Annotated in this window: 48 protein-coding genes and 2 tRNA genes (2 of these 50 cut by a window edge); 33 read left to right on the top strand and 17 right to left on the bottom strand. The window is 63.3% G+C overall.

What is annotated here, in order from left to right:
* A protein-coding gene (locus tag QF015_RS10420) for a macrolide 2'-phosphotransferase (RefSeq protein ID WP_429388794.1) crosses the window boundary here: on the bottom strand, positions 1-862 show its 5' portion. The gene continues 353 nt to the left of window position 1, outside the view; 862 of the gene's 1,215 nt are visible here — the first part of the coding sequence; it begins with the start codon at positions 860-862; the stop codon falls past the left edge of the window.
* Between the two features lie 172 nt (positions 863-1,034).
* Here QF015_RS10420 and nudC point away from each other — a divergent pair, with 172 nt between their 5' ends.
* From nudC to QF015_RS10405, 3 genes are read left to right on the top strand one after another with little or no spacing between them, the layout of a single operon-like run.
* Entirely contained in the window at positions 1,035-2,024 is a 990-nt protein-coding gene (nudC, locus tag QF015_RS10415; RefSeq protein WP_310209153.1) for an NAD(+) diphosphatase, read from the top strand.
* Positions 2,021-4,153 (top strand): ATP-dependent DNA helicase UvrD2, encoded by a 2,133-nt coding sequence (locus tag QF015_RS10410; RefSeq protein ID WP_429388792.1) that lies wholly within the window; start codon positions 2,021-2,023, stop codon positions 4,151-4,153. The genes nudC and QF015_RS10410 overlap by 4 nt, the downstream gene beginning before the upstream one ends.
* Positions 4,153-4,749, top strand: coding sequence for a M48 metallopeptidase family protein (locus tag QF015_RS10405; RefSeq protein ID WP_310209149.1), 597 nt, complete (start codon positions 4,153-4,155; stop codon positions 4,747-4,749). The genes QF015_RS10410 and QF015_RS10405 overlap by 1 nt, the downstream gene beginning before the upstream one ends.
* Positions 4,750-4,800: 51 nt before the next feature.
* Here the strand turns inward: QF015_RS10405 and QF015_RS10400 are convergent, their stop codons facing one another.
* On the bottom strand, positions 4,801-6,264 hold the full coding sequence (locus QF015_RS10400) for a zinc-dependent metalloprotease (protein ID WP_429388789.1): 1,464 nt from the start codon (positions 6,262-6,264) through the stop codon (positions 4,801-4,803).
* A gap of 210 nt (positions 6,265-6,474) precedes the next feature.
* Here QF015_RS10400 and QF015_RS10395 point away from each other — a divergent pair, with 210 nt between their 5' ends.
* The 5 genes from QF015_RS10395 to QF015_RS10375 all read left to right on the top strand — a co-directional run bounded on the left by QF015_RS10395 (position 6,475) and on the right by QF015_RS10375 (position 12,220).
* Positions 6,475-7,611 carry a YlbL family protein gene (locus QF015_RS10395; RefSeq protein WP_429388787.1) on the top strand — a complete coding sequence of 379 codons (1,137 nt, stop codon included), beginning with the start codon at positions 6,475-6,477 and terminating at the stop codon, positions 7,609-7,611.
* A 126-nt stretch (positions 7,612-7,737) separates the two neighbouring features.
* Complete coding sequence (locus QF015_RS10390; RefSeq protein ID WP_310209143.1) at positions 7,738-10,734, top strand: UPF0182 family protein; 2,997 nt, start codon at positions 7,738-7,740, stop codon at positions 10,732-10,734.
* Positions 10,735-10,895: 161 nt separating this feature from the next.
* Positions 10,896-10,969, top strand: a tRNA-Met gene (locus QF015_RS10385).
* 238 nt (positions 10,970-11,207) lie between these two features.
* Positions 11,208-11,281, top strand: a tRNA-Met gene (locus QF015_RS10380).
* A 141-nt stretch (positions 11,282-11,422) separates the two neighbouring features.
* A complete protein-coding gene (locus QF015_RS10375; protein WP_429388785.1) occupies positions 11,423-12,220 on the top strand; it encodes a GntR family transcriptional regulator in 798 nt (265 codons plus the stop codon).
* 144 nt (positions 12,221-12,364) lie between these two features.
* Here the strand turns inward: QF015_RS10375 and QF015_RS10370 are convergent, their stop codons facing one another.
* Together QF015_RS10370 and QF015_RS10365 are read right to left on the bottom strand one after the other, a co-directional pair.
* Complete coding sequence (locus QF015_RS10370; protein ID WP_310209139.1) at positions 12,365-13,153, bottom strand: PspA/IM30 family protein; 789 nt, start codon at positions 13,151-13,153, stop codon at positions 12,365-12,367.
* 98 nt (positions 13,154-13,251) lie between these two features.
* Positions 13,252-15,315 carry a TPM domain-containing protein gene (locus QF015_RS10365; RefSeq protein ID WP_429388784.1) on the bottom strand — a complete coding sequence of 688 codons (2,064 nt, stop codon included), beginning with the start codon at positions 15,313-15,315 and terminating at the stop codon, positions 13,252-13,254.
* Between the two features lie 321 nt (positions 15,316-15,636).
* Here QF015_RS10365 and QF015_RS10360 point away from each other — a divergent pair, with 321 nt between their 5' ends.
* From QF015_RS10360 to QF015_RS10335, 6 genes are all read left to right on the top strand, one after another.
* A complete protein-coding gene (locus QF015_RS10360; protein WP_429388782.1) occupies positions 15,637-17,403 on the top strand; it encodes a trypsin-like peptidase domain-containing protein in 1,767 nt (588 codons plus the stop codon).
* Positions 17,404-17,667: 264 nt separating this feature from the next.
* Positions 17,668-18,471 (top strand): electron transfer flavoprotein subunit beta/FixA family protein, encoded by an 804-nt coding sequence (locus tag QF015_RS10355; protein WP_429388780.1) that lies wholly within the window; start codon positions 17,668-17,670, stop codon positions 18,469-18,471.
* Positions 18,472-18,484: 13 nt separating this feature from the next.
* Positions 18,485-19,438, top strand: a complete 954-nt coding sequence (locus QF015_RS10350; protein ID WP_310209131.1) for an electron transfer flavoprotein subunit alpha/FixB family protein — start codon at positions 18,485-18,487, stop codon at positions 19,436-19,438.
* 5 nt (positions 19,439-19,443) lie between these two features.
* Positions 19,444-20,223: a PIG-L deacetylase family protein gene (locus QF015_RS10345; protein WP_429388778.1), complete on the top strand. Its 780-nt coding sequence runs from the start codon at positions 19,444-19,446 to the stop codon at positions 20,221-20,223.
* A 74-nt stretch (positions 20,224-20,297) separates the two neighbouring features.
* Positions 20,298-20,843, top strand: a complete 546-nt coding sequence (locus QF015_RS10340; RefSeq protein WP_310209127.1) for a gluconokinase — start codon at positions 20,298-20,300, stop codon at positions 20,841-20,843.
* Entirely contained in the window at positions 20,840-22,243 is a 1,404-nt protein-coding gene (locus QF015_RS10335; protein WP_429388776.1) for a gluconate:H+ symporter, read from the top strand. Before QF015_RS10340 ends, QF015_RS10335 begins: the two co-directional genes overlap by 4 nt.
* Before the next feature lie 81 nt (positions 22,244-22,324).
* On the opposite strand, the gene QF015_RS10330 is transcribed toward QF015_RS10335, so the two are convergent.
* From QF015_RS10330 to QF015_RS10315, 4 genes are all read right to left on the bottom strand, one after another.
* The gene (locus QF015_RS10330) at positions 22,325-23,158 is read right to left on the bottom strand and encodes an anti-sigma factor (protein WP_310209123.1); all 834 of its coding nucleotides are present in this window, start codon (positions 23,156-23,158) and stop codon (positions 22,325-22,327) included.
* A gap of 1 nt (position 23,159) precedes the next feature.
* Positions 23,160-23,765, bottom strand: coding sequence for an ECF RNA polymerase sigma factor SigK (sigK, locus tag QF015_RS10325; RefSeq protein ID WP_397337367.1), 606 nt, complete (start codon positions 23,763-23,765; stop codon positions 23,160-23,162).
* Positions 23,766-23,954: 189 nt separating this feature from the next.
* Positions 23,955-24,422, bottom strand: a complete 468-nt coding sequence (locus QF015_RS10320) for a tRNA (cytidine(34)-2'-O)-methyltransferase (protein ID WP_310209119.1) — start codon at positions 24,420-24,422, stop codon at positions 23,955-23,957.
* 49 nt (positions 24,423-24,471) lie between these two features.
* Positions 24,472-25,419, bottom strand: a complete 948-nt coding sequence (locus QF015_RS10315; RefSeq protein ID WP_429388774.1) for a J domain-containing protein — start codon at positions 25,417-25,419, stop codon at positions 24,472-24,474.
* Positions 25,420-25,574: 155 nt separating this feature from the next.
* Between QF015_RS10315 and QF015_RS10310 the strand changes: the two genes are divergently transcribed.
* From QF015_RS10310 to QF015_RS10295, 4 genes are all read left to right on the top strand, one after another.
* Positions 25,575-26,471 carry a diacylglycerol/lipid kinase family protein gene (locus QF015_RS10310; RefSeq protein ID WP_429388997.1) on the top strand — a complete coding sequence of 299 codons (897 nt, stop codon included), beginning with the start codon at positions 25,575-25,577 and terminating at the stop codon, positions 26,469-26,471.
* A gap of 91 nt (positions 26,472-26,562) precedes the next feature.
* On the top strand, positions 26,563-27,240 hold the full coding sequence (locus tag QF015_RS10305) for a hypothetical protein (protein WP_429388772.1): 678 nt from the start codon (positions 26,563-26,565) through the stop codon (positions 27,238-27,240).
* A gap of 73 nt (positions 27,241-27,313) precedes the next feature.
* Positions 27,314-28,012, top strand: a complete 699-nt coding sequence (locus tag QF015_RS10300) for a helix-turn-helix transcriptional regulator (protein ID WP_310209111.1) — start codon at positions 27,314-27,316, stop codon at positions 28,010-28,012.
* 9 nt (positions 28,013-28,021) lie between these two features.
* Positions 28,022-29,254 (top strand): cysteine desulfurase family protein, encoded by a 1,233-nt coding sequence (locus QF015_RS10295; RefSeq protein ID WP_429388770.1) that lies wholly within the window; start codon positions 28,022-28,024, stop codon positions 29,252-29,254.
* A gap of 21 nt (positions 29,255-29,275) precedes the next feature.
* On the opposite strand, the gene QF015_RS10290 is transcribed toward QF015_RS10295, so the two are convergent.
* Positions 29,276-30,511: an NAD(P)/FAD-dependent oxidoreductase gene (locus QF015_RS10290; protein WP_310209108.1), complete on the bottom strand. Its 1,236-nt coding sequence runs from the start codon at positions 30,509-30,511 to the stop codon at positions 29,276-29,278.
* Positions 30,512-30,670: 159 nt separating this feature from the next.
* On the opposite strand from QF015_RS10290, the gene mnmA reads away from it, so the two are divergent.
* Together mnmA and QF015_RS10280 are read left to right on the top strand one after the other, a co-directional pair.
* Positions 30,671-31,810, top strand: coding sequence for a tRNA 2-thiouridine(34) synthase MnmA (gene mnmA, locus QF015_RS10285; RefSeq protein ID WP_429388768.1), 1,140 nt, complete (start codon positions 30,671-30,673; stop codon positions 31,808-31,810).
* A 93-nt stretch (positions 31,811-31,903) separates the two neighbouring features.
* Positions 31,904-33,529: a hypothetical protein gene (locus tag QF015_RS10280; RefSeq protein ID WP_429388766.1), complete on the top strand. Its 1,626-nt coding sequence runs from the start codon at positions 31,904-31,906 to the stop codon at positions 33,527-33,529.
* 60 nt (positions 33,530-33,589) lie between these two features.
* On the opposite strand, the gene QF015_RS10275 is transcribed toward QF015_RS10280, so the two are convergent.
* Positions 33,590-34,417, bottom strand: coding sequence for a caspase family protein (locus QF015_RS10275; RefSeq protein ID WP_429388764.1), 828 nt, complete (start codon positions 34,415-34,417; stop codon positions 33,590-33,592).
* 259 nt (positions 34,418-34,676) lie between these two features.
* Here QF015_RS10275 and QF015_RS10270 point away from each other — a divergent pair, with 259 nt between their 5' ends.
* The 4 genes from QF015_RS10270 to QF015_RS10255 all read left to right on the top strand — a co-directional run bounded on the left by QF015_RS10270 (position 34,677) and on the right by QF015_RS10255 (position 40,256).
* A complete protein-coding gene (locus tag QF015_RS10270; protein ID WP_310209100.1) occupies positions 34,677-36,305 on the top strand; it encodes an ABC transporter substrate-binding protein in 1,629 nt (542 codons plus the stop codon).
* A 128-nt stretch (positions 36,306-36,433) separates the two neighbouring features.
* Positions 36,434-37,525: an ABC transporter permease gene (locus QF015_RS10265; RefSeq protein WP_310209098.1), complete on the top strand. Its 1,092-nt coding sequence runs from the start codon at positions 36,434-36,436 to the stop codon at positions 37,523-37,525.
* Between the two features lie 2 nt (positions 37,526-37,527).
* Entirely contained in the window at positions 37,528-38,553 is a 1,026-nt protein-coding gene (locus tag QF015_RS10260; RefSeq protein WP_310209096.1) for an ABC transporter permease, read from the top strand.
* Positions 38,550-40,256: an ABC transporter ATP-binding protein gene (locus tag QF015_RS10255; RefSeq protein WP_310209094.1), complete on the top strand. Its 1,707-nt coding sequence runs from the start codon at positions 38,550-38,552 to the stop codon at positions 40,254-40,256. Before QF015_RS10260 ends, QF015_RS10255 begins: the two co-directional genes overlap by 4 nt.
* 83 nt (positions 40,257-40,339) lie before the next feature.
* Here the strand turns inward: QF015_RS10255 and QF015_RS10250 are convergent, their stop codons facing one another.
* Positions 40,340-40,996 carry an NADPH-dependent F420 reductase gene (locus QF015_RS10250; RefSeq protein WP_310209092.1) on the bottom strand — a complete coding sequence of 219 codons (657 nt, stop codon included), beginning with the start codon at positions 40,994-40,996 and terminating at the stop codon, positions 40,340-40,342.
* A 144-nt stretch (positions 40,997-41,140) separates the two neighbouring features.
* Here QF015_RS10250 and QF015_RS10245 point away from each other — a divergent pair, with 144 nt between their 5' ends.
* Entirely contained in the window at positions 41,141-41,530 is a 390-nt protein-coding gene (locus tag QF015_RS10245) for a chorismate mutase (protein WP_429388760.1), read from the top strand.
* 3 nt (positions 41,531-41,533) lie between these two features.
* On the top strand, positions 41,534-42,568 hold the full coding sequence (locus QF015_RS10240) for a hypothetical protein (RefSeq protein ID WP_310209089.1): 1,035 nt from the start codon (positions 41,534-41,536) through the stop codon (positions 42,566-42,568).
* Between the two features lie 25 nt (positions 42,569-42,593).
* Here QF015_RS10240 and QF015_RS10235 read toward each other — a convergent pair whose 3' ends face one another.
* Genes QF015_RS10235 through QF015_RS10210 form a run of 6 tightly spaced genes read right to left on the bottom strand, consistent with a single transcriptional unit; the run spans position 42,594 to position 48,956 of the window.
* The gene (locus tag QF015_RS10235; protein WP_429388758.1) at positions 42,594-43,319 is read right to left on the bottom strand and encodes a DUF4166 domain-containing protein; all 726 of its coding nucleotides are present in this window, start codon (positions 43,317-43,319) and stop codon (positions 42,594-42,596) included.
* A gap of 25 nt (positions 43,320-43,344) precedes the next feature.
* The gene (locus QF015_RS10230; protein ID WP_429388756.1) at positions 43,345-44,637 is read right to left on the bottom strand and encodes a DUF58 domain-containing protein; all 1,293 of its coding nucleotides are present in this window, start codon (positions 44,635-44,637) and stop codon (positions 43,345-43,347) included.
* A gap of 32 nt (positions 44,638-44,669) precedes the next feature.
* Entirely contained in the window at positions 44,670-45,755 is a 1,086-nt protein-coding gene (locus tag QF015_RS10225; RefSeq protein WP_429388754.1) for an AAA family ATPase, read from the bottom strand.
* Entirely contained in the window at positions 45,752-46,954 is a 1,203-nt protein-coding gene (locus QF015_RS10220; protein ID WP_429388752.1) for a DUF4350 domain-containing protein, read from the bottom strand. The genes QF015_RS10225 and QF015_RS10220 overlap by 4 nt, the downstream gene beginning before the upstream one ends.
* A complete protein-coding gene (locus QF015_RS10215) occupies positions 46,951-47,643 on the bottom strand; it encodes a DUF4129 domain-containing protein (RefSeq protein WP_429388750.1) in 693 nt (230 codons plus the stop codon). Before QF015_RS10215 ends, QF015_RS10220 begins: the two co-directional genes overlap by 4 nt.
* Positions 47,640-48,956, bottom strand: a complete 1,317-nt coding sequence (locus QF015_RS10210) for a glycerophosphoryl diester phosphodiesterase membrane domain-containing protein (RefSeq protein WP_429388747.1) — start codon at positions 48,954-48,956, stop codon at positions 47,640-47,642. The genes QF015_RS10215 and QF015_RS10210 overlap by 4 nt, the downstream gene beginning before the upstream one ends.
* 222 nt (positions 48,957-49,178) lie before the next feature.
* Between QF015_RS10210 and mtrA the strand changes: the two genes are divergently transcribed.
* The 7 genes from mtrA to secA all read left to right on the top strand — a co-directional run.
* The gene (gene mtrA, locus QF015_RS10205; RefSeq protein ID WP_014922244.1) at positions 49,179-49,853 is read left to right on the top strand and encodes an MtrAB system response regulator MtrA; all 675 of its coding nucleotides are present in this window, start codon (positions 49,179-49,181) and stop codon (positions 49,851-49,853) included.
* Positions 49,825-51,840, top strand: a complete 2,016-nt coding sequence (mtrB, locus tag QF015_RS10200) for an MtrAB system histidine kinase MtrB (RefSeq protein WP_310209077.1) — start codon at positions 49,825-49,827, stop codon at positions 51,838-51,840. Before mtrA ends, mtrB begins: the two co-directional genes overlap by 29 nt.
* Positions 51,841-51,842: 2 nt before the next feature.
* Complete coding sequence (locus tag QF015_RS10195) at positions 51,843-53,555, top strand: LpqB family beta-propeller domain-containing protein (RefSeq protein ID WP_310209278.1); 1,713 nt, start codon at positions 51,843-51,845, stop codon at positions 53,553-53,555.
* A gap of 102 nt (positions 53,556-53,657) precedes the next feature.
* Entirely contained in the window at positions 53,658-54,701 is a 1,044-nt protein-coding gene (locus QF015_RS10190) for a ComF family protein (protein WP_429388745.1), read from the top strand.
* Positions 54,702-54,862: 161 nt separating this feature from the next.
* On the top strand, positions 54,863-55,591 hold the full coding sequence (gene hpf, locus QF015_RS10185; RefSeq protein WP_310209073.1) for a ribosome hibernation-promoting factor, HPF/YfiA family: 729 nt from the start codon (positions 54,863-54,865) through the stop codon (positions 55,589-55,591).
* A 29-nt stretch (positions 55,592-55,620) separates the two neighbouring features.
* Positions 55,621-56,910 carry a winged helix-turn-helix domain-containing protein gene (locus QF015_RS10180; RefSeq protein ID WP_429388743.1) on the top strand — a complete coding sequence of 430 codons (1,290 nt, stop codon included), beginning with the start codon at positions 55,621-55,623 and terminating at the stop codon, positions 56,908-56,910.
* 42 nt (positions 56,911-56,952) lie between these two features.
* Positions 56,953-57,671, top strand: the start of a protein-coding gene (gene secA / locus QF015_RS10175; protein ID WP_429388741.1) for a preprotein translocase subunit SecA. Its footprint extends 2,023 nt past the window's final position; only the first 719 of its 2,742 coding nucleotides appear in the window; it begins with the start codon at positions 56,953-56,955; its stop codon lies off the right edge, out of view.

The following is a 57,671-nucleotide window of genomic DNA, read 5'->3' as shown; positions in this document are numbered from 1 at the left end:
CTGTCATGCTCTGGTGGCCGGCAGCCATGGCCTTGACCAAGTACTGGGCCAGGGCAAATTCGGCCAGCAGTGCCGCACGTCGGAGCAGATGGGCATCGGGGGTCTCCCGGCGCGCCTGGGTGTAGTGGTTCAGCACTGCATCAACGAACGAGGACTCGTTGGACGCCACCAACCACGCAAAGTCGTCGGCAGGATCACCAATCCGGAGGTCGGTCCATCCCGTCAGGGCTGTGACAGAGTCATCCTGCACCATCAGGTTGTCTTCATGGAGATCCCCATGGACCACGGAGGTATTGAACCGCCACAGGGCCACGTCCTCCAGGGCATGTTCCCAGCGCCGGAGGAGGGTCGCCGGAATTTTTCCCGTGGTTGCCGCTTGGTCGAGTTCATTGAGCTTGCGCTGCCGGAACTCGTTGGCGGAGTAGCTGGGCAGGTCGGCGTTGGTTACCAAGGTCAGGGGGAGGTCGTGAATGGCGGCCAAGGCCGAGCCGATCTCCTGGGCCAGGGCGGGGCTCCCGGCAGAGAGTTCTTCGATGGAAAGCATCGAACCCTGCAGGTGGGCGTAAACGAAGGTGGTGAGGGCGCCCTGCCGTACAGTACCGGCGATAGTGGGCACGTGGAAAGGCAACTCGGCGCGGATGGCAGGAGCGAAGGCGCGCAGCACCATGAACTCCGTTTCCAGCCGGGTACTGGCTTCCGGATGGCGCGGCGAGCGGACGCGCCAACGTTTTCCCTCCGAGTCGAGCAACAGCGCCGAGTCGAAGTCAGCGTCGTCGTCGGGGGAATAGGCTGTAGCCGTCGGCGCCAGTCCGGGCACCGCCGCGGTTGCTATAGCGGCCAGTTCGAGCGGTGTTCTTCTCACGTTCTCCACGGTAGATTGAGTGTGGCCTGTGGCCATGATGCAGTGCGGCGAGTCTTCAGATCCGCACCAAAACAAGGCGATTCTGCCTGCGATGGACGCCCCGCCGGGTTCCATCCACATGGCGGGAGTCTGCCAAATGTTTTTTGTCGGTACGAGTCAGTACGGTAGATACATGAGCTATACGGAGTCACCGGCGCTGGCCAACCACCTGATGGATACTGTTCTTCCAGTGCGCCCTGCCATGGTGGACCGCGGCTCCGGGGTCCGGATGAAACCCGGCATGGTAGAGGACCTCATTGCTTCGGGCACGGCCAAGGCCATGGTTATCTCCCAGCGCAAGGCGCTGGTGACTGCTGACGGTCTATGGTTCGGGGATGCCGCGCCGCTATGGAAGGCCCTCAACGGAGCCGGCGCCGGTGCTGCCGCCGCAATATACTTGGGCACCACCCTCGGACCTTCTTCCTTGCCGGAAGGCACGTCCGTCCTGCTGTTCACGGTGGCTGAACCTCCGGCGCCAGGCACGGCGACGGTGCCCGTTGACGCCCAATGGGCCGGCTTCCGGGAAGTCGCCGGGCGTTTGGACGCCAACGATACTGCGCTGTTCATTGAGGCAAGCGCCATCTCGAACTGGCACGCAACCCACACGCACTGCCCCCAGTGTGGAACTCCTACGGACATCGAGTCCGGAGGCTGGGTCCGTAGGTGCCCCAAGGACAATTCAGAGCACTACCCCCGGACGGATCCCGCGATCATCGTGACGGTGGTGGGCCCCGACGGCCGACTGCTTCTGGGCGGTGGCGGCCCCACGGATGCCAAGAACTACTCCACGCTTGCGGGCTTCGTGGAACCCGGTGAATCGCTGGAGCAGGCCGTCGTCCGGGAAATCGGGGAAGAGGTGGGTGTCCGTGTATCGGCTTGCCAGTACCTCGGCTCGCAATCCTGGCCTTTTCCCGCTTCGCTGATGTTGGGCTTCACCGCCACCACCGAAGACTCCGTTGCCCGGCCGGACGGAGTCGAAGTCACCCGGGCCCGGTGGTTCAGTCGCGAAGAGTTGCAGGACGCCGTCTTGAGCGGTGAGATCACCATTTCCACGCGGCTGTCCATTGCGCGTTCACTGATTGAACATTGGTACGGCGGCGTCATCGAAGACCTCCAGCCGTGACCGAAGACATTTTCGACGCCGGTGGTTCACTTGAAGAACGCATCCTCGGCGGCTTGGATGAAGAACAGCGCGAAGTAGCGAGTACCCTCACTGGCCCCCTGTGTGTTCTCGCGGGGGCCGGTACGGGAAAAACGCGTGCCATCACTCACCGCATCGCTTACGGAGTCCACTCCGGTGTCTACAGCCCGCAAAGGCTGCTGGCCGTGACATTCACCGCGCGGGCCGCTGCCGAGATGCGCAGCAGGCTTCGTGACCTTGGCGTGGCCAACGTTCAGGCCCGTACCTTTCATGCCGCCGCCTTACGGCAGTTGCAGTTCTTCTGGCCCCAAGCCATCGGCGGTACTTTGCCGAATCTGTTGGACCACAAGGCCAACATGATCGCAGAAGCCTCCCGCAGGCTCCGGCTCAGCACCGACCGTGCCACCATCAGGGACCTCGCCGCTGAAATTGAGTGGGCCAAGGTGTCCATGCTCACGCCTGCGAACTACCTTGAGAACGCCCAGGACCGCGGAACGCCCGGCGGCTTTGACCTCACGGCGGTGTCCAGGGTTTTCCAAGCATATGAAGACATCAAGACCGACCGGAATGTCATCGACTTCGAAGATGTCCTCCTGATAACCGTAGGTATCCTCCAGGAGGATCCAAAAGTGGCCGCAACGGTTCGTGAGCAGTACCGCCACTTTGTGGTGGACGAGTACCAGGACGTATCGCCGCTGCAACAGCGGCTGTTGGACTTGTGGCTCGGTGGCCGGAACGAGCTGTGCGTGGTGGGCGACGCAAGCCAGACGATTTACTCCTTTACGGGTGCCTCACCGAAGCACTTGCTCGGCTTCAAAGCACAGTTCCCGGAGGCGACCGTCGTCAAGCTGATTCGGGATTACCGCTCCACCCCGCAAGTTGTGAAGTTGGCGAACGAGCTCCTCGGCTCCCGGCGAAGTGGGGGGCCGGTGGCGGATGCTGCGTGGGCACCTCCCCTCAAGCTCGTGGCCCAGCGGCCACCGGGTCCGGAACCACGATTCATGGAATGCCCGGATGACGAGGCTGAGGCAGCGGTGGTGGCCGGCCGGATCCAGGAACTGCTTGACTCGGGAGTCAAAGCCAGCGAGATCGCCATCTTGTTCCGCACCAACGGCCAATCCGAAGCTTACGAACAAGCCCTCGCTTCGGCCGGCATCGGATATCAGTTGCGTGGCGGTGAGCGGTTCTTCGCCCGTAAGGAAGTCCGCGATGCGATCCTGCAGTTGAGGGCTGCAACCCGCGCCGTGGCCGAAGGACCCCAGGAACCGCTGGGACAGATCGTGCGCGACATCGTCGCGTCGCTTGGCTACACCGACGCCGCGCCGCACAACGGGGGAGCCCTTCGTGAGCGGTGGGAGTCCTTGGCGGCGTTGGTTGCACTCGCCGATGAGCTGGCCCTCAGCCGGGGCGAGTCGTTTACGCTGGCCGAATTTGTCAATGAGCTCCAGGAACGCTCGGTGGCACAACACGCGCCCACCGTCCAAGGCGTCACCCTGGCTTCCCTTCACGCAGCAAAGGGCCTGGAATGGGACGCTGTGTTCCTGGTCGGCCTCAGCGAGGGACTCATGCCGATCTCCTTCGCAGACACCCCCGAGGACGTCGATGAAGAGCGCCGGCTGCTCTACGTAGGGATCACCCGGGCCCGGGAACACCTCAATTTGTCCTGGTCCACAGCCCGCACGCCGGGGGGCCGTGCCAATCGCAAGCCCTCCCGGTTCCTGGACGGACTTCGCCCCAATTCCGTGGCATCCGCGAGTGCACGCAGCAAGACAGGTCCCACGCGCAGGAAAGCTGCCGCGCCGGCGTCGTGCAGGGTATGCGGAAGCATGCTGGCCAGCGGAGCCGAACGCAAGGTGGGGCGCTGCAACCAGTGCCCGCCGTCCTACGAGGAACAGACTTTTGATGCGCTGCGGCAATGGCGGAAGGACGAGGCAAAGTCCGCCGATGTCCCTGCCTACGTCGTTTTCACCGACGCTACGCTCACCGCCATCGCCGAAGCCAAGCCATCCTCGCTGGAGGAACTGGCCGGTTTGGCCGGAATCGGACCATCCAAGCTCGAACGCTATGGTGAGGCGGTCCTGACGGTCCTGGCTGAAAGCACGGAGCTCTGATGGCGCGCCCACCGGCGACGGATGCCGGCGTTCCACAGGTCACCGACGACGGTGCCCCGGTGGTGGTACGACGCTCGGCCCGGCGGCGCAGGACCGTTGCCGCCTTCTGGGAGGACGGCAAGGCCGTAGTGGCCATCCCTGCCAGCTTCACCAAGAGCCAGGAACGCGAGTGGGTTCACCGCATGCTGGCCAAGCTGAAGAAACAGGGCGAGCAACGGTCGCGCCAAGGCAGGCGCCGTCCGGCCACCGACGAAGTTCTTGCTGAGCATGCGGCCCACCTTTCTCGAACCTACTTGGGCGGGCGCGCTGTGCCGACGTCCGTGCGGTGGGTCAGTAACCAAAACTCCCGGTGGGGTTCGGCGACGCCGGCGGATGGCACCATCAGGCTCTCAAACAAACTTCAGCCCATGCCCCAGTGGGTCATCGACTACGTCCTGGTCCACGAGCTCGCGCACCTGCTGGTGGCTGGACACAATGCCGACTTCTGGAGGCTGGTCGAGGCGTATCCCGAGACCCAACGCGCGAAGGCCTTCCTTGAGGGCGTAGCCTTTGCCACGTCCCGGGGCCTCCCTTCGGATTCGGACTCGACCGATTAACGCAGCAACGGCCGCCATGGAGATGACGGCCGTTGCTGATATGGTGCCCGCTTACGTGGCCGGCGATTGCGGATCGTTGTCATCCGGGTCGGCGTCACTGCCAGGAGTATTCTCTGTGCTCCCGTCCTGCGCCGATGCGTCCGGACCGTCAGTGTCCCCGGCTTCGTGGCTGTCGTAGCCGCCGCTCAGCAGCTTCTGCAAGGCGTCGTCAACTTCACTGTCACTGGCCTCGGCCAACCGACGGCGCTCGGAGAAGCCCTTGGGGTCATCCAGGTCTTCACCCGTGGGCAGCAGGTCAGGGTGGTGCCAGATCGCATCGCGGCCGGCGATGCCGCGCTCTTCCTTCAGGACTGCCCAGAGAGTGGCAGCCTCCCTGAGCCTGCGGGGACGCAATTCCAGCCCAACAAGGGAGGAGAACGCGTGCTCGGCAGGTCCGCCTGTGGCGCGACGACGACGCACAGTCTCGCGGAGTGCGGTTGCGGACGGCAGGACCTTCTCGGTAGCTTCCGCTGTGAGCTCGTCCACCCAGCCTTCGACCAGCGCGAGAGCGGTCTCGAGCTTTTCCAGGGCGGCTGTCTGAACAGGGGTGCGCTCGGGGGTAAAGACGCCTTGCGAGAGCGCTTCCTGGATTCCCTCGGGGTTGCTGGGATCCAGGTCCCGGGCCAGGTCTTCAATGCGCGACATGTCAATGTGGATGCCGCGGGCATAGGCCTCAATGGCCCCCAGGAGGTGGCCGCGCAGCCAAGGAACCTGCACGAAAAGCCTGGCATGGGCAGCTTCACGCACGGCGAGGAACAGGCGGACGTCGTTTTCGGGGAGGCTCAGGCCTTCTCCGAACTTCGCGACGTTGGCTGGCAACAACGCCATTTCCAGGTCAGCCAAGGGGACTCCGATATCGGTGGAGCTGACGACCTCTGCCGAGAGGGCGCCGATTGCCTGCCCCAGTTGCATGCCAAAGATCGCGCCGCCCATGTTCTGCAGCATGGACGAGGCGCCGCCCATCATGGACTTCATTTCCTCGGGCATTTGCTGGGTCAGGGCGTTGGACAACGCATTCGCGACGCTGTTCGCCACGGGCTCGGTCAGGCGTTTCCACGTTCCGAGGGTCGCCTCAACCCATTCGGCCCGCGACCATGCCCGGCCGATCAGGCCCGTGGCCGGGAGATCAGTAACAGGGTCGAGCCAGAGTTCGGCGAGCCTCAGGGCTTCATCGACTTCCCTGGTCTGGACGGAATTGACGGAGGGATCGCTGCCGGCCGCTGCCACCCGGCGTGCATTCTCGTGGGCGAGCTGCCAGTTCACGGGGCCGTCGGAGGTGGAGCTCATCATTGCCTGGACCTGCGCGAACATCTGCTGGAGCAGCTGGGGGTCGTTGGGCAAGCCTGCGGCTTTGGCCAGCTCTGCGGGGTCGATGTTGCCCATGCCCTGGCCACCCATCAGGTTCTGCAGCATTTCCGCCAGCGGATCCTTGGGGGTGTCGTCGTCGTTGGACGGATTGTTGGGGTCTGATGTCATGGTGCCGCCGATCGTCGAACTGGCTGGTGATCTCTTTCACCGTACCCCGCAGCAGGAACGCTGTCTGCCCGGATACGGCGTCGTTCGCTGTAGGCAAAGCAGCCCGGCGCGGAAGGACCGCGTAGTGTTGATCTTTGGTATGTGCCGCCGGCGTCTTCGGCGGCACCAGCCATGGAACCGGTCACGCAATGCCGGCATAGAGAGGCCTCAATGCTTACTTCGCCCAGCCCCGAGGGCTCAGCCACCCGGCGTCAAACGTCCGACGCCGATCCCTCCTCAGTGCCTTCGGCACCGCCCCGCGACACCAGGTACATGGTGATGGTGATCTCGGGCCTCCTTGCACTGGGCCTCGGAATCGGCGCTGCAGCCTTGCCGGTTCCCTACGTTATTGAATCAGCGGGGCCCACTTTCAACACCCTGGGCAAAGACGGTGACAAGCCGGTCATCAGCATTTCCGGACGCGAGTCCTTTCCCGCCAGTGGCAACCTGGACCTCACTACTGTCGTCATGACAGGTGGTCCGAAGAGTCCGGCCACGATCTTCGATGTGTTCCGCGCCTGGCTGGACACCTCCAAGGCCATTTATCCCGAGGAACTCATCTACCCCAAGGGCACCACTGCCGAGCAGACCGTCCAAGAGGGCGAGATTGCCATGGAGACGTCCCAGGAGAACGCGTTCGCTGCGGCCTTGCGGGAGTTGGATATCCCCTTCGAGCAGCGGTTGAACGTTGCCGGGCTCTCGGAAGCGTCACCGTCTGCCGGGAAAATCCAGGAAGGCGACCTCCTGAAGTCCATCAACGGCAAGGCCATCACCTCCATGAGCGTGATCCAGGCCGAGCTGGCCGCAGGCGCCGGGGCGCCCGCCGTCGTCGTGGTGGAGAGGAAGGGTGCGCCGGTAACGGAAACCGTCACACCCACGCGGAATGCGGCTGATCGCTACGTCCTGGGTGTGCTCCTGGCCAGCGACTTCACTTTCCCGTTCGACGTCAGCATTTCGCTCGAGAATGTGGGCGGACCAAGTGCCGGCATGATGTTTGCCCTGGGCATCATCGACAACCTCACCCCGGGGGACCTGACGGGCGGCAAACACGTGGCCGGCACAGGCACCATCACCGCTGATGGTGCTGTTGGGCCCATCGGTGGGATAGCCCAGAAGATGATCGGAGCCCGGCAGCATGGGGCCACTATGTTCCTCGCCCCGGCTGCCAACTGCGCAGACGTTGTGGGCCACGTTCCCGATGGATTGCAGGTAGTCAAAGTCGAAACACTCGCCGACGCCACGTCCGCAGTGGAACGACTCGGGTCGGGAGAAGACACGGCGGGCCTTCCCACCTGCACAAACAACTAGACTGACGGTGGAACTTAGCTCCACCGCCACTCGTGGCATATATGACGGCCTCCGCCATATCCCAGCGGCAGAGAATGTCAACCACTCGCATACCGACTGTTCACTGACACCAATGAGGTACAGAGTTTGTCCCGTCCCGCCAGCTCCAACCCGCCCGGAAGATCACCGCTGAGACGAGGTGCCCTCACTCCGACTCTCATCGTCGTGGCTGTGGCCGTCGTCGGGTTCATTTTCTTCGCCAATGTGTGGACTGACGTCCTCTGGTACCAGCAGCTTGGTTTCTTCGAAGTGTATATTCGCGAAAACCTGGCCAGGATCATCACTTTCCTGATCGGTTTCGCCATGATGTTCGCCGCTGTCTTCTTCGCCATCCGGATTGCCTACCGCTCCCGTCCGGTCTACGCACCGGACGCGGAATCGAGGGACAACCTCAACCGTTACCAGGCACAGCTGGAGCCGGTTCGCAGGGTCGTCATGATCGGCCTGCCCATCCTGTTCGGCCTCTTCGCCGGCAGTGCGGCCGCCAGCCAGTGGCAGAAAGCCCTGCTGTTCTTCAACCAAGAGCCGTTCGGCCAGACTGACCCGCTGTTCAACCTCGACATCAGCTTCTACCTGATGTCGCTGCCTTTCCTGGGTTTCGTCACCGGGTTCCTCATCAGCATCGCTGTCGTGGCCGGTATCGCAGGCATCCTGACCCACTACCTTTACGGCAGTATCCGCTTGATGGAACGCGGCATCTTTACCAGCCGCGCCGCCCAGATCCACATTGCCGTGACCGGTGCCCTTTTCCTGATTCTGCTGGGCATCAATTTCTGGCTCGACCGATACACCACCGTGCAGAGCAACTCAGGCCGCTGGGCCGGCGCGCTTTACACGGACGTCAACGCCGTAGTGCCCACCAAAGCCATCCTTGCCGTCGCCGCGGGACTTGTTGCCATCCTGTTCATCATTGCCGCGGTCATCGGGCGGTGGCGCCTGCCGGTCATCGGAACAGCGATGCTGGTCATCACGGCCATCCTTGCCGGCGGTGTCTACCCGTGGGTGATCCAGCAGTTCCAGGTGCGCCCTTCGGAAAACACCCTGGAAAAGGACTTTATTGATCGAAACATCAAGATGACCAGGGCCGCCTACGGTCTGGACCAGATTGATGTATCGGCTTACAACGCCACCACCACCGCCACCACCGGAGCACTGGCTGCAGATGCGCAGACCACGGCGAACATCCGGCTCCTCGATCCGAACCTTATTTCGTCGGCTTTCGCCCAGCTGGAACAGTACCGCCCGTACTACCAGTTCCCCCAGACCCTGAACGTTGACCGCTACATGGTCGACGGCAAGGTCCAGGACACGGTGATCGCTGTTCGCGAACTGAACCCGGATGGCTTGAGCGCCAACCAGCAGACCTGGGTCAACCGGCACATCGTCTATACCCACGGGTATGGAGTGGTCGCGGCCAAGGGCAACAAGTTCACCGCCGACGGCAAGCCGGAGTTCCTGCAGTCAGGTATCCCGTCCAACGGCGTCCTCGGAAATGACACCACGTACGAGCCCCGCATCTACTTCGGCGAGAACTCTCCTGAGTACTCCATCGTGGGTGCTCCCGACGGTGCTCCGAACCGTGAGCAAGACCGGCCCGCAGGCCGGGAGGGCGGGGGAGAGACCCAGTACACCTTCAGTGGAAACGGTGGACCCAACGTAGGCAACTGGCTCAACCGGATCCTTTACTCCATTAAGTTCCAGTCCTCTGACCTGTTGTTGTCAGATGGTGTGAACGCCGAGTCCCAGATCCTCTACGAACGCAATCCCCGCGAACGCGTCCAGAAGCTGGCTCCGTACCTGACCGTGGATGGCAACGCATACCCGGCGGTCGTTGACGGGCGCGTGAAGTGGATCGTTGATGGCTACACCACCAGCCAGTACTTCCCGTACTCCCAGCCGCAGCAACTGCAGAACGCCACCGCTGACTCGCAGACCAACGCGGGCCGAACGGTCGCGCTGCCGAACAGCTCCGTGAACTACATCCGCAACTCGGTCAAGGCCACCGTCGATGCTTATGACGGTTCCGTGAATCTTTACGCCTGGGATGACCAGGACCCTATCTTGAAGGCATGGCAGAAGGTTTTCCCGACCACCATCAAGCCATACTCGGAGATGTCGGGCGACCTGATGAGCCACGTGCGCTACCCCGAGGACCTCTTCAAAGTTCAGCGTGAACTGTTGGGCCGGTACCACGTAACGGACCCCGACAGCTTCTACCAGAACAATGATGCATGGAGCGTTCCGAACGATCCCACCGTTTCGGAAGCTGTCAAGCAGCCGCCGTTCTACATGTCATTGCAGATGCCCGATCAGGAGAAGCCGGCATTCCAGCTGACATCATCCTTCATTCCCCAGACGGTTAACGGGAGCGCGAGGAACATCCTGTACGGATTCCTGGCAGCCGATTCTGATGCCGGAAACGTCAAGGGCGTCAAGGGCGAGAGCTATGGAAAGCTGCGGCTCCTGGAACTCCCCACCGATACGCAGGTTCCTGGCCCTGGGCAGGCGCAGAACAAGTTCAACTCCGATCCCACGGTGTCCCAGGCATTGAACCTCCTGCGACAGGGAGCCTCGGACGTCTTGAACGGAAACCTGTTGACCTTGCCCGTGGGTGGCGGCCTGCTGTACGTCCAGCCTGTCTACCTGAAGTCCACCGGTGAGACCTCGTATCCGACACTGCAGCGCGTGCTGGTTGCCTTCGGTGACAAGATCGGCTTCGCACCCACGCTGGACGAGGCACTCGACCAGCTGTTCGGTGGCAACTCCGGCGCCACAGCGGGGGATGCGGACAACAACGGTCAAACGCCTACGGCTCCTCCGGGAACCACTGCGCCGCCCACTGGTCCCACCGACGCGAAAGCTGATCTGAAGGCTGCACTGGACGAAGCCAACAAGGCGATCCAGGATGGCCAGGCCGCGCTGGCAAAGGGCGACTTCGCCGCCTATGGTGCCCAGCAGACCAAGCTGTCTGAGGCGCTGAAGAAGGCCGTTGATGCGGAAACACGCCTGGGTGCCACCACGGCTCCGACGGCGACCCCGGGAGCCACCCCCAGCGCCACACCCTCACCTTCGCCGAGCAGCTAGCGGCGGCAGGCAGGTGCAACAGAGGGCCGGTGCCCGTTCCCTTTGGGGGCGGGCACCGGCCCTTTTTGGGGGTTTACGCCGGCCTTCCGGGTGGGGGAGACGGACATCACGTCCCCAGGATTTGGCCTCCCCTTCACCTGACGGTAATGTTGTTCTTGCGACGCGGGGTGGAGCAGTTCGGTAGCTCGCTGGGCTCATAACCCAGAGGTCACAGGTTCAAATCCTGTCCCCGCAACTGGAGAAAGGTCCGGATCAGTAACAGCTGATCCGGACCTTTTGTTTTGCCCGAATGGGTTGCCCCGCGCCTGCGGGATAGTCAGTCCCGGCCGCCGGTGGCGTGGATTCAAGGGCCGTTGACGCGGAACGCCGGCGTGGACCAAGGGGAAGCTTGCCCTCTCGAAAGTGATCTGCGGCACCATCGGGGGCATATGGTCAGGAGCACCCCGAGTGGTGCGGTAGAGTTGTTCTTGCGACGCGGGGTGGAGCAGTTCGGTAGCTCGCTGGGCTCATAACCCAGAGGTCACAGGTTCAAATCCTGTCCCCGCAACTGGAGAAAAGATCCGGATCAGTAACAACTGATCCGGATCTTTTGTTTAACGGGCAGCCGGGTGTTTAACGGGCAGCCGGGCCGGCAGTGCTAGCATCAAACCCGGATTTGCTGAGGCAAGAAAGTGAATGGGACAGCCCAATGGTCAATGGAGACTTCAATTCCAGCCTCAACCGTGACGTGCTGCAGAGGGATAGCCCTGTTGCGGTCTACCAGCAGGTGGCCGACGTCCTGACGGACCAGGTCAGCCGCTTGGAGCCGGGGGCGCGCATACCCACGGAAGAGACCCTGATGGACGAGTACGGCATCAGCCGCACCACCGTCCGGAAGGCGATCGAAACGCTCGTGGCAAAGGGTCTGCTGGTCCGCAGGCAGGGCAAAGGCACCTTCGTGATGGCCCAGCGGCCCGTCAAGATGCTGAACCGCCTGGCGCCGTTCATGGAGACGTTCACAGCGGCAGGGATGAAGACCGTCAAGGGGCTCATCGAATATAAATGGATGGAAAAGGACACATCAGTGCCGGCCAAGCTGGTCTCTGATGACAACCTCGTCCTGGTGATCCGCAGGTCGTACTCCAGTGCCGGATGGCCCTATGCCATTGCAGAGATTTTCATCCCTTCCCACATTGGGCGCCATATCAGCCTGGCGGATGCCGAACGGAACTCCATTTACCAGGTCATCCAGGACAGGACGCTCAAGCCCCTTCAGCGGGCGGAAATCACTGTCACCATGCATGCACCCCCGGAGCACCTGGCAGACGCTCTCAACGTCCGTGGGTTCGCCATGGTGCCGCGACTGGAGCGGACCACCCTGGGCCCGCATGGGGAGGTCCTGGAGTGCACGGTGACCTATTTCCACCCCAAGGGTTTCGAGATTCGGGCTGAAGTAGCTACAGACGTCAGTCCGGGGCAGGATTCCGTCGAGCAGCCTGCCGGTTAACCGCCGTGCTCAAGAAGCCAATACGCCAAAAGAATGGGCCGGATCCTTTCCGGGATCCGGCCCATTCTTTTTGCTTCAGCAGGACGTCATGGACTCCTGGCCGATGATTCCTGGAGACCTGTCAGCCCTGGAGTCCGATAAGTCTTAGAGCTTGTCGAAGTCGGCTTCGTCGACCGTCGTGCCGGTCGAAGCAGGCGCTCCGGCGCCGATGGCCGGCTTGGAACCACCGGACTTCAACGCTGCAAGGCGGGCTTCGATCTCGGTCTGCTCGCCAAGGTCCTCCAGCTGGTTGAACTGGGCGTCCAGGCTTGAGCTGGCGAGTTCCTGCTGGCCCAGGACCTTGGCCTCTTCGCGGCGGATCTTCTCTTCGAAGCGGCCCACCTCGCTGGTGGGGTCCATGATGTCGATGCTCTTGAGTGCGTCATGCACCTGGGACTGGGCCGCTGCGGTCTTGGAGCGTGCCACGAGCTCGTTGCGCTTGGCGGTCAGCTGGTTGAGCTTGTTCTTCATCTGGTCAAGGCCGGTCTTGAGCTTGTCCACTACCTCGGTCTGCGACGCAATGCTCGGCTCAGCCGCCTTCGCCTCGGACTCCGCAGTCATCTGGCGCTGGATGGCTACCTTGGCAAGGTTGTCGAACTTCTGGGCATCAACGGTATCGCCGGCGGAGCGGTACTCGTCGGCCTTCCGGGATGCTGCGAGGGCCTTGTTGCCCCAGTCCTGGGCGTTCTTGATGTCCTCGTTGTAGTCCGCCTGCAGCATCCGGAGGTTACCGATGGTCTGGGCCACGGCTGATTCGGCCTCGGCAATGTTGTTCGTGTAGTCGCGGACCATTTGGTCCAGCATCTTCTGCGGGTCCTCAGCCTGGTCCAGCAAGGCATTGATGTTTGCCTTGGCGAGCTGCGAGATCCGACCGAAAATGGACTGCTTAACCATGGTGTTGCCTTTCGTCCTGCTCAGTGGTGCCACTGAAGTCAGTGATCAGTTGTTGTACCGCTTCTATGCGGGGCATGGACCCCACCTAGTCTGTCGGGCTAGAAGCTGCCGGAGTCTCCGCCGCCGAAGTCGCCTCCGCCGCCGCCCCAGTCTCCGCCGCCACCGGAATCGCCGCCGAAGAACCCGCCGCCGCCTCCGCCGTCATTGCCGCCGCCGCCCCAGCCCCCTCCGCCGCCATTGAGAATGGAGTTGATGAGGATACCCCCGAGGATGGCGCCGCCGAGGCCGCCGCCTCCGCCGCCACCGCCGAACATGCCACCGCGTCCATAGCCTTGGCCTTGGTCGGCATAGCCGAACTGGTCGACGTCGGACTGTGCAAGTTGGGCCGCCTGGGCAGCAAGTGAGTGCGCCTGCTGGGCGTAGGTCAGTGCCGTGACAGGATCATTGCGTGAGATGGACAGCGCGTAATCGAGATTGCGCTGGGCCTCGGCCAACCTGGTTCGCGCCTCTGTGCCTACGCCGCCGCGTCGGGCGGTGATGTAGTCCGACGTGGCGCTGATCTGTGCTTGAGCGGCCATGATGGTCTGCTGCAGTGACGCTTGCGCGCGGCGGGCCTGCTCCTGCTGGTCACGGATACCGGACAACGACTGATCCAGAGCCTGGTGGGCAGACTCTACGCGGCTAAGCGTGGCGATGGGATCGATCTTCCCGCCCTGGATTTCGGTTTTCACCTGCGCCAACGCTGCCTCCACGCCGGCCACAGGACCGGCAAGTTCGGGGTGCTCGCCCGATTGGATCATGGCCCTGGCCTGGGCAAGGTCCTGGCTGGTCTCTGCAACTGCGCTTTCCAGGGATGCCCGTGCCTCATCCAAGCTGCCGGCCGTTTTGGAAATCGCATCGATCAACACGTTGGTCTGGTGCAGGCTTTCCTCGGCGGCACGAACCGCCACAGCGGCAAGGCTGTTCTCGCCGCTGGAAAGTTTCTCCTGTGCGGCTGTGACAGCATTCTGTACGAACGCGAGCCGTTCCTTGGCCTGCAGGATGTTGTCGGAGACCTGGGTCAAGGCAGATTCGGCGTATTTGGCGCGGAGGCCCTCAAGGGATTGCTCGGCGTTCGCGATCTTTGAATCTGCTTCCTTGGCTCCGGCAGAAACTGCTGCCAAAGCTTGGGGAGCGTTCTTCTCCAACTCACGCAAAGAGTCGAAGTCGGCCTTCTGGTCTCGCAGGGACGCAAGTGCTGCCTCTGACCTGCGAATGATTTCGCCGAGCCAGCTTCGCTGTTGTTCCTCAGTGTCAGGGATGTGGTCATCCAACTGCTGCTGAAGCTTGAAGGACTCCGTCATGTGGGCCTTGGCTTCTTCCAACGCTTTGGTGAAGTTGCCAATGGCGGAATCACCGTACTGTGCCTGGGCGAATCCGAGTTCCTGCTCGCTGGACTTGATGGCGTCATCCGCCTCGATCAACAGCGAGCCGCTCTTCTGGCGCAGCTCGGGGATGCTCAGCCCGGCGAGAGGATCAAGCTGTTCACCTTGCGGGCCGTAGCTGGCGCTGACAGCCTTGGTGCCGCCCTTTTTGCGTCGGTTGCGCAGGTAGAGGTAGGTTCCGGCACCACCCGCCGCCACCACGCCAACCCCGACAAGGACGCCGACGCCGGCATTCCCGCTGGGCACTGTCCCGCTCCCGCCGCCTGCGGCGTCGCCGATGGCAGCGGCTGTATCTATGGCTGCTTGGGCGTAGTCCTTCTTGCCGCCTGCCAGATTGGCAACAACGGCGTTCTGCGCGATTGCTGACTGCTTGGAGTAGATGGAGCTGCCCGAGTTCAGGGCAAAGTTGTACTGCCCGGCCGTGGAGATCGCCAGAATGGCGTCCGGCTTGCCCATGCCTTTCTTCTCGGCCACAGCCTTCGTCCACTCTGTCGGGGACGACGGGTTCGTGAAGGAATCCACCGTCACCACGTACAGGTTGTACTTGTGGTCCTTGAGCGTCTTTTGGATGGCCTCCTGGACCTCGCCTTTTCGGCTGCCCAGGACGTTGGCGTCGTCCACGATGTTCTGGCCGGACGGAATGGTCACCGGATCGGTGGCCCAGGCAGCTGTGGCGGGGAAAGCCAACAGCCCAGCCACGCCAATTCCGGCGAGTACGCGTTTAAATATTGACCGCATGTGCAACCCTTCAGCACGTCTGCGACTGGAACAAGGCGTACCAATCGTCACAGAATGCTCAGCGCCCCCACGCATGGTGTAAAGCCGCAGGTCGCTGTGGCAATTCCTCTTGATTCTATGGTGCACCCCATGGCCCGTCCACAGGAGTGAATATGCCACCAGCGAAATATAGGAGAGAGCCGGATTGTTCAGCCGTTGAGGCTAATTCGGAAGGGCCGTGGCCTGGCTCCGGAGCCCTTTCAGGAAGCTCCCAGCGAACGTCCGCTTTTGTTCCAGTTAATGGGTCCATAGTTGTTGGAGACGAGGACGAAAGGAAGACCCATGACGGAGAACCCAGCGCAGGGCACCGCACCGGAGAACCGCGAGCCAGCTGAGCCGCGGGATACGACCGGCGATCAGAGTGACGCCAACGCAACCCAGCAGCAGCCGGCCTGGACTTCAGGGCAGGAGGCTCCCGGTGGAAACGCAGCGCAGCCCACTACGCCCCTGCCCGCCTTTCAGCCGCCGGCCGCGGCCCAACAGCCAGGCCAGGCCCACCAGTCCGGCCAGGATGCCCACCAGCCCGGCCAGGATAGTGCCCCTGCGCAGCACGCCAGCCCGCATGCTGCCACGGCGCAGCACACCCCCCAGCAGTACACGACACACCATGGCGGACAGCACGCAGCCCCTGCCCAGTCTGCCGGCCAGCCACATTCCAGCACGCAGCAGCCGCAGTACTACGGCGTGCCGCAGGAGGATCCATCCCACCGCCCGAGCTATCCCCAGCACCAGCCGTTCTACGGCGGGGGCACCAACCCCCAGGGGCAGCACCTCCAGGGCCAGCACAATCCCGGAGCCCAACACCAGCCGGGCATGCAGCACGGCGGGAGCTCACCGGTGGCCACCAAGCGCAAGCCTGCGTTCGGCGTCGGCACCCTCGTGGCAAGCATGCTGGCGGCGGGCTTGATCGGTGGCGGCGTCGTAGCCGGAAGCAACGTGCTGTGGGACCAACCGTCCCCGGCAGCGTCAAGCAGCGGACAGTCGAGCACTGTCATCGTGAACAACAAGGATGACGTCAACGTCATTACCGCAGCGGCTGCGAAGGCCTCGCCCAGCGTCGTTACCATCAAGGCGACCAGCGGCAACGAGGGCGGGACAGGTTCCGGCATCATCCTTGATGACCAGGGCCACATCCTCACCAACACCCACGTCGTGACGCTTGACGGCGCCACCGCCAACGCCGCCATTGAGGTGCGGACCAACGATGGCAAGGTACTCAAGGCCACTGTGGTCGGTACGGATCCCTTGTCGGACCTCGCCGTGATCAAAGTCAGCGACGCCTCGGGTCTGGTTCCGGCAACGCTGGGTGACTCTTCCAAGATCAACGTGGGGGACACCGCCGTCGCCATCGGTTCGCCGCTTGGCCTGACAGGTACGGTGACGGACGGTATCGTCTCCACGCTCAACCGGACCATCAGTGTTGCCTCGTCAGCCGTACCGGAAGGCACGCCGGACGAGAGCCAGGGAGGTGACGAGGGCTTCCAGTTCGCACCGCCAAACGGTGGGCAGAGCCAGAGCACGGCGAACGAAGGCTCCATCGCCATCAACGTCATCCAGACCGATGCCGCCATCAACCCTGGCAACTCCGGCGGTGCGCTGGTGAACAACAAGGGCGAGGTCATTGGCGTCAACGTTGCCATCGCTTCTGCGGGCAGCGGAACGTCGGATTCGTCCACCGGCAACATCGGCGTTGGCTTCAGCGTTCCGATCAACCACGCCAAGCGCGTGGCGCAGGAGATCATCGACAACGGCAAGGCCAGCCACGGACAATTCGGTGTCTCAGTCCGTTCGAAGTCGTCCACAGGCAGCGACTCGGGCTTCTCCGTAGGGGCCGAGGTTGCGGCCGTGACCACTGGTTCGGCCGCTGCAAAGGCCGGTATCAAGGTGGGCGATGTGGTGACCAAGTTCGGCGACTACACCGTCAGTGACCCGAACCAGTTGACCGCGGCAGTCCGTGAGCAGCCGGCCGGCGCCAAGGTCAAGGTCACCCTGCAGCGCGGCGGCCAGACGCAAGAGGTCGAGGTTACCCTCGACGCCGCCCAGCAGTAGGCAGCGCGAACAGCCGTAAGCGGCGCGAACAATGCACGACGGCGGACGGCACCTCAGCGGTGTCGCCCGCCGTTGTGTTGTGCCCGGGACTCCAACGACAACAGCGGCCAGGGCATCTGAAACAGGACTTAACGCTGGGAGTGGTTTTCTGCGGGCAATATGCTTAGCTAGGACGAGCCCACGCGCTGGGCAACTCACGGCCACGCTGTTGCGGTTGGCCGTCCACAAGCATGGAAGGCTGCTTCGAAGACAGTGGAAGAGACATTGAAGATTGTCGTTCTGGTCAAGCACGTCCCGGACGCCCAGTTCGACCGGCATATCACCGGACCTGACAACACAACCGACCGTGATGAGAGCATCTTGTCCGAGCTGGATGAGTACGCACTGGAGGCAGCCTTGCAGCTGGCCGAGGAACGCGGCGGACCGAAGGCCGGCAACGAGGTTATCGCCTTGAGCATGGGTCCGGCCGGCGCCGTGAACGCGGTGAAGAAGTCGCTCCAGATCGGCGCGTATTCGGGCGTCCACCTCAGCGATGACGCTTTGGCCGGGTCCGATGCCGCTGCAACCTCGCTGGCCCTTGCTGCCGCCATACGCCATCTTTCGGCGGACGGCCGCCCGGTGGACCTGGTCCTGACCGGCATGGCTTCCACCGATGGCGAGACTTCGCTGATTCCGGCCCAGCTGGCCGAACGCCTGCAGTTCCCGCAGGTCACCTTCGCGTCCACCCTTGAGGTTGCGGGCAACCAGGTTACTGCCCGCCGTGATGCTGGCAACTTCTCCGAAACGGTGCAAGCCCAGCTCCCGGCAGTTGTCTCGGTCACGGACCAGATCAACGAGCCGCGCTACCCCAACTTCAAGGGCATCCTGGCGGCCAAGAAGAAAAAGATCGCCTCCCTGTCGTTGTCCGACATCGGGGTGGACGCCTCCCAGGTTGGTTTGGCCGGCTCCTGGACGGTGGTGGAGTCTGCTGAGGCCCGCCCGCCGCGGACGGCAGGGACCATCATCACCGACGACGGCGACGCCGGCATCAAGCTGGTCGACTTCCTCGCCGCACAGAAGCTGCTCTAAGGGGACTCCAACCATGGCAAATGCACTTGTTTTCATTGACAACCCGGGAGCGGCTCTCAAGAAGAGCAGCCTGGAGCTCCTGACCATCGCCCGCTCACTGGGGGAGACCGCCGTCGCGTTCGCCGGGGAGCTGCACGACGACGTCGCCGCCACCTTGGGTGCCTACGGCGCCACTACCGTCTACCAGCCGTCGGCGGACGACCTTGACAACTACCTGGTGGGCCCTAAAGCGGCCTATCTCGCCGCTGCCGCAGCAGTCTCGGGCGCAACTGCAGTCCTTTTGGACAACTCGCCGGAGGGCAAGGAAATCGCGGGCCGGCTCGGCATCAAGCTCAACGCCGGCGTCATCACCGACGTCGTGGGCGTGGAAGCTGACGGCACCGCGCATAAATCGGTCCTCGCGGGCTCGTACACCACGACGGCCAAGGCGACCACCCCTGTGACGGTTCTTTCGGTCAAGGCCAACAACGTCGAACCCGTCCCTGCTGGTGCCGAAGCGGCTCCCGCCAGGGCCACCGTTGAGGTTCCGGCAGACGCGCTTGCGAACTCTGCTCGCATCGCAGCGCGGTCCGAGAAGCCCGTCAGCGGCCGGCCGGAGCTCAGTGAAGCGCGGATCGTCGTGGCCGGCGGCCGCGGCGTTGACGGTGACTTCGGCCCGGTTGAGGAGCTCGCGGACGCCTTGGGCGCGGCGGTGGGCGCGTCCCGCGCGGCCACCGACGCTGGCTGGATTGCCCACGACGCACAGGTGGGCCAGACCGGCGTCACGGTTTCCCCGCAGTTGTACATTTCGGCAGGCATCTCAGGAGCCATCCAGCAGAAGGCTGGAATGCAGACGTCCAAGGTTATTGTGGCCATCAACAAGGACGCAGAATCGCCGGTGTTCGAAATTGCCGACTACGGCATCATCGGTGACCTCTTCAAGGTTCTTCCGCAGGCCACTGCTGAGATCAAGAAGCGGAAAGGCTGATCCCTTTGTCTACTGGCGTTTCGTCAGCAAAGAGCCCGTTCGACGCCTCCACGGAGCGCGTCGAGCGGGTGCTTTGTTTTACTGCCCATCCTGACGACATCGACTTCGGCGCCGCCGGGACCATTGCGGCCTGGACGGCGGCCGGCGTCCAGGTCAGCTATTGCATCATGACCGACGGCGATGCCGGCGGCTTTGATCCGGCGGACAGGGAAAGGATCATCGAACTCCGCGCGGAGGAGCAGAAGCGGGCAGCCGCCGTGGTGGGTGTCACGGATATTCACTATCTGCACGAGCTTGATGGCTACCTTGAACCGACACACGGCGTCATCAAGCAGGTTGTGAAATTGATCCGGGAAATCCGTCCGGACATCGTGCTGACCATGCACCCGGAAAGGAACTGGGACCGGCTGCAAAAAAGCCACCCGGACCACCTCGCGGCCGGCGAAGCCGTAACACGGGCCGTCTATCCTGCGGTGGAGAATCCTTTTGCCTATCCGGAACTGGCCGAAGCTGGTCTGAAGGCCTACAAACTGCCATGGTTGTGGTTTATTTCGAGCCCTGAGTCCCGGGAGAACCACTTTGTGGATGTGTCCTCGCACGTCGACGCCAAGGTGGAAGCCATCCGGGTCCACGCCAGCCAGCACCCGGATATTGAAGGTATGGAGCGCGTTGTCCGTGGCTTAATGATGGCCAACGGCGAGCGTGCAGGACTCCCGGCCGGGACAAGTGCAGAGGGCTTCCACGTGGTCTCGGTCAATGGATCGAGCACCATCGCAGGCTTCTGACGTTGCCGTGATGTAACCCGTGTCATATGCTTGATCTCGGTTAAATCATATTTATTCGAGGAAGGCAGACTTTGATGGCGAAGACTGCGCAGCAACCGGTACTGGTGATTATGGGAGTCTCCGGTTCGGGCAAATCGACGGTAGCCGGCGTTCTGGCCGGAAAGCTGGGATGGGATCTTGCCGAGGGCGACGACCTCCATCCTGAAGCGAACGTGGCGAAAATGCACTCGGGGCAGGCACTCAGTGATGAGGACCGCTGGCCCTGGCTGGGCATTATTTCGGAGTGGATCCGTGAGCACGTGGAAGCAGGGAAACCGGCAATCATCACGTGTTCGGCGTTGAAAAAGAAGTATCGGGATGTTCTCCGCGGAGAAGGCGTGGTGTTTGTCTTCCTGCAGGGGAGCAAGGACAAGATCTCCGATCGCCTCGCTTCCAGGCACGGCCACTTCATGCCGCCGTCCCTCCTGGAGTCCCAGTTCGACGCCCTGGAAGAGCCCACGGAAGACGAGGACCACATCTCCTTGTGCGTTTCCGCATCGCCGGCCGAGGAGGCCGACGAAGTCATCGAGCGGCTCGGACTCCGGCCTGCAGGCGCCGGTGCCGAAGCGACCGCCTCGTGAGCGTCCTGGAAACCGCAACGCAGGTGCAGGAGTGGACCGGCCACGACACCCAACTCCTTGTAGTGGCCGCCTTGGGTATTGCGCTGATCGTGGTGCTTATCGCGAAGTTGAAGCTCCACCCGTTCCTGGCCTTGGTCCTCGGGTCGGCCTTCGTCGGCCTGGCCTCCGGCGTGGAACTGGGCAAAGTCATCACCAACTTCGAAGACGGCGTGGGCGGTGTCCTCAAGGAAGTCGGGTTGCTGATTGCGCTCGGAGCCATGCTCGGCAAGCTCCTGGCCGATTCCGGAGGCGCAAACCGTGTGGTGGACACCTTGTTGGCCAAAGCCAGCGGCAACAAGCTGGTCTGGATGATCACGCTCGTCGCTGTCATCATCGGCTTGCCGATGTTCTTCGAAATCGGGCTCGTGCTGTTGCTTCCAGTGATCGTCCTGGTGACCCAGCGGTCCAAGATGAAGCTGATGCGCATCGCGATCCCGGCATTGGCAGGCCTGTCAGTGCTTCACGGACTTGTTCCGCCGCACCCGGGACCACTCATTGCCATCAGTGCGGTCAAGGCCGAACTGGGGACGACGTTGGGACTGGGCATCCTGGTGGCGATTCCTACGGTCATCATCTGTGGCCCCCTCTTCTCCAGGCTTGCTGCCCGGTGGGTGCCTGTTGATGCGCCCGCCGTAGCAGGTGGCATCGATACCCTGCATGGGGCCGACATGAGCGAAGTCAAGCGCCAGCCGTCGTTCCTGGTAACACTGCTGACCATCATCTTCCCCGTGGTCCTCATGCTGCTGAAGGCGCTGGGCGGCATCATCTGGCCCAATGCAGACACCGCCCCCGCGATCCGGATCTTCTTCGACTTCGTAGGCCAGCCCTTGGTGGCCATGACACTGGCCGTGCTCCTGGCCATTGTCACGTTCGGGTACGCCGTGGGCTTCACCGGCAGCCGAATCACGGCCAAGGTGGGCGAAAGCCTTGGACCGATTGCGGCCATCCTCCTCATTGTGGGTGCCGGTGGCGGGTTCAAGCAGACGCTGATTGGTGCGGGCGTTGGTGACGCCGTCAAGAAGTGGGCCGAGGGCGCCAATATGTCGGTCCTGGTGCTGGGGTTCATCGTGGCCGTAGCGCTGCGCCTTGCCACGGGCTCTGCGACTGTCGCTACCGTGACTGCGGCCGGGATCGTGGCACCGCTTGCCAGCAGCCTGAGCCCGACGCATGCGGCGCTGCTGGCTTTGGCCATCGGTGCGGGGTCCCTGTTCCTGTCGCACGTCAACGACGCCGGATTCTGGCTGGTCAAGGAACTCTTCGGCCTCACGGTCGGACAGACATTCAAGACCTGGTCCGTAATGGAGACCCTGATCTCCGTGGTCGGATTCGGCTTCGTCATGCTTCTGTCGCTGGTTTTGTAGCTATTCAAAGCCCGGTTAATGCCCGACGGCGGCCGTCCCCTTGGGTGGGACGGCCGCCGTCGGGCGTTAACCCTTGAAGCGTCAGGCGCTGAGTGCGACCACCAGGACCGGTGCGGTGGTCGGGGCGCTGGACCCGCCCGCGGGTTCCACCGTGATGGCAACCGACGAGGCAGAGGCCAAGCCCTTCACAACGGCGGGCTTGGACAGCGTCTGGGCGTCCATGGTGCCTTGCGGTACGGGGGCGGAACCGTCCTTGGGGAGGGTCCAGAGCTGGTAGACCTTGCCGTCCGGTGCCGGGGCCACACCATCCATCAGAACCACAAACGAGTCCTTGGCTGATGACGCGGAGATGGTGGCAGTACCGCCGCCGGGAACGGGTGCGGACTTCTGCTGGACGTCCTGCGCCTGCAGCACCTGGTTGACGGGGTCATTTTGTGCCGAGACATAGGCGCCCACGCCGATACCTCCGAGGGCGATCACGGCGGCGGCGGCTGCACCGATGATCCACCGACGTGCGCCACCTGCCCGGGTCCGCTCATCGCGCTTGGTCCTCGCAGCGGCAAGTTCATCCACCACGGGGCTTGCGGGTCCTGGGCCCTCCGGCTCTGCGCTGGGATTCACGGCAGCGTCGTTGGCGATGCGCTCCATGATGCTGTCAAAGAGGCCTGCCGGCGGCGCTTCTTCGGGTGCAAAGCTGACTGCCAGTGTTTCGCGGGCTTCGCGAACCCGTTCGAGGAACTCGGAACGTTCCGGAGCGTCCTCGATGTACTGGTCGATCAAGGCACGCTCGTCGTCGCTCACGGCGTCCAAGGCATAGATTTCGGCCAGCTCAAGGACGCGGCCCTCGGCGAGGTCGGTTGCGATGTCGTTGGCAAACATTCTGCGGATAAAGCCTCCACTGGTGTTTTCACTCATATCAACCCACCCCCAGGCAGGTCTTCAGGCGCAGCAGTCCATCGCGGATGCGGGACTTGATGGTGGGAACGGCGGCGCCCAGATGCTCGGCGACCTCCCGGTACGTCAGGCCGCCGTAGTATGCGAGGCGGACTGATTCGCGCTGTGTATCGGTGAGCGTGCCGAGGCAACGACTGACTGCTTCGGCTTCGAGGTTGGTGTCGGCTTCCTCCGCCACGAGGTCGCGGTCCGGGTCCTGGCTTGCTGCCCCGTATTTGGCTTCACGATCAGTAGCGGCCTGCACGGTGCGAACGCGGTCAATGGCCCTGCGATGGGCAATCGTCATCAGCCATGCAAGCGGGGTTCCGGCGGTGCGATCGAACTTGGCTGCCCCTTGCCAGACCTGGATGAAGACTTCCTGTGTGGCGTCTTCACTGAGGTCAGGGTCAATCAGGACGCGCTTGGCCATGCCGAAGACGCGCCGGGAGGTCAGGCGATAAAACTCGGCAAAAGCCTGCTGGTCGCCGGCGGCCACGAGTTCGAGCAGGGCAGTCAACTGCGAATTCAGATCTGTCGCAGTGCCTGTGGCCTCGAAGACCGGGGGGCCGGGGGTGTTGGGGATGTCCATCACTGTCCAGCATATGTCGTCCCGTTTGAAACCGGCAGCACGACCGGATGGTGTTGCGCGTGCGGCGGCGCAGCGGTTTACCGTTGTCACCCTGGTCTGCAGCGCGCTCACGTAAGCTCCCTCAACGAATGTCCACGGCAGGACTTGTCCCTGCATAAGGTATTCGTCGCTGCGTGGCCGTTGGATGGGCTAGACCTTGGCGCCGGCAAACCCGTTCTGCCGCCAGGCCTCAAAGACGGCGATCGAGGCTGCATTGGCCAGGTTCAGTGAGCGCAGTGACGGCCTCATGGGAAGGCGGACCCGCGCTGTGACGTGCGGGTCCTGCTTCAGCCAGTCCGGCAGGCCAACCGACTCCGGCCCGAACATCAGCACATCGCCCTCTTGGTAGCTGATGTCCGTATAGGACGTCTCGCCGTCGGACGTGTAGGCGAAAACGCGCTCCGGCTGGAGGGCCGCCCACGCGGCGTCGATGTCCGGATGAACGGTGACCACCGCAAGATCATGGTAATCAAGGCCGGCTCGGCGGAGTTTGGCATCGGAAAAGTCGAAGCCGAGGGGCTCCACCAAATGGAGCTCGGCTCCCGTAATGGCGGCGAGGCGGATGGCATTGCCCGTGTTGCCCGGGATTTCTGGGGTGTGGAAGAGGATGCGGAACACTGTCCTATCTTAGGTCAGCCCCATCCCGCCGCTGGTGGCGCGGGGTTTCCTAATGCATCCCGCGCAGCAGGCGCGCCAGCACCGGCACCACCACAGTGTTGGGCGCCGGCCCGGAACTGAGGAACTGCTTGAGCCCCCTTGCCAGCCCGGCGCCGTTGACCACCTCCACGGCATTGTGGCTGGACTGTCCCTTGCCGTACTGGTCAATGACCGGTTCGTGGAGGTTGCCATCGGGACTGTGCAGGACCACCCAGCCGGTGACGTTGAGCTCCGGAAAGATGTCCTGCATATGGCGGACGATGTGGGCCAGTTGCGGGGGAGCAACGGACCGGCCACCGTGCCGCAGCGAGTGGCCATCCCAGGCGTAGGCGCCCTTGGGAAGCAGCATGGAGCCCACCAAGGCCAACCGGTAACCGGACAAGACAGCGTGGTCGATGTGGTTGTTGTCCGACGGCGAGCGGAGACCGTTGATGAGCCGGGCAGCAGGAATGGAGGTCAGGACCTGCCGGCTGATGAGCTGCACTGTGCGCATTTCCCGTTGGATCCGCGCTTCGGCACCGAAGATGCCTCTCTTGCGTGGCAGTCCGTGGACCTGCTGCGCTGCTTCCCCTGCGGAAATGAGCGGTACTTCGAGGGGGTCGTCAAAGGCCGGCACGTAAACCGGGGGATCGCCTGCGGTGTTGCGCTGGGTCTGTGGCCGCCGCCTGATGTTGCTCGTAGCGGACGGCCCGGGTGTTGCCGTGCCGGTGTAGTCGCCGGGCCCCGGCTGGCTCCGGCTGGAGGCTCCACTGGCGTACTTGCGGTCGTACTCAGCCCTTCGCTGCGGGTCGATCAGGGTTTCGTACGCGAGAGTCACGCGCCGGAACATTTCTGCTTCGCCGCCGTGATCGGGGTGGGCCTTGCGGGCAGCCTTGCGGTAGGCGACCTTGATCTCTTTGTCCGTAGCTGTCACGGAAACACGGAGAACCTGATAGTGCGAACTGCTGCCCTCGGCCAAGCACGGGCCCTTCTCTAAAGATCGGTGCGCTCCAGCGGAGGCGCGGTAGTGGCAAGTTTATCCACCCACTATGTGAACGTTGGCATCGGTGCGGGTGGTTCCCGGCTGGCATAATTCAGGCTGTGACTCCACCGGCAGCCGTAAACCCGCCCACCATGCCGGGGAAGATCGCCTTGGCCATCAACCCTGCGGCGTCCTTTGGCCGGACCCGCAACGCCGGGGACCACGCCGCAGCGCAGTTCCGCGCCGCCGGACGCGACGTCCTCGTTCTTGAAGCGGATGCTTACGACGCCTTACGGCGGTTGGTGGACCAAGCCTTGGCCGACCCAACAGTGGACGCACTGGTGGTGGTGGGAGGTGACGGCATGGTCCATTTGGGGGTCAACGCGCTCGCAGGACTGGAAATCCCTTTGGGAATTGTCCCCAGCGGAACGGGAAACGATGTAGCCCGACTGCTGGATTTGCCACGCCACGACACAGCGGCTGCCTGCCGCAGGATCCTGGCCGCCATGGTGTCAGGCGGCCGGACGATCGATGCGGGCAAGGTAACAGCGGAAGGCCGGACCACCCGCTTTGCCGGTGTTCTGTCAGCAGGTTTCGATGCCGCAGTCAATGAACGCGCCAATTCCTGGCGTTGGCCCCGCGGTAAGAGCCGCTACAACCTGGCGATGCTCAAGGAACTCGGCTCCTTCCGGCCGATCAACTACACGGTGACGGCCGACGACGTGACCTGGAGCCAGCCTGCCTTGCTGATGTCGGTGGCGAACGGGCAGTTCATCGGTGGCGGCATGCGGATCACGCCGGATGCTTCGCCCGATGACGGCTTGCTGGATCTCTTGGTGGTCAAACCCTTATCCCGGCTCCGCTTCCTGGCGGTCTTTCCGAGGGTCTTTGCCGGCAAGCACACCAGCCACCCCGCCGTGGAGATCCGGCGTGTCCGGAAGGTTCGGCTGGAGGCGCCGGGGGTCGTGGCCTATGCCGACGGCGAGCGCATCGCCCGGCTGCCGGTGGAGGTGGGCATTGTTCCGGGTGGATTGCGCGTCCTCGCTTAGGCGGATCCGACGACTAGACTCGGTCCCGGCAGGTGGCACTGCAGTGTCCTTGGACGCAGCACGGAGATTGCAGCACGGTAATTAAGGAGCGATGGTGGCGCAAAACGTTCGACGTCGGGTGGCGGGGATTGCTGCCTTGGGAACCGTTGGCGTCGTGCTGGCTGCCTGCACTGTCAACGTCCCTGACCCAGCGGCGCCTCAACCGTCGCCGTCGGAGTCGACGTTGGCGACGCCCACTATTACGCCAGGGCATGACGCTGCAGCCGTGGCGGCGAAGGACTTGCCCTTGGCGGCAGGAAACACCTTGGCTCCGGGTGATCCGGTGACGGTCTCACTACGGCTGGAGGAAGTTCCGGGCTGGACCGTGGTGCACTCCGGCCTCCAGGGCGAGGTGCGGTACAAGAAGAGCGACGGCTGTACGCTGGCGGCCCGGGTCAGCGTCAACCAAGGACCCTTGGTGGTCCCTGGGGACGATGCGGCCTCCACCAAAGAACTCTTCCGGTATCTTGACCCAGGCATAGCGCTGGAGAATGTGAAGCCTGTTTCGCTGCGGTGGGGACAGGACTCGGACAAACCCCATCACAACGTGGAGTTTCTCGCTGTGGAATCCTCGAACGCCTCTGGCGGCAAGCCGGCTGTGGTGATGGCCCGGTTGTTCAGCGTTCCGGCGTCCTCGGTCTATATCTCCGTGGCGTGCCCGGACGACGGCACCTTGGCCAAAGCCCGCGCCGAGGCTGTGGCCCAGCTGGTGGTGGATCCACCGGGATAGTCCGTGCGTTGAAGAGCCCGCGGGTCCCACGCGATTTAGCAGTACGTCTTGTTCTTAGAGTTACCCTTGCACCATGAGCGTGTCAGGCCTCACCTGGCTTCAACGGCTTTCGGCCATCGCCTCGCTGAACGACGCCTGCCGCAGGTCTTTATACACGTACGTCCAGCAGGCAGGTCATTCGGTAGGCCGTGACGAAGCCGCGAATGCAATGGCCATACCCCGCAGCACGGCATCCTTTCATTTGGACAGGTTGGTGCGCGATGGCCTCCTGCGGCCGGAGTTCCGGAAGGCAGCGGACAAGGCGGGGCCAGGTTCCGGTCGGCCCGCCAAGCTCTACGCGCCGGTGCTGGATGAGGTCGGGGTATCCGTCCCGTCGCGCCAGTACGATCTGGCAGGCGATCTCCTGGCCGCGGCGGTTTTACTGGCCTCGGCGGGAGATGTCCCAGTGACGCAGGCGCTGCTGGAGGTCGCTGGGACGAAGGGGCGCCAGTCGGGACGTCCCGGAGACTTTGTGAAGGCCTTGGCCGACCTGGGATACGAGCCGGTATCCGATGACTCCGGGGGATACCGTTTGCTGAATTGTCCGTTCCATCGGTTGTCGCAGGACTACCCCCGGGTCATCTGCCCGATGAATGGCGCGTTCCTTGCCGAAGCCGCGGAGGCCTCCGGACTCGATTCCCGGGTAGTGCAGTCCGACCCCGGTCCGGGCCACTGTTGCGCACGTATCGCAGCAGTGGGAGACGCCCCTGGGTCCGTCGCCGACCGTCGGTAGAATGGCAAGGTGCCTGTATACCTCGATCACGCTGCCACCACGCCCCTGTCGGCCGAAGCGCTTGCCGTCATGACGCGGGAGTTGGCTCGAACCGGCAATCCGTCGTCGCTGCACGGAGCAGGACGTCGTGCCCGGAGGGCGGTTGAGGATGCCCGAGAAACGTTGGCGTCCGCAGCCGGGGCGCACCCTTCGGAGGTCATTTTCACCTCCGGTGGGACCGAAGCTGACAACCTGGCCGTCAAGGGCCTTTTCTGGGCCCGCCATGATGAGGACCCGCGCCGGACGCGGATCCTGTGCTCCGCCGTCGAACATCACGCGGTCCTGGACACCGTGGAGTGGCTGGAGCGGCACGAAGGCGCGGACGTCGTGTGGCTTCCGGTGGACGGGGACGGCACCGTGCTCCTTGAGATCCTCAAGGAGGAGATCGACAGGGACCCCTCGTCCGTTGCACTGATTACTGTCATGTGGGCCAACAATGAAGTGGGCACCATCCAGCCGGTGGCCGACATCGTGGAATTGGCACGACCCCATGGAATACCCGTCCATTCAGACGCTGTCCAGGCTTTTGGTTCGGTCCCGGTGGATTTCCGGGGGTCCGGCCTCGCCGCGATGTCGGTGTCCGGGCATAAACTTGGTGGTCCGGTGGGGGTTGGCGCGCTGTTCCTTGGACGGTCCGTGAAGCTCACACCGGTCCAGCACGGAGGCGGCCAGGAACGCGACGTACGCTCGGGAACACTGGACACGCCGGCGATTGCCGCTTTCGCCGCCGCGGCTGAGGCAGTCACTGCCCACGCGGCGGAGGAGCGGGCGCGGCTCAGCGCTCTGCGTGACCGTCTGATCGAGGGGGTCCGCGCTGCAGTGCCCGACGCAGTGCTCCGGGGTGCCCCCGGTGACGGCCGGCTGCCGGGAAACGCGCATTTCACTTTCCCTGGGTGTGAAGGCGATTCGTTGTTGTTCCTCCTCGACCTCGCTGGTGTTGAGTCGTCCACAGGTTCTGCTTGCACGGCCGGCGTCCCGCGCCCTTCGCACGTCCTGCTGGCCATGGGCCTGGAGGAGGACACGGCCCGCGGTGCGCAACGGTTTACCTTGGGACACAGCTCCACGGACGCGGATGTGGATGCCCTTTTGAAGGCGCTTCCCGAGGCTTGCTCGAGGGCCCGGCAGGCTGGCATGGCCGGCCACGAGTCCAGCATCCAAACGGCGGCAACAGTGGCCAGGCAGGGCTCTGCGACATCCTTGTAAGGTGCGCCCGCAACGGGTTTCCTAGTGTGGCAGCAGTTCCTCCAAGGGCATGCCGGGATCCGTCAGGCTCCCGGCATCGACGCGGACGCGACCTGAGATCAAGGCCTTGATGGACTTCTGCACGCGACGCTGATTCACGCTCATCCCGGCCACCAACCGGTCGTCCCTCAACCAGAAAGCAAGGAAGCTTCCGTCATCCAGCGAGCCGCGGATGACCGGTACCCTTCCGGTGGCCAGGGATGGAAAGCCCGAGTACTCCATGCTGAGGTCGAATTGGTCCGTGTAGAAGTACGGCACCGCATCCAGGACGGCATCCTGGCCGAGCATGGACTGAGCGGCTATTTTCCCGCCGTTGAGCGCGTTGGCCCAGTGTTCGCTGCGCTGGTGTTCGCCGATGAAGGGGTGGAAGGCGTTGGCGGCGTCGCCTGCTGCAAAGACATCCGGTGCGCTGGTGTGGAGTCCGGCATCCACCAGAATGCCATTGCGGAGGGCAAGGCCTGCCCGCTCGGCCAGTGACGTGTCCGGGAGGACGCCCACGGCAACGACGACGACGTCGGCCTGCAGCGTTTCGCCGGTGTTCGTGTGGACCGCCGTGACACCGCCGTTTTTGCCCTCGATCCGGGAGGCGCTTGCCGGAAGCCTGAAGTTGACTCCGTGGGCACTGTGGAGATGTTGGAAATATGTGCCCAGCTCGGGACCAAGGGCAGCACTCAAGGGAATGTCTTCCAGCCCCAGGAGCGTGACCTCGTTGCCATAGGCGCGTGCGGCCGCTGCCAGTTCCATGCCGATCCACCCTGACCCGATCATGACCACGTTGCGACCGCCGTCCTTGATGTGGGCGCGGAGCCGCAGGCTGTCGCCGAAGGTCCTGAAGGTCATGACACCGTCGAGGTCGATGCCGGGGATCGGGACGGTTCGCGGTTGTGCACCGGTTGCCAGGAGCAACGCGGAATACGTGAGGTTCCGGGCGTTGGCCAGCGTGACTGAATGGCCCTGCGGGTCGATTCCGGTCACTGGGGTCTCAGGGAGGAATTCGACGTCGTTCTCTGCGTACCAGCTTGCGGGAGCCACCTCTACGGCTTCCTCGCCGACCTTCCCCAGGAGGAATTCCTTGGAGAGGGGAGGGCGGATGTAGGGAATCCGGTTCTCGGCGCCCAAGAGGGTGATGGGTCCTGCATAGCCTTCGGCCCTCAAGGTTTTGGCTGCGGTGGCACCGGCAAGTCCTCCGCCGGTGATGACCATGTGTTCCTGTGCCATGTCAGCTCGATTCTAAAACCAGTTATTTTGACTTTAGAAGCGCCGGCAGGCAGGGTCAAGGCATTTAGCACAGGAATGGCACCGCACGCTAGAATAGACGGGCACGCCGTGGACCCTAGGGCCGGAACGGTGCACCAGACCCCAACACAGAAAGCCAGCATGCGAGTACTTGCAGCAATGAGCGGCGGAGTTGACTCCGCCGTGGCCGCCGCCCGCGCCGTCGAGGCAGGACACGACGTCGTCGGAGTCCACCTTGCGTTGTCGCGTATGCCCGGCACCCTGCGCACCGGAAGCCGGGGCTGCTGCACCATCGAGGACTCGCGCGATGCATGGCGGGCCTGCGATGTCCTGGGAATTCCTTACTACGTGTGGGACTTCTCGGAGCGCTTCAAAGAAGACGTGGTCCAGGACTTCATCGATGAATACGCTGCAGGCCGTACCCCGAATCCCTGCATGCGCTGCAACGAGCGGATCAAGTTTGCCGCCTTGCTGGAGAAGGCCATTGCCCTGGGCTTCGACGCCGTGTGCACCGGGCACTATGCCAAGGTCATTGAAGATGCAGACGGCAACCGTGAACTCCACCGCGCTGCGGATTGGGCCAAGGACCAGAGTTACGTCCTCGGCGTCCTGACCCATGAGCAGCTCAAGCACTCCATGTTCCCTTTGGCGGACACACCGTCCAAGGCAGAAGTTCGTGCCGAAGCTGAGCGCCGGGGGCTGTCTGTGGCCAACAAGCCCGACAGCCACGACATTTGCTTCATTTCCGACGGTGACACCCGTGGTTGGCTCGCCGAAAAGATCGAGATGACCACCGGCGACATTGTGGACGAGACCGGCGCCAAAGTCGGCGAACACCCCGGAGCCAACGCGTTCACGGTGGGACAGCGTCGCGGTTTGAAACTGGGAACCCCCGCGGCGGACGGAAAGCCACGCTTCGTCCTGGAAATCCGTCCAAAGGAAAACAAAGTGGTTGTGGGCCCGGAGGCCTTGCTGGCCATCGACGAGATCCGGGGCATCAAGGTGTCGTGGGCCGGCTTGCCGATCTCCGAAGTTGCTACCGGCGCGGAGTTTGAATGCCATGCCCAGGTTCGGGCGCACGGAGATCCTGTTCCGGCGCGAGCACATGTCGACATCATCGACGACGAATCGGGCGTTCAGAGGGCTGAGCTTGTTGTCACCCTGGGCGATCCGCTTCGCGGGGTGGCTCCGGGGCAGACCGTGGTGCTCTACCAAGGCAGCCGGGTGCTGGGCCAGGCAACCATCGACGCCGCACGTTCCCTGCAGAGAGTAGCCCTCTAGGAGCCATTGCCTCCGGAAAGCACCGCCTCCATACTGGGCTAAGCAGCGCTTCCGCTGCGGTGTTTGGGGTCCGCATTCGGGACGGCGATGACTGTGGCATTTCCAAAAAAGAGCCCGGGGGACATCAAGGCCGGGCAGATGGTCTCCGTGACCGTTCTGGCCGAGGGGCCCATTGGTGCCCCGGGATCACCTCCGCTGACAGCACAGGTCCGTATCCCCGTTGAACGCCTCAGGCGTGGGCCGACCGGCCACCGCTACGCAATCCACATCCGGAAATGGCGCGGCACCACGGTATCTCCGGTGACCCTGACGGCGCCGGGGGATCCTTGGCAACTGGTCTCGGAGCCACCTCCCGCCGGCCTGCGGGAACTTCTGGATGACACCCGTTTCCTGGCCCAGCACGTCTATGGCGTGGCGATGAGCACGCTGGACATCTTTGAAACAACGCTCGGCAGGCGCATGCCATGGAATCCAGAGGGGCGCGTGGTTCTCAAGGCGCGGGACCTGATCACCGCCACCGACACTGGATATGAGCGGGGAACCAACATCATCCGGTTCGGTTCGGTGGACCGGATGGGCTATAAAGTCCCCACCGCCCTGTATCGGGACATCGTTGCGCACGAAGTGACCCACGCAGTTTTGGACGGGTTCCGGCCGGCCTGGGCGGATCAGATGGCCACCATGGAGCAGTTGGCCATGCATGAGGCCCTGGCAGACATCGTGGCTATCCTTTCCGTATTTTCCTCCCGCGAAGTGGTGGCCCGGCAACTTGACGCTGCCGCCGGCGGATTCGAAGCCGGGCAGGTAGTGGATGACGCCGTCCTGATGCGCTCCCTTTTCGACTTTGCCCGCGACCTTTTCGCCCGCGGTCCACTGCGCGAGCCCTTCGTCGGTGCCGTGCCGGACGGGTGGCAGTGGCTGCCGGAGCCCCATGCCCGCGGTGCCGTGGTGGTGGGAGCTGTCCTTCGCGCCGTCCAACGGTTGTGGTCGCAGCGGAACGCCCGGTTCGGGGACAGCCAGAGCCTGCAGCAAAAGGCCGAATCGGGGTCGATCGTGGCTATGCGGGTTCTGCGGATGGTGATCCGTGGGCTCTCCTACATGCCTCCGGTTGATGTCTCGTGGCGGGACCTCCTGCGCGGCATCATGGCCGCCGACATGGATATGGTGCCCGAAGACAACCACGGATACCGCGAGGCACTCCAGACTGAGTTCTCCGCCATCGGGATCCGTCGTGTCTCCATGAACAACATCAGCGGCGTGGACAACTATCAAGGACTCCGCTATCCCATCCGGCTTTCGGCCCTGGGCTCGGACCCGCAGGAGGTCCAGCGTTTCGTTTGGGAGAACCCGCGGCTCCTGGAAGCTGCGCGGCTTGAGCGGCGGACACCCCTGAGTTCCACCCGTGTCCGTACTTCCGAGCGGGTCTCTCCGGATGGCTTCATCATTTCCGAGATCGGCGCTTCCTTCATCCAAACGGTCCGCATGAGCCGAAGGGAGGCATATGTTCGCCTTGGCTTGAAAACACGGAGGGACTTCGTCGACATCCGTGGTGGAGGGCTGTTGCGCTTCGATGCCGGTGGCCGGCTGGTGTATGCAGCCCTCAAGCCAGTGATGGACAGGGAACGGCAAGGGCAGTTGTTTGGTTCGGACGAACACCATGATGCCGAAGAGGCTGCCTCATCGGGTGTGCGCGACAAATTCCACGGCACCGGGCACTAGCCGCTGGATGGCCGCATCCCGGGCAGCCCGGGTCAGCGGGCCGGGGCCATGTACGGCAGGTCAGGCGCCCCACGCGGCCTTGCGTGCCGCCGTCGACGCTTCCAACTGGGCGACCTGATCGAATCCGCCGGCCTTAAGTCCCTGACTGACCTGCTTCAGAATGTCCGCCCGCCCCGCTGTGCTGTCGCCTCGGAGAGACCTGACGAAGTTGTAGGTAAATGCGCCGTTGTACCTGCCTTCAATGAAGGCATCCGCGGCGGTCTGGTCCGCACGGCAGGCGGCCATGAGCACAGGCGTTGACAGCTTCGCCGTTTTGACGATATCCCGCAGGCTGCGGGTGTCCTTGGATTCATTGGCGATGACAGCCCGGGGTGTGGGTGCCGGCAGGAAGCGGGGGCGGCGGCCGGGCAGGAGGTCCAAGGACTTCAGCCCGGTCCCGCTATGGCAGGTGTCCAGTACCACGTCCATGAGGACGCCTTGGGGCAGCCGGGCAAACAGTGCGGCGAGTTCGTCGTCGGTGATCACCGTGGCCGTATCCCAGGCATCTCCTGAGTTGTTGATGTCGTAGCAGGCAAAGGCCTCATCCAGGCGGTCGCCCTCATCGCCGCTGGTGTCCGGGACCTGGGTCCCATGGCTGGAGAAGGTAAAGACGATGTGGTCGGCCGTACCTGCCACCGCAGCGTCCACCAACTTGCTGAGCTCGGCCATGACCGTTTTCTTCACCGCTTTGGCGTCACGCAGCACCGTGATGGTGGAGCTGTCGAAGCCATAGTGTTTTTCCAGCATTCCGGCGAGGTCCTCGGCATCGTTGACGCAGCCGTTGAGCCAACTGGATGGGGGGAGGAACTTGAACTTGTTGATCCCTACGCAGAGTGCCGCCTTGCTCATGTGCGTGTCCTTTGGGCCGTCGTTCAGTGGGGCGGTCCGTGAGTGGAGACCCGGAACCAACGATATTCCGGCTCATCCCCGGCGGCAATGGCCCGCGAAGGCGGGAAGGAAGCTACTGGAAAGTAAATTTTGTGTCTCAAATCACTAATTTGAGGGTTCGCACTCTTCGAAGTCTGGTTGAATCGAGGCACTAAGAGTGCGCGCCGTCACAAATATCCCACGGCGGCGCGCCGAATCCATCGAACAGAAGGTTCACCAGATGGCACTGAACAAGAAGGCCCTGCACGGCGCTATCGCGCTGGCGGGCATCTCCGCGCTCGCCCTGACGGCATGCACGGGACCCTCCGGCGGCGGCTCGTCTTCCGCCCCGGCTGCCGCAGGCCCCATCGCCTACGGCACCACAGACAAGGTCACGTCACTGGACCCGGCAGGGTCCTATGACAATGGCTCATTCATGGTGATGAACCAGATCTATTCCTTCCTCCTGAACTCCAAGCCCGGTGGCGCGGAGCCCGTGCCCGACCTCGCGGAGTCGTCGTCGTTCACCTCGCCGTCCGAATACACGGTCAAGCTCAAGTCGGGGCTGAAGTGGGCCAACGGCCACACCTTGGATTCCAAGGACGTCAAGTTCTCGTTTGACCGGCAGGTGGCCATCAATGACCCCGCTGGTCCGGCATCCCTGCTGACCAACATCGACAGCGTGACAGCGCCCGACGCTACCACTGTGGTGTTCAAGCTCAAGAACGCCAACGACCAAACATTCGGCCAGATCCTCAGCAGCCCGGCCGCGCCGATCGTCGACGACGAAGTCTTCCCGGCAGACAAGATCCTTTCGGACGACGAGATCATCAAGGCCAACGCGTTCTACGGCCAGTACACCATTGACAGCTACAAGAAGAACGAGCTTGTCAGTTTCAAGGCCTTCGCCGACTACCAAGGCGTCCTGGGCAAGCCCGCAAACGACGCAGCCACCATCAAGTACTACGCAAGCCCCACCAACCTGAAGCTGGAAATCCAACAGGGAGCCATCGACGTCGCCTTCCGCAGCTTGAGCGCTACGGATATCGACGATCTCCGCAAGGATTCCAAGGTCAAGGTCCTCACCGGTCCCGGCGGCGAGATCCGTTACATCACGTTCAACTTCGACACCATGCCGTACGGAACCAAGGCTGCCGGAGCAGACCCGGCCAAGGCGCTCGCGGTACGCCAGGCCGTGGCCAACCTCGTTGACCGCCAGGCCATTGCGGACCAGGTCTACAAGGGCACCTACCTGCCGTTGTATTCCAACGTCCCGAGCGGATTCCTCGGTGCCAACGAGTCGTTCAAGGACGCCTATGGAGACGCCGGAAAGCCGAGCCTGGACAAGGCCAAGAAGGTCCTGACGGATGCCGGAATTACCGAACCCGTGGCGCTGAACCTGCAGTACAACCCTGACCACTACGGCGGATCCTCCGGAGACGAGTACGCCATGGTCAAGGAGCAGCTGGAGAAGTCGGGCCTCTTCACGGTGAACCTGCAGTCCACCGAATGGGTCACCTACAGCAAGGCCAGCCGTGCTGATGAATACCCGCTGTTCCAGTTTGGTTGGTTCCCTGACTTCAGCGATGCCGACAACTACCTCACCCCGTTCTTCCCCGAGGGCGGCTTCCTGAAGAACCACTACAACAACGCCACGGTCAACGACCTCATCGGCAAGCAGCTCACCGAAGCGGACAAGACCAAGCGTGAAGCGGACATCAAGGAAGTCCAGACCGCACTCGCCAAGGACATCTCCACTCTGCCCCTGCTTCAGGGTGCGCAGGTGGCGGTGGTCGGAAGCGGCGTGAACGGTGTGGACAAGACACTGGACCCGTCCTTCAAGTTCCGTCTCGGAGTAATTTCCAAGTAACCGCACCACTGTGACCAGAAGGCAGGCGGGACACTGATCCGGTGTCCCGCCTCCTTTGCTGACCACCATCTTGGCCGGCACGCATGAGTCAATCCCGCGAAATCCACGGGCAGGAAATACAGGTAATAATGACAACACTTATAGAGGTACCCGAGGCGGAGCCCGGGCTCGTTGCTCCCAAGAGCAAGTCCAGTGCCGGGGGAGGGCTGGGCAAATACATCGTGATCAGGTTCTTCCTGATCATTCCCACCGTCTTCATCCTGGTAACACTGGTGTTCTTCCTGATGAGGGTCATCGGAGATCCCATCACGGCGTCCCAAGGTGGCCGGCTGCCCCCGGATGTCCTGGCGCAGCGCATCCACGACGCCGGTTACGACCGGCCCGTCCTGGTCCAGTATTTCGAATACCTCGGTCAGCTGATCACCGGTAACTTCGGCACCACCATCACCGACAGGCGGCCCGTAGTGGAGGTGCTGACCACCTTTGGTGCAGCTACCCTCGAGCTTTCCATCAACGCCCTGATCGTGGCGCTCCTGGTCGGAATCCCGTTCGGCCTCATCGCCGCCCAACACCGGGACAAGACCCCTGATGCCCTGCTGAGGTTCTTCGCGATCCTTTGCTATGCCACTCCCGTCTTCTTCTCGGGGCTGCTCCTGAAACTGACCTTCTCCGTCTGGCTCGGATGGTTCCCGGTAGCAGGCCGGGCCTCCACCCGGACCGAACTGACCATGAGCGGTCTTGCCGCACCATCCGGGATCTACTGGCTGGACGCCATCCGCAGCGGCAACTTCACGGCCCTGGGAGACATCGCATCCCACGCCGTCCTCCCGGCTATTGCCCTTGGGCTGCTGACTGCCGGCGTCTTCCTGCGCCTGGTGCGTACCAACGTCATCGGCACGCTGGGGAAGGACTACATCGAGGCAGGACGGTCCAGGGGCGTCAGCGAATTCCGGCTCGTGACCAAACACGCCTACAAGCCGGCGCTGATCCCCATCATCACCGTCATGGGATTGCAGATTGCCCTCATGCTCGGCGGTGCCATCCTGACGGAAACCACCTTCGAGTGGAAGGGCCTGGGGTACCAGCTGGTGCAGTACCTGAACGCCCGTGACTTTGTGGCCGTCCAAGGAATTGTCGTGTTGCTGGCAATTATCGTTGCCGTCACCAACTTCATCGTGGACATCATCGCCGCGCTCATCGACCCCCGAGTGAGGTACTGACCATGAGCACCCCTGCACTGACCGCACCCAAGCAGCCTTTGTTCTCCCGGCTGCCCGTTGTTTCACACCTCAGGAAGAGCGTTGGCCTCCAACGCGGCATGCTCATCGTCGGCGTAGTCCTGAGTGGGCTGTTCATCCTCACCAGCATCTTTGCGCCACTTCTTGCTCCCTACGGCTACTCCCAGCTCAGCGACGCCTCGGGCTCGTTCCCAACACAGGAGCCCCCCAGCGGCGATCATCTGCTGGGTACCACCGTCGGCGGCTATGACGTCTTGTCAAGGGTCATCTGGGGCTCCCAGACGGCCGTAACGGTCATCATTGTCTCCGTGGCGATGTCGCTCTTCCTCGGCGTGGCCCTTGGCCTGCTCAGCGGCTACTTCGGCGGCTGGCTGGACCGGATCCTGGTAGTGGTGGCTGACGCCATCTATGCGTTTCCCACCCTGCTGCTGGCCATTGTCATCTCGATCGTGATCAGCCGGGGCCAATCCAGTTTCTGGGGCGGCATCTTCTCGTGTGCCTTCTCCATCACCGTGGTCTTCGTCCCGCAGTACTTCCGTGTGATCCGCGCAGAAACCATTCGCCTCAAGGCTGAGCCCTTCGTTGAATCGGCGAAGGTACTGGGGGCGTCGAGCATGCGCATCATCGGGCGCCACATTTTCAAGAACGCCACGCGGACCCTGCCGCTGATGTTCACCCTGAACGCGTCCGAGGCCATCCTGACGCTCGCCGGCCTGGGCTTCCTGGGCTTTGGTATTGAACCCACCTCCGCTGCGGAGTGGGGTTTCGACCTCAACAAGGCACTGGCAGACACTTCATCCGGTATCTGGTGGACCGGAGTGTTCCCGGGCATCGCGATCGTACTCACCGTCCTGGGGCTGACGTTGGTGGGCGAAAGCATCAACGACCTCAACGATCCCCGGATCCGTGGACGGAAACGCGCTGGCGGAACACCGGCCGTACCCACAACACCGGCAACCCCCGAGGCACCAACAGCGGCGTCGACGCCGGCAGAGGCAGGTAAGCCATGACCACCAACCTTGGACATGTTTCAGACCGGTCCGACGGCATTGAGCCCGTACTCACCATCGACCGGCTCCAAGTCACCTTCGCTACCGATGGCGGGGATGTTCACGCCGTCAAGGATGTCAGCCTCGAGGTGAAGGCCGGCGAGGTGGTTGCGATCGTGGGGGAGTCCGGGTCCGGCAAGACCGTCACCGCAAAGACCATCCTGGGCCTGCTTCCGGAAACGGCCATCAGTTCAGGTGCGGTGGTCATCAATGGCAACAACGTGATCAGCGTCAGCAAATCCACGCTGCGCAAGATCCGTGGGCGCGATGTTGCCATGGTGTTCCAGGAACCCTCCACCGCGTTGAATCCGGTCTTCACCGTGGGCTGGCAGATCGCCGAAGGCATCCGTGCACACGCAACGGACGGCAAGCGCGTCTCCGCCAAGGAGGCCAAGCAACGGGCCATCGAGGCACTGCGCAAAGTAGGAATCCCCGATCCCGAAACACGGGTCAACTACTATCCCCACCAGTTCTCCGGCGGGCAGAAGCAACGCGTCGTCATTGCGGCAGCCTTGGCCCTGAACCCGGGCCTGATCGTCGCGGATGAGCCCACCACCGCCCTGGACGTCACAGTCCAAGCGGAAATACTGCAACTTCTCCGGGACCTGAGGGACAACTACGGCACGTCCATTGTGCTCATCACCCACAACATGGGCGTGGTTGCCGATCTCGCGGACCGGGTGGTGGTCATGTACCAGGGCGACGTGGTGGAGGAAGCTTCTTCCCGGGTCCTCTTCGCTGAACCGCGGGAGGACTACACCAGGAAGTTGCTGGCTGCTGTCCCGCATCTGGGCCGCCATTCGGCGTCGGAAGGTGCCCGTGGCCGGCTCCACCAGGAGGGCAGGGTCCTCGTGGAAGCGAAGAACCTTTCCATTGAGTACCCTGGGCGCTTTGGCCGACACGGCTTCAAGGCAGTGGACAACGTCAGCTTCACGGTCTCGGAGAACGAGGTCTTTGGCCTGGTGGGCGAGTCCGGTTCAGGCAAGTCCACCATCGGCCGGGCCATTGCGGGGTTGACCCGGACCACGGGTGGCAGCCTGAAGGTGCTGGGGTACGAGATGCTGGACTTCAAGGAACGCTCCTTCCGCCCGCTCCGGAAGGAGATTGGCTTCGTCTTCCAGGACCCGGCCGCCTCGTTCAACCCGCATCTCACCATTGGTGAATGCGTTGCCGAACCCCTCATGATCCACACCAAACCAAGTGCGGCTGAGGCGAGGAAAAAAGTTGGCGAATTGCTGGAGTCAGTCCAGTTGCCGGCGTCGTATGCGCAGCGTTATCCGCACGAGCTGTCGGGAGGGCAGCGGCAGCGTGCCTCCCTGGCGAGATCGCTGGCGCTCAACCCGCGCCTGCTGATCGCCGATGAACCGACATCCGCACTTGACGTTTCGGTTCAGGCGAAGGTCCTGGACCTGTTCAAGGACATCCAGGAGCAGTTCGGTTTCGCGGCGCTCTTCATCAGCCACGACCTCGCGGTGGTGGACATGTTGTCCCACTGGGTAGGCGTGCTGTACAAGGGCCGCTTGGTGGAGCAGGGAATTGGCAACCACGTGATGGGCTCGCCGCAGCACGACTACACCAAGCGGCTCATCGCGTCCCTGCCGGTACCGGACCCCGACGAACAGGCACGACGCCGGGAAGCCCACCGCGCACTGTTGGGCGGCTAGCCCCGTCACCCGAGACTCCGGAAGTCAGCGAAAGGCACGCCCCTCCTGAGGGGCGTGCCTTTACTGCTTCAGGGAATGCGGTGCTACTCAGAAACAATGCTGATGTTGAACATCTTTCCTTGCGGCTGCTGCATGAAGATTCGGAGCCACAGCGGCAGCCACATCTCCATTCCGCGCGCGGCATCAAGGCCGCCGAGGTCCCGGATATGCTCCGCTTCCCAGCCAAATTCCTGCAGCAGCGCCGACACGATGGACTTCGCCCCCGCATCGTTACCTGCCATGAACATGTCATGGGGGCGGGGAAGCCTTGCGGGGTCCACCATGACCGGGGCACTGACGGTGTTCAAGGACTTGACCACCCGGACACCGGGGTAGGCCCGTTGGATGGTCTCCGCGATGCTGTCCGTATTGCACACAGCCAGCGAGGGAGGAAAACCCGCCGAGGAGTCCAGGGCATTGGAGACGTCCAGGAGGACCTTGCCGTTGAGGTTGGCTTCACCGGCTTCGGCGAGGGCCGCCAGGGTCACCGTGCCGGGTGTGGCATTCACTATGAGTTCGGAGCGCGCGGCGGCTTGGGCAAAGGAACCGGCATGGGCCCGTGGTCCGGACTGCTGTGCCCATTCCACGCCTTTGGGGTTGCCCGATTCGCGGGATCCCATGCTGACGTCATGCCCCAGGGACACCATGGTGGTCGCGAGCGCGTGGCCCACCATGCCCGTGCCCAAAACCGCGATTTTCATGGAAACTCCTTTGCCGGACCAGTGATGCTGCCATTCTGCTCCCATAACGGCATACGCGATACTGCCGTCGCCGCTGTGACTCGCCGCCGGCCGGGGCGGAAGTAACACCCGCGGCGGTAGCGCCCAGCACCATAGACTGGGTGCATGACCGAGCAGAACAACGCCTTTTCCGATGACGCCGATTCCTTCAACCCGGCAGCGAGTTCCCTGGCCGGACATGTGGACCGCGCCGTCATGGATGAGTTGCTGTCCATCCGGTCCAGCATCGACAACATCGACGCCACTCTTGTCTTCCTGCTCGCGGAGCGCTTCAAAGCCACCCAGAAGGTAGGAGTCCTCAAGGCCACCCACCAGCTTCCGGCCGGAGACCCGGGCCGGGAAGCCGCCCAAATCGCCCGTCTTCGCCGCCTCGCGGAAGATGCACACCTTGATCCAGCCTTCGCAGAGAAATTCCTGAATTTCATCATCAGCGAAGTGATCCGCCACCATGAGGCCATCGCCGAGGATCACCAGATCTCAAGCCAGCAGGCCTGATACATGGCGCCGGTGAATGACCTGCGCGCCAGCGCCACCGCACTGGGGCCTTGGCCTGGGACCGATCCAGCCGAGGCAACCCGGATCATCCGCGGCGAGCTCGGTGACCCCCACCTTCCGTTCCTGCCTGAACTTCCGGGCCGCGGAGTGGGTTCGGACGCTGTTGGCCGGTCGGGCTCCTTGCTGGTGGACCTGGCCCTCGACGTCCAGCCGCACGGCTGGCGGCTGGTGGACCGGCCGGGTAAAGATGCCCTGCGCGCCCGCTCTGCACTGTCAACGGACATCAACATCCTGGCCGACATCGCCGGGACGGAGGACGTCTCGCCGACGGAGTTCAAGATCCAGTTGGTGGGTCCCCTGAGCCTTGCTGCCAATCTTTACCTGCATAATGGCGAGCGGGCGCTTCTGGACTATGGCGCCCGCAGGGATATCGCGGAGTCCTTGGCTGCCGGTGTTGCAGAGCACGTCCGCCGGGTCTCGGCCGCGGTTCCGGGCGCAGGCATTGTGGTCCAGATCGATGAACCGGACATCGCTTCGGTGATGGCCGGGACCATCCCGACGGCGAGCGGATACAGGACCCTGCGGTCCGTGCCCGGGGAGGAAGTCACAGGAGCCTGGCGCCTGGTGATCGAGGCACTTAAGGCGGCGGGCGCCGTCGAGACCGTTTTTTCCGTCCCCGAGATCGAGGCGCCGATTGACCGGATCCTGGCGGCCGGGGCAGACGGTGTGGCTGTCCCCCTGAGGGCGCTGACCACACGGCAATGGGAGCAGCTGGCTGCTGCCGTGGAAGGCGGGAAGCGTGTCTGGGCCGGTGCGCTGCCCACCGAAAATCCCCAGGCGCAACTGCCACGGACTGCGGACGTCGTAGAGAGCATTGCGCGGCCGTGGCGGCAGCTTGGTCTGCCCGCCTCGGGCCTGTCAGGGCTTCGGGTCACTCCGTCCACAGGACTTGACGGGTTCAAGCCGTCAACAGCCATGGACGTGCTGACGAGACTCACCCAGGTGGCCGACGGCCTGGACCAGCTGGCGCAAGGGTGAGGTCACTGGGCAGGGAGGGAGAACGTCAGACTCTCTCTTCCCAGCGATCCGGTTCTGCATAGCGGGGAAGGGTCGTGCCGGGGGCTGCTCCCGGCAGATACGGGGCCAAACGGTAATCGAACCGGCCGGCGTAGACCAGGACCACACCTATCTGCGGCTGGATGACCTTGACCTGGATCCTGTGTTTGCCCTCGGTGTTGTCCCACCATTGCTCCGCATAAGCCCGGGCGTCGAGGGCCGCCGGCAAGGGAATGCGCAAGGGCCCCAGCAGCAGCCTGCTGGCGTTGGAAACACCGCGCAGCCGTCCTTCGGAGGTGACGCTGACGTCCAGATCCGTCACCAGTCGCCGGTACCGTCCCACATGGTCAACCAGACGGGCCCGTTCGTGGCCGTTGTGCTGACCAGGGCCGCTAACCAACGCACTCGTTGTGTCGTGGAACAGCCTTGTCCCCGAGGGGAAGTAGATTTCCCTGCGGGCTGTCAGGGCCTGGCGGGCGAAGGGATCAACATGCGCGTGGTTCTCGATCCGGAACCTGATGCCTTCGCCGTATTCAGGGAAGAAAGCTTCCTCGCTTCCTGTCAGGGCGAGCAGTGGCCGCAGCCATTTCTGCCGGCAGCCCACGACATCAAAGATGCCCTCCCCAATGCCGTAGGAGCCGGAGCCGGCCGCCAGCGAAAAGTACTCCTGAAGTTCGGGGGTCAGTTTGGTGAAATCTTCGCCGAGTGCCAGCTGGTAGATGGGGGCATTCATGGCAGTCCTTTCTGGAGCTTGTGAACTAGAGCCTTCCGGCGGCTTTAAGCCGGATGTAGGTGTCGGCGAGCAGGGGTGGGACATCGAGAGGTTCGGCATCCACCACTTCGGCACCCAGTTGCCGGAGCTGGGCCGTGACCGCGGCCCGTTCCAGCAAGGCGCGCTCGGCCGCCGCGGCGCGAAACACCTGGCTGGCCGTGGTCCTTTCCTCCTTCATGGCAGCAAGCAGGGGATCCCGGACTGACGCCACTACCACCACATGCTGGCGGGACAGTTGCGCCACCGTGGGGAGCAGACCCTCTTCGGGGGCGCCGCCGTCGAGCGCTGTCAGCAGCACCACCAGCGAGCGGTGCGCCGAGACCGCACTGACCTGGCCCGGGATTTGCTGCCAGTCCAGCTCGATCAACTCGGCTTCCAAGGGGGCCATGGCCTGGACGAGCTGACCCAACATGTTGCCCTTCGATGCTGACTCAACCCGCGCACGCAGCCTGCGGTCGTAAGCAAGGAAGTCCACCCGGTCCCCGCCGCGTTCTGCCAGCACGGACAGCAGCAGTGCCGCTTCGATCCCGGTGTCCAGGCGAGGCTCGTCCGCGATGCGCGCAGCCGCCGTACGCGACGTATCCAGGACGATGACTACCCGCCGGTCACGTTCCGGGCGCCAAGTCCGGACCACCACGGAGGTGCGGCGCGCGGTGGCCCGCCAATCGATGGACCGGACGTCATCGCCGCGGACGTAGTCCCTCAGGGAGTCGAATTCCGTTCCGGCCCCGCGGATCTGCACAGCGGCCCTGCCATCCAGCTCACGGAGTTTGCGGAGCTTCGAGGGCAGATGGCGTTTTGAGTGGAAGGGCGGCAGGACCCGGAGCTGACCGGGAAGGACCCGCGTGCGTTGCCGGGCCGCTACGCCCAGGGGCCCCAGGGACCGGACGGTGACATGGGGGCTTTCCAGATCGCCACGTCGCCGGGGAACCAGGGCCACTCTCATGCGTCGCCGTTCGCCCGGGGGGACCAGCAGCGACTGGATATTGTCGATGGCGCCGGCAGAGGGCTGCCACGCATCCCTGATGCTGGCCCGCAGCTTCCGCCGGGTGGGGTTGGCGACGGTCACCACGGTTTCCGCCCTGCCCTCCAGTGTGACGTTGCCGGGGTGCTGGCGGTCCAACCCAACCTTGGCCGGTGATGCTGCCAGGAGCAGGTCAAGTACCAGTATCAGCAGCAACCCCACGGCGACGAACAGGACCGTGGTCCAGGCCGGAAACAACACCAGCGGAATCAATCCGGCAAGGGCAAGCAGCACAAAACGACCCGTAATGGCCATTCAGGACGCCCCGGCCGGGCCAGTTGCGGAGCTCACCGCGGCACCGGGACAGAGGCCAGGATGCTTCCCAGGACGTCATCCACCTGGATTCCGTCCATCTGTGCTTCCGGGCGCAGGCCCACACGGTGCCGCAGGCACGGCAACGACAAAGCCTTGACGTCGTCCGGGGTGACGAAGGACCTTCCGGACAGCCAAGCCCACGCTTTGGAGGTGTTGAGCAGCGCGGTAGCCCCACGGGGTGAGACACCCAGCTGGAAGGACGGTGCGGAGCGTGTGGCACGGACGACGTCGACGATGTAGGCGAGAAGCTCTGGTGCTACCGCCACCTGCGCTACTGCGGCTTGGGCCGCGGAAAGCTCGACGGCGCCCGCCACCGGCCGCACTCCGGCGGCGGCGAGGTTCCTCGGATCGAAGCCGCTTGCATGGCGTCGGATGACCTCGATTTCCTCGGCCCTCCCGGGCAAAGGCATGGTCAGTTTGAGGAGGAAGCGGTCAAGCTGTGCCTCGGGGAGGGGATAGGTTCCCTCATACTCCACCGGGTTTTGGGTGGCAGCCACAATGAACGGAGTGGGCAGCGGCCTGGACACACCATCGACGGAGACTTGGCGTTCTTCCATGGCCTCCAGAAGTGAGGCCTGGGTCTTCGGAGGGGTGCGGTTGATTTCATCCGCGAGCATGATGTTGGTGAAGACCGGGCCTTCGCGGAAGGTGAATTCGGACGAGTGGGAGTCGTAGACCAATGACCCTGTGACGTCACCGGGCATGAGGTCCGGGGTGAACTGGACCCGCTTGGTGTCCAGGCTCAGGGCTTTGGACAGTGCCCTCACCAACAGGGTCTTGGCCACTCCGGGCACCCCTTCCAGGAGGACATGCCCCCCGCAGAGAAGCGCAATGAGCATGCCGGTGACGGTGGGATCCTGGCCCACCACGGCTTTGCCCACTTCCGTCCGGACGTTGAGCAGCGACTGACGTGCCGGGTCTGCAACGACGGCGTGGTGACCATTGCCGGAGGGATCGCCACCTTGCGGCCCGTCTTCTCGCGGGACGTTCTGTTGTTGGGGGACACCTCCCGTGTAGTGGCTGTTGCTGTCCGTGTAGCTGTTCGGTTGGCTGCTCATCGGGTTGTCGCCTCCTGTTCGATGTGTTCGATTTCTTGTGCCCACTGCACCAGTTGTCCTTCGTTCTCCGGCCGGAAGTCGATCAGGACGAACCGCACGTCCGTCGCCGGCCGATCCAGGCGTTGGGCTGAGGCGTCAACAATTGCTTCCCTTGTGGCGTCGCGCCCGAGGTTGAAGTGCCGTGCCAGGCGGGCCAGCGTGCCCGCACGCAGGTTGTCGGCTGCACGGCCCACTGCGCGCGAGTCCTGATAAAGGCGTGCCCTGCCTTCTGCGGTTTCGGCGGCCTTCACGACAACTGGAAGCGGCTCGAAAACCAGCGGGCCCATGCGGCGGCCCCGCCAGGCGATGGCCAGGACAACCACAATTCCCAGCCACGGTCCCACGAATGCCAGCCAGCGGGGTGCCAGTTCGTTGAGCGTGGGGGTTGAATCAGTGGCGGCGAGATCCCCGACTCCGGGCAAGTACCAGACCAGGTTCGCATTGCTGCCCAAGGTACGGAGGGCAAGGGCTGCGTTGCCTTCCGAGACAAGGTGCTGGTTGTCCACCAGGTCCGTGCTGCCAAGAACAACCACCCGTCCGTCGTCCGACGCTGCGTAGAGGCCTGACCCGTTGCCGGACGGGGAGTAGCAGACCACCGTTCCCGAATAGATGGAGCCCTGGGCAGAGACCCTGCCCGCCGTGACGGCATCCTCCTGATCGCAGCCGGGTTCAAGAACCTTCGTTGCCTCGGGAACCACGCCACCGGGCCGGAAGCCCTGCCCAAGCCCCGTCAATGTCCTGAGGCGCGGCTTGACCAGCACGACGCGGTCTGCGGCGTCCAGGATGTCTTGCAGCTGGGTCTCATCAAGAAAGCCTCGGGGGTCATAGAGGAGGACGGTGCTGCCGCGCCTGTCAGCCAACGCATCCTTGGTGTCCACCAACGTATCTGTCGTTGTGACGGATACGCCGTGGCGTCCCAGGATTTCGGCAACGGCCATGGCCCCATCAGGAGCCGGGTTGCGGGAGGACAACGGCCGTGGATCCTTGGTACCCGAGACACTGGAAACGGCAAGGAAGGCCACCAAACCCGCCAAAACGGCGCCGATCAGGATCCAGGCAAGATGCTGCCGGAACCACGGTATGAAACCGTTCCCGGGTGGGCGCCCGGCGACACCCTCTTCCTTGCCAAGCGTGGGGTCTGCCGCCACGGATGTGGTCATCGGGGCACCGCGAATCCGGCTTGGGCCTGACCGCCAAAATCGGGCTTCATCCCGAGGAGGTCGGCATCGAGCCGACGGACTTCCTCAAAGTCCGATGCTCCTGCCCCCTGCTCGCCGTAGCGCACGGCGTCAAAAAGGCGGGCGGCCGCGTTGAGCCGCGACTGCGCAGCGCCAAAAACCTGCCCCAGTTGGGCCGCGGCCTCATCGGCAGTCCTCCCGGCACGGGCGTCAATGACGTCACGCTCTTCCGCCGTGCGGACAAGGGCCCGGAACTGGTCGACGACGGCGGCCGGCCAGTCGCCGTCGTCGGCCGCGGTTGCAGCGCGTTTCCTGTATCCCTCGGAATCAATACGGTCGTCATCGCCATAGATGTCGGCGGGCGGGCTCTTTCGGCGGGCATTCAGGCGGGGCCGGACCACCACAACGGCAACGATGATGAGCGCAACAGCCAACGCGACCATCAGCGGGATGGCTACATCGGGCCCTTGGCCTGTTCCGTCCCCCTTCAAGGAGGACAGCCAGTCCAGAAAGTCACGCCACCATTGTTCCAGCCACGAGGGTTGGGCATCCGGGTACTGGGGTTTGGAAAGTTCTTCGGCGGCCCAACGCCGCGCTTCCTCGCGGTCCGGGGTCACGGGCGGCTCCATCGCTGCCACGGTGAGGGGCAGGTCCGCCGGGGTTGGCCTCATGCCGGGGGCTGCTGGCCGGGAGGGGCGGACGGAAACTGCCCGCCGTTCGGTGGCCAGGCCGGGTTTTGCGGGGGAGTCCACGGGTTAGCGGGCTGGGTCGCAGGGCTGCCCGGCACGCCATCCGGATCGGCGCCGGTTTCCATCAGCCGCATCAGTTCAACATCCAAACCATCCCGGCGCATACGGAGATCCATGTAGATCAACGCGGACACTGAGGCCTGGAAGGCGAAGGTCACCGATCCCACCAGGGCGCCGATCGCTGACGAAATCACCGTGGTGACGACCAGGGTTGCGGCAATCGACTCGGCGTCAGGGTGGGGAGTCACCACCTGGCCGATGGCACCAGCCGCCAAGGACGCCGGGATCTGGACGATCTGGGCGATAATTCCCACCATGATGGCCACCACAAGGGTCATCCCGAAGATCCGCCACCAGTTGTTCCTGGTCAGTTGCCAGGACCTGAGGAGTCCGTCGTAGACGCCTTTCCCCTCAACGACGATGGCCGCAGGCGCGAGCATCAACTTAAGGCCGATCCAGACAAAGGCCACCACCGATCCAAGCCCCAAGGGCAGGACAACGAGCAAGGCACCTGGGCCCATGGCGGAAAAGAGCAGCACTGCAATCCCTACAACAGCAGCCGCGGCGAGCAACCCGCCGAGGGTCAGCAGGACAGCAACGCCCAGGAGTGGCCAGATCCTCCGGGCGGCCAGCTTCCACATTTGCTTGAAGCCCGTACGCCGGTTGAGGACCGAGCGCGCCACCGGCACCACCAAGACGCCTTGAAGGACGGAACCCAGGAAACCGATCAGGACTGAAACGCCCAAAGTGCTTGCCATGATGGCCAGGAAAGGCCCCATCGCCTCGTTGAATTCCGCTTCGGAGCTTACGGAGTCAAAGGACATCGACAGTTGGAACATTCCCACTGTGACGATGCCGATGAACACCGCACCGAGGGCTTGCACGATTAATGCCGAGCCAAACATGGACGCGGCATTGCGGCGGATTGTTTGGAACGAGCCATCCAGGATCTCGCCGAACTGCAGTGGACGCAGGGGAATGATCCCCGGCTTGGGAGGAGCAACATAGAGAGGTTGTCCATAGGGAGGACCGGGAGGCCACCCCGGCGCCGGTTGGCCGGGACCATTGGGGCTGCCGCCCTGGGGGGCCGCCCATGCTGGGGGATTGCCCCACTGTGGTTGGTTGCCCCACTGCGGCTGGCTGCCCCACTGCGGTTGGTTGCCCCACTGCGGCTGGTTACCCCACCCGGGCTGGCCGCCCGGCTGTGGATTGTGGCCGTGCTCTGGCTGTGACACGATATCCTCCCCATAAGACCCGGCCCGCCGACATCCGACGTCCCCCAACGGACCTTGGCACCCAGCCTATAGTCCCGCCGTCGTCCCTCATAGCCTGACGCCCGGGCGGCTGTGACAGGTGGAGACCCCTTCGTGTGCAGTACGGTGGAACTGCCCTTGGGGCGCCATGCCGTGCGCCGTGCCCAACGGGACAAAGACTTGGTGATAAGGGAATATATAACTATGAAGGCACGCATTCTGGTAGTTGACGACGACGAAGCGCTCGCAGAGATGATTGGCATCGTCTTGCGCAATGATGGCTTCGAGCCGGTGTTCTGCGCAGATGGCGGCCAGGCTTTGGAGGTATTCCGCTCTTCCAAGCCGGACCTGGTGCTGTTGGACCTGATGTTGCCCGGATCCGACGGCATTGAGGTGTGCCGGCAGATCCGTGGAGAGTCCGATGTCCCCATTGTCATGCTCACGGCAAAGTCCGATACCTCTGACGTCGTCCGGGGCCTTGAGTCCGGTGCCGACGATTATGTGCCCAAGCCCTTCAAACCCGCAGAACTCGTGGCGCGTGTTCGTGCACGCCTGCGTCCGGGTGACCAGAAGGCCCCGGAAACCCTGCGGATCGCTGATGTGACCATCGACGTCGCGGGCCACTTGGTCACCCGCGGTGGTGAGCGGATTTCACTGACCCCCCTGGAATTCGACCTCCTGGTGGCACTGGCGCGCAAGCCGTGGCAGGTCTTCACCCGCGAACTGCTCCTTGAACAGGTGTGGGGCTACCGCCATGCCGCAGACACGCGACTGGTCAACGTCCACGTCCAGCGTCTGCGGTCCAAGATCGAACGCGACCCGGAAGCGCCCGAAGTCGTCTTGACGGTGCGTGGTGTCGGATATAAAGCAGGTTCCTGAGTCCCCGGTCGGCAAGGCCGGCGCGGCAGGAGAGAGCCCCGATTCCCAAGGTCCGGAAACGGCCGGTGTCCACCAGGTGACCCCGGCTCCGTCGACGACCTCGGAACCCTCCACTGAGCAGTCCACTGAGCAGCCCGGCGGGTCGTCCCCGGCGTCATCTGCGGGGCAACCGGCACGGAACCGCAGGACCCTGCCCTGGATCCTGTCCAGGGCACGGATCTGGACGCGGCGCGGACTCATCCTCGTCCTGCGGGTTTCGCGGCTTGTGTCCATCGGCGTCCGGCAGATCAGACCGGGCCTTCGCTACCTCTGGCGCTCGTTGCTCCGTCGCTGGCGGCGGTCGCTGGAATTCAGGACGGTCCTGACGACGTTGCTCCTGGCTGTGACATCGTTCGCCATCGTTGGCGCATACCTGTCCAACCAGATCGCCAACAACCTTTTCCAGGAGCGGCTGGCCCAGGCCGAATCCGAGTCCCGCTACAACGTGAAGCAGGTCCAGGACACGTTCGACGGCGCGCAAGTCACCGACCAGTCAAGTGTCATCACCCTGGTTTACGACACCCTCACCGCCGTAGAAGGACGCGGTTCGGTGATCCAACGCCGGTACGTCTTTGAAGCGAAGCCTGAACAGACCAAGCCACGAAACCGCTGGGTTGAGTCACGCGCGTCCGATCAGCTGACGGTCAGGGTCATACCTCCGGAGCTGCGGAAGGCTGTCCAGGAAGGCGGCAAGCAGCAGTTCTGGGCCTCCACCCAATTCCCCGTGGGCAATGAGGACCGACCCGGCATAGCCGTTGGAAACATGGTGACGTTCAATGGCACCTCCTATGAGCTCTACCTGATCTACGACCTGAATACTGCGCAGCAAACGTTGGACGAGATTCAGAACGTCCTTTGGGCCGGTGGTGCAGCGCTGGTCCTCATGATCGGGGCCATCGCCTGGTACGTAACGCGCAACGTCGTCAGTCCCGTCAGCCACGCCGCCGTGGTCTCGGAGAAACTCGCGGCAGGCCAACTCCAGGAACGCATGGTGGTCAAGGGCGAAGACGAGGTTGCCAGGCTGGGGGCTTCCTTCAACCACATGGCGGCAAGCCTCCAGGAACAGATCACCCAATTGGCCACGCTGTCGCAGATGCAGCAGCGGTTTGTCTCCGATGTCTCGCACGAACTGCGTACTCCGCTCACCACTGTCCGAATGGCTGCCGAAGTGCTCTTCGACGCCCGTGAGGATTTCGATCCCATGAACAAGCGCTCGGCTGAGCTGCTGTATCACCAAGTAGAGCGTTTCCAGTCCTTGCTGTCGGATTTGCTGGAGATCTCCCGCTTCGACGCCGGTGCGGCCGTCCTGGATGCAGAACCCCAAGACATTTTCCAGGTCATCTCCCATGTGATGGAGGGCGCCGCTCCCGTCGCTGCTGAGTACGGCTCGGAAGTTCGCTTGAATGCCCGGCAAAAGAGCATCGTGGTGGAGATGGACTCCCGGAGAATCGACCGGATCCTCCGGAATTTGCTGCTCAACGCTTTGGAGCATGGAGAGGGCAAACCGATCCATCTTTCCGTAGCGGCCAACCACGACGCTGTGGCAGTCTCCGTCAGGGACCACGGAATCGGGATGAGCCAGGCCGAAGCTGCCAGGGTGTTCGATCGCTTCTGGCGGGCAGATCCGGCACGAGCCCGGACCACCGGCGGCAGCGGCTTGGGTCTGTCCATTGCGGCTGAGGACACCAAACTGCACAATGGCTGGCTTCAAGCCTGGGGTCGCAAAGGATCCGGCTCCAACTTCCGTTTGACGCTGCCCCTGCGACAGGGTGGCACCATCCTGAAGTCGCCGCTTCAGCTTGAACCTGCCGACATCGAGTTTCCCGGCACCGCGAGCGAGCGGCAGATGCTCATCCTGGGGACGGAATCCGGTGGTGCTCCGCTCCCGCCGCAATCCAGTGCTGGTAAGCCTGCCTCAGAGGATGATGCTAAAGGGGAGAGGGCATGACCATGATGCGTTTTCGGCGCTCAAGGGCAGTGGTGGCCATCCTTGCGGTGCTGATGGTCTTGCTTGCTTCGTGTGCGCAGATTCCGCGCTCCGGCCCTGTCGGGAAGAGCAAGGACGAAGGCGCAGGCAATCCCAACGCGCCGGTCTTCTTTCCTGCAGCCCCACGCGCGGGATCAAGCCCCGAGACCGTCATAGAAGATTTCTACATGGCCGGCAGCGGTTATGAGGACGATTACCCTGTTGCACGCCAGTATCTGACCCAGGCTCAATCCGTGACATGGAAGCCGGACAAACGGGCCATCGTTTTCCGCGAGGCGCAGGTGGTCAAGGCTGCGGGGGAGAATGAGTACCTTTACGAGCTGGACCTTGCCTATTCAGTGGATGCCGACGGCGTGGCAACCCAGTTCCCGCCGGGAACCAAGGAAACCATCCCGCTGACCCTTGAGCAGGTGGAAGGCCAATGGCGGATCTCCAAGGTGCCGGACGGTACAGCGATTCCGGAGGAGACGTTTAAGGTTATTTATGGGGCATTCCCCATCTATTTCTACGACCCCACCTTTACCTATGCCGTGCCCGACTACCGCTGGTTCATCAAGAAGAACACGGTGAAGTCCATGACCTCAGCCGTGCTGGCCGGGCCGGCACCCTACTTGAGGGGTGCTGTCGTCAGCGCTTTCCCCTCAGGGATGAAGCTCGCGCGGGAATCCGTTCCTGTGGTGTCCGGGGCAGCGCAGGTGGACCTCTCTGCCAAGGAACTGTTTGACGCCTCAGCGGAAGACCGGCAGAGGATGCAGAACCAATTGGCGCTGACGTTCCGCAGCCAGCCCGATGTCATCAACGTCCAACTGCGCGCGGACCAGGACCTGGTGCGGGTCGAAGACAACGGCACGGTGCTGCCTCCCGTCCTGGATAAGAGTGTTCCGGCCCGCCAGATCGCTGTGAGCAACGGTGACCTGGTGCGCTATGAGAACAACAGGATGACTCCGCTTCCGGACATTCAATCGGTCGCCGGATTGGGCCCCCATTCTCCTGCCGAGTCCCCGGTGTCCCAGACGGCTGCGTTCCTCAACGGCGACAAGACGACTCTCTACGCGATCGAACCCGGACAACCCGCACGCCAGCTGACCACCAGGAGCACTCTTACCGGTCCTTCGTTCAGCCCGCACGATTGGGTCTGGACAGCGGGACCTGGGGCAAACGGGGCTGCCGAAGTGGTGGCGTTCAAACCTACGGGTGTTGCACCCGGCATGGCTGTACCCAGCGTCACCATCACCCCTTCCTGGCTCTCCGGACGGACCGTCAAGGACTTCAGGATCTCCCGCGAGGGGACCAGGGCGCTGGTAATTTCTGAAGCCAACGGCAAATCGACCGTGCAGATCACCGGGATTGTCCGGAACACCGACGGCGTTCCCAAGGACCTGACCACGCCCATCACGTTGTTCAGCACCGGCGCAGCTGACCAAGGAGTATGGGTCAACAGCTCAACGGTTGCAGTGATGTCCAGTTCGGCTACCGGAACCGTGGTACCCGAACTGCTCTCCCTGGCATCGGGCGAACCGCAGCAGTTGGCACCGTGGGACGGCTTGACCAGCATCAGCGCTGGAAACGGGTCCGAACAGATTTACGGGCAATCAGAGGATGGAGTGTTCCAACGTGTCGGTAATGGTTGGGAGCTCCAGTTGAAGGGGCCCACAGAGCCGGCCTTTCCGGGCTGACCTGCAGTAGGAATGCACCGTCGGATGTCCACATGATGCCGGATGTCCACATAGGGTGACCAGGGCCTGTCGGCCGGCCCGGCGCTATTGCAGGCTTGCACCATGACAACGTCCGGCGCCGGTAGTTCCAGGGAAACGGGATCTTTCCGTACAGCGGGGACCACCCGTGGCATTGAGATCCCGCATCGTGGGCGGCAGCCCCGGCGAAGCGCCGACCCTGACATCCATCCAGCGGTCCCGGCAAGGGGACGTCGACGCGGCAAGGACCAACGACGCTTTGGCCGGCTCTTGGCCGCACTGCAGGGAACTGCAGCGGATCTGCTGGCCCTGTTGGTTCCGGTTGATTGCGTTTGTTGCGGCGTGGAGGACGCAGTGTTGTGCGGGAGCTGCGCGAAAAGCGTCCGCCACCTGTGCAGGCAGCCCTTCCGCGCGGAACAGGAATCGCCCGCATTGGTTGAGGTCGAGGGCACAACGAAGTTCGGGGTAGTGGCGGCAGGGCCTTACCGCGACGAACTGGCACAGTGCGTGCTGTCCTTCAAACATCTTGGTCAGTGGCGTCTGGCTGATGTCCTGGCCACATGCCTTGGTAAAGCTGTGGAGACCGCCATTGGGAGTCGTCCCGGCTACGTTCTTATTCCGGTTCCTACCAGTGGACGGGCCTACCTCAAGCGTGGATTCAGCCCGCTTCACTTACTGCTTTTCTGTGTCCGAAGACGAGGCCTCGTGCCCCAGTGCCCCAGCATCGACGCGCTGGAAAAGAGAGCGGAATTTCCTCCGTACGCGGTCAGCCGGGATTCTTTTCGAAGACTGCCTGCACTGATCGCGGAGGTCCTGCCGGGCAAGGACGGGCCAGCTCGCCCGGCGGGCCAGAAAGGCTTGGGGAGAGGTGCCAGAGCCAGCCGGGTCCGGGGCTCCATGCGGGTGCGCCGCCGGTTCGTGGTGGAGGTCAGGGGAAGGAGATGCATCCTGGTGGACGACGTCCTCACCACCGGGGCTACCCTCGCTGAGGCGGCACGGGCCGTTGCAGCTGCCGGCGGAGTCGTCTGCGGCGCCGTTGTCCTCGCGGCCACGAGGCCACCAGCCTACGCTTCACGGACCGCCGCGGACGACCCCCCGGCAGTCCTGACGACTCAATCAAAAAATTAGTGACTAAAGGATGAATAACGCGTGGCGATGAACTAACGTCGGTTGTGGGTACCAAGAACAGATGTACCTGTCGATAGCGGCTCGGAAAGGGGCTCGACTGTCCGTCAGACAAGCCCCCAACAGCGTCGTTGTCGTGTCACCTGAGTTATTTGGAGGGCACCATGGAGTTCATGATCAGCGGACGAAATCTCACAGTTTCTGACCGCTTTCGCGAATACGCCGGCGAGAAAATCTCAAAGATTGAATCGCTGGGGGATAAAGTCCAGCGAGTCGACGCCAAGGTTTCCAAGGAAACCAACCCCAGGCAGATGCCGGGCCAGCTCACCGTTGAAGTGACAGTCCTGGGCCGCGGCCCCGTCATCCGTGCCGAGGCCACAGCCGCTGACAAATTCGCTGCCTTCGATCTCGCGTACAACAAGCTTCTCGAGAGGCTTCGCCGTGCGAAGGACCGGAAAAAGGTGCACCACGGTCGCCACACGCCGAAAGCCGTGCGTGAGGCAACAGCAACACTCGAGCCCGCCAGTGCGAGCGAGCCGCTCTATGTTGAGGCAAGCAACCACCAAGAGCCCGCTCCGCAGGCAGATGAGCGTTCTCCTTACGACATCGAGAACGACATTCCGGCAGGCGATTCACCCGTCCTGATCCGCCGGAAAGTGTTCCCCGCAGCATCCCTTACCCTGGATGACGCTGTGGACAATATGGAACTCGTTGGCCACAACTTCTACTTGTTCCTGGACAAGGAAACCAATGCCCCATCGGTTGTCTACCGACGCAGTGGCTGGACGTACGGTGTGATTACTCTTGACTCCACATGCGAGCCCGGAGAGGAAGCCGTGGAGGAGAAGATCCACGCTTACCGGTCCGATGATCAGGCGTCCACAGCCAAGTAAGGCAATATTTCCTGAATGAAGGGACTTCCATGACCGCTTCGCTGAGCCTGTTCCAGGCACGGCGGATCGCATTGGCGGCTCAAGGATTGGCAAAGGTCCGGCCTGCCGGCCCCGTGACAGCACGGGCGGTGGGCCGGACCTTTGCCCAACTCCAGCTTGTCCAGATCGACTCCGTGAATGTGGTGGCACGAAGCCACTACCTTCCGTTCTTTTCCCGGCTTGGCAATTACGACCCCACGATCCTCCACGCCATGGCTGCCCGGAAACCACGCAAGATGATGGAGTATTGGGCACATGAGGCGAGCTTCATCCGGCCTGAGCACTTCCAGGACTTGTTGGTGTGGCAGAGGCGGGCATGGGTGGGGGCCCATCATTTGGAGCCCCTGGTCCGCCAAGAGATGGAAGACCGCATCATCGCCGCACTGACGGCGGGCCGCCCCATGACGGCATCGGAGCTGACGGCAGAGCTCGGACACAACGAGGAAGCCGGACGTGGGAACTGGGGATGGAACTGGAATATCGTCAAACGCGTCCTGGAACACCTCTTTGAACAGGGCCGGGTTTCTGCAGCTTCACGGACACCACAGTTCGAACGCAAATACACCTTGACGTCCAGAGTTGTTCCTGTCGAGGCACAGTCCGGGGGTGATGCCGAAGAGTCGCTCGACCGCCTCCTTGATGCGGCCGCCCAAGCCCACGGGATCGGCACCGTTCGCTGCTTTTCCGACTATTTCCGGACGCCCCTGAAAGCAGGAAGGGACTCGGTCCAGCGTTTGGTTCGTGCAGGGCGCCTTCAACCTGTAACCGTCCGGGGCTGGGACAGGGAAAGCTACAAGCACGTCAATGCCAAAATGCCACGCAAAGCCGAAGGCCGAGCGCTGTTGAGTCCTTTCGACTCCCTGGTTTTTGAACGACGGCGCCTTGAGGAGCTTTTTGGCTTCCACTACCGGATTGAGATCTACACTCCTGCCGCCAAGCGACAGTTCGGGTACTACGTGCTGCCGTTCCTGCTCAGGGACGCGATCGTTGCCCGCGTGGACCTGAAGGCCGACCGTGCCGCTGGCCGGCTTTTGGTGCGCTCGGCGTTCGGGGAGATCGGCGCTCCGGCGGATACCGCCGTCGAACTTGCCGCTGAACTGGACCTCATGGCCGTGTGGCTCGGGCTTCGGGAAGTGGTGGTCTGGCCCGTGGGAGATCTCGCGGACGCGCTTTCCGGAGCTGTCGCAGCACGTGGTGATGGCGTCCGGGGGCTTCTGGCACCAGGCAGTCCGCTCACAGGGGAACCCGGCAACGTGGCGCTGGTCTCTCCCGTAGACTGAAACAGCCAGAATTCGGCAGCATGAGACTGGGAGCAATTTCACGTGGCATCACTAATCGAAAAACTTCTCCGCACGGGTGACAAAAAGACACTCAAGCAACTGCGGAACTATGCCGATTCCATCAATGCCCTGGAAGAGTCCTTCAAGTCCTTCACAGACGCCGAACTCCGCGAGGAAACGGACCATTTACGGTCCCGCCATCAAGACGGCGAAACTCTGGAAGCCCTCCTTCCGGAAGCATTCGCTGCCGTCCGCGAGGCTTCTTCACGTACCTTGGGCATGCGTCACTTCGACGTTCAGCTGATGGGCGGTGCCGCACTTCACCTGGGCAACATCGCGGAAATGAAAACAGGTGAAGGCAAGACGCTGGTAGCCACCGCCCCGGCTTATCTCAACGCCCTCGCCGGCAAAGGCGTCCACGTCGTCACGGTCAACGACTACCTTGCTGAGTACCAGTCAGAACTTATGGGCCGCGTCTACAGGTTCCTCGGACTGACCAGCGGGTGCATCCTGTCCAATCAAGACCCCTCGGTGCGCAGGGAGCAGTACGCCGCGGACATCACCTACGGAACCAACAACGAGTTCGGTTTCGACTACCTGCGCGACAACATGGCCTGGGACGCGAGTGAACTCGTTCAACGCGGCCACAATTTCGCAATCGTGGATGAGGTCGACTCCATCCTGATTGATGAGGCACGCACGCCGCTCATCATTTCCGGTCCCGCACAGGGCGATACCAACCGCTGGTACAGCGAGTTCGC

Origin of the sequence: Paenarthrobacter sp. TE4293, from assembly GCF_050435325.1 — a bacterium.
In the GTDB taxonomy this organism is placed as follows: domain Bacteria; phylum Actinomycetota; class Actinomycetes; order Actinomycetales; family Micrococcaceae; genus Arthrobacter; species Arthrobacter nitroguajacolicus_C.
Note: the sequence above shows the minus strand (reverse complement) of the source record. Positions and strands in the feature narration are given on the sequence as shown.

Coding starts and splice junctions, on each gene's coding strand:
- QF015_RS10270 (WP_310209100.1), top strand. CDS start 34,677: ATGGCACTGAACAAGAAGGCCCTGCACGGCGCTATCGCGCTGGCGGGC.
- QF015_RS10360 (WP_429388782.1), top strand. CDS start 15,637: ATGACGGAGAACCCAGCGCAGGGCACCGCACCGGAGAACCGCGAGCCA.
- QF015_RS10370 (WP_310209139.1), bottom strand. CDS start 13,153: ATGGTTAAGCAGTCCATTTTCGGTCGGATCTCGCAGCTCGCCAAGGCA.
- QF015_RS10240 (WP_310209089.1), top strand. CDS start 41,534: ATGGCGCCGGTGAATGACCTGCGCGCCAGCGCCACCGCACTGGGGCCT.
- QF015_RS10255 (WP_310209094.1), top strand. CDS start 38,550: ATGACCACCAACCTTGGACATGTTTCAGACCGGTCCGACGGCATTGAG.
- QF015_RS10265 (WP_310209098.1), top strand. CDS start 36,434: ATGACAACACTTATAGAGGTACCCGAGGCGGAGCCCGGGCTCGTTGCT.
- QF015_RS10220 (WP_429388752.1), bottom strand. CDS start 46,954: ATGACCACATCCGTGGCGGCAGACCCCACGCTTGGCAAGGAAGAGGGT.
- mtrA (WP_014922244.1), top strand. CDS start 49,179: ATGAAGGCACGCATTCTGGTAGTTGACGACGACGAAGCGCTCGCAGAG.
- QF015_RS10395 (WP_429388787.1), top strand. CDS start 6,475: ATGCTTACTTCGCCCAGCCCCGAGGGCTCAGCCACCCGGCGTCAAACG.
- sigK (WP_397337367.1), bottom strand. CDS start 23,765: ATGGACATCCCCAACACCCCCGGCCCCCCGGTCTTCGAGGCCACAGGC.
- QF015_RS10310 (WP_429388997.1), top strand. CDS start 25,575: ATGCCGGGGAAGATCGCCTTGGCCATCAACCCTGCGGCGTCCTTTGGC.
- QF015_RS10375 (WP_429388785.1), top strand. CDS start 11,423: ATGGTCAATGGAGACTTCAATTCCAGCCTCAACCGTGACGTGCTGCAG.
- QF015_RS10275 (WP_429388764.1), bottom strand. CDS start 34,417: ATGAGCAAGGCGGCACTCTGCGTAGGGATCAACAAGTTCAAGTTCCTC.
- QF015_RS10260 (WP_310209096.1), top strand. CDS start 37,528: ATGAGCACCCCTGCACTGACCGCACCCAAGCAGCCTTTGTTCTCCCGG.
- QF015_RS10245 (WP_429388760.1), top strand. CDS start 41,141: ATGACCGAGCAGAACAACGCCTTTTCCGATGACGCCGATTCCTTCAAC.
- QF015_RS10405 (WP_310209149.1), top strand. CDS start 4,153: ATGGCGCGCCCACCGGCGACGGATGCCGGCGTTCCACAGGTCACCGAC.
- QF015_RS10180 (WP_429388743.1), top strand. CDS start 55,621: ATGACCGCTTCGCTGAGCCTGTTCCAGGCACGGCGGATCGCATTGGCG.
- QF015_RS10305 (WP_429388772.1), top strand. CDS start 26,563: ATGGTGGCGCAAAACGTTCGACGTCGGGTGGCGGGGATTGCTGCCTTG.
- QF015_RS10400 (WP_429388789.1), bottom strand. CDS start 6,264: ATGACATCAGACCCCAACAATCCGTCCAACGACGACGACACCCCCAAG.
- QF015_RS10195 (WP_310209278.1), top strand. CDS start 51,843: ATGATGCGTTTTCGGCGCTCAAGGGCAGTGGTGGCCATCCTTGCGGTG.
- QF015_RS10235 (WP_429388758.1), bottom strand. CDS start 43,319: ATGAATGCCCCCATCTACCAGCTGGCACTCGGCGAAGATTTCACCAAA.
- QF015_RS10230 (WP_429388756.1), bottom strand. CDS start 44,637: ATGGCCATTACGGGTCGTTTTGTGCTGCTTGCCCTTGCCGGATTGATT.
- QF015_RS10190 (WP_429388745.1), top strand. CDS start 53,658: ATGACAACGTCCGGCGCCGGTAGTTCCAGGGAAACGGGATCTTTCCGT.
- nudC (WP_310209153.1), top strand. CDS start 1,035: ATGAGCTATACGGAGTCACCGGCGCTGGCCAACCACCTGATGGATACT.
- QF015_RS10300 (WP_310209111.1), top strand. CDS start 27,314: ATGAGCGTGTCAGGCCTCACCTGGCTTCAACGGCTTTCGGCCATCGCC.
- QF015_RS10215 (WP_429388750.1), bottom strand. CDS start 47,643: ATGAGGCCAACCCCGGCGGACCTGCCCCTCACCGTGGCAGCGATGGAG.
- QF015_RS10250 (WP_310209092.1), bottom strand. CDS start 40,996: ATGAAAATCGCGGTTTTGGGCACGGGCATGGTGGGCCACGCGCTCGCG.
- QF015_RS10340 (WP_310209127.1), top strand. CDS start 20,298: ATGGCGAAGACTGCGCAGCAACCGGTACTGGTGATTATGGGAGTCTCC.
- QF015_RS10330 (WP_310209123.1), bottom strand. CDS start 23,158: ATGAGTGAAAACACCAGTGGAGGCTTTATCCGCAGAATGTTTGCCAAC.
- hpf (WP_310209073.1), top strand. CDS start 54,863: ATGGAGTTCATGATCAGCGGACGAAATCTCACAGTTTCTGACCGCTTT.
- QF015_RS10350 (WP_310209131.1), top strand. CDS start 18,485: ATGGCAAATGCACTTGTTTTCATTGACAACCCGGGAGCGGCTCTCAAG.
- QF015_RS10365 (WP_429388784.1), bottom strand. CDS start 15,315: ATGCGGTCAATATTTAAACGCGTACTCGCCGGAATTGGCGTGGCTGGG.
- mnmA (WP_429388768.1), top strand. CDS start 30,671: ATGCGAGTACTTGCAGCAATGAGCGGCGGAGTTGACTCCGCCGTGGCC.
- QF015_RS10290 (WP_310209108.1), bottom strand. CDS start 30,511: ATGGCACAGGAACACATGGTCATCACCGGCGGAGGACTTGCCGGTGCC.
- QF015_RS10225 (WP_429388754.1), bottom strand. CDS start 45,755: ATGAGCAGCCAACCGAACAGCTACACGGACAGCAACAGCCACTACACG.